The 57,671-nt window shown below is 48.4% G+C and carries 45 protein-coding genes (1 of these 45 running past the window's edge); 24 read left to right on the top strand and 21 right to left on the bottom strand.

The features are described from left to right. Window positions 1-1,270 carry the 5' portion of a WD40 domain-containing protein gene (locus ACR6Z4_RS19170; RefSeq protein ID WP_479718917.1) on the bottom strand. 1,844 nt of this gene lie to the left of the window's left edge, so 1,270 of the gene's 3,114 nt are visible here — the first part of the coding sequence; its start codon is at window positions 1,268-1,270; its stop codon lies off the left edge, out of view. A gap of 614 nt (window positions 1,271-1,884) precedes the next feature. Between ACR6Z4_RS19170 and ACR6Z4_RS19165 the strand changes: the two genes are divergently transcribed. Continuing rightward, the gene (locus ACR6Z4_RS19165; protein ID WP_479718916.1) at window positions 1,885-3,156 is read left to right on the top strand and encodes a hypothetical protein; all 1,272 of its coding nucleotides are present in this window, start codon (window positions 1,885-1,887) and stop codon (window positions 3,154-3,156) included. Window positions 3,157-3,232: 76 nt separating this feature from the next. Here the strand turns inward: ACR6Z4_RS19165 and ACR6Z4_RS19160 are convergent, their stop codons facing one another. Together ACR6Z4_RS19160 and ACR6Z4_RS19155 are read right to left on the bottom strand one after the other, a co-directional pair. Continuing rightward, the gene (locus ACR6Z4_RS19160) at window positions 3,233-4,171 is read right to left on the bottom strand and encodes an ABC transporter ATP-binding protein (protein ID WP_479718915.1); all 939 of its coding nucleotides are present in this window, start codon (window positions 4,169-4,171) and stop codon (window positions 3,233-3,235) included. A gap of 3 nt (window positions 4,172-4,174) precedes the next feature. Continuing rightward, window positions 4,175-4,951, bottom strand: coding sequence for an ABC transporter permease (locus ACR6Z4_RS19155; protein ID WP_479718914.1), 777 nt, complete (start codon window positions 4,949-4,951; stop codon window positions 4,175-4,177). 322 nt (window positions 4,952-5,273) lie between these two features. On the opposite strand from ACR6Z4_RS19155, the gene deoC reads away from it, so the two are divergent. From deoC to ACR6Z4_RS19135, 4 genes are all read left to right on the top strand, one after another. After that, on the top strand, window positions 5,274-5,984 hold the full coding sequence (gene deoC / locus ACR6Z4_RS19150; RefSeq protein WP_479718913.1) for a deoxyribose-phosphate aldolase: 711 nt from the start codon (window positions 5,274-5,276) through the stop codon (window positions 5,982-5,984). Window positions 5,985-6,303: 319 nt separating this feature from the next. Beyond that, entirely contained in the window at window positions 6,304-7,266 is a 963-nt protein-coding gene (recO, locus tag ACR6Z4_RS19145; RefSeq protein ID WP_479718912.1) for a DNA repair protein RecO, read from the top strand. Between the two features lie 81 nt (window positions 7,267-7,347). After that, window positions 7,348-9,159, top strand: a complete 1,812-nt coding sequence (locus ACR6Z4_RS19140) for an MFS transporter (protein ID WP_479718911.1) — start codon at window positions 7,348-7,350, stop codon at window positions 9,157-9,159. A 59-nt stretch (window positions 9,160-9,218) separates the two neighbouring features. Then, entirely contained in the window at window positions 9,219-10,367 is a 1,149-nt protein-coding gene (locus ACR6Z4_RS19135; protein WP_479718910.1) for a glycosyltransferase family 4 protein, read from the top strand. 101 nt (window positions 10,368-10,468) lie between these two features. Here the strand turns inward: ACR6Z4_RS19135 and ACR6Z4_RS19130 are convergent, their stop codons facing one another. After that, window positions 10,469-11,230, bottom strand: coding sequence for a MinD/ParA family ATP-binding protein (locus ACR6Z4_RS19130; RefSeq protein WP_479718909.1), 762 nt, complete (start codon window positions 11,228-11,230; stop codon window positions 10,469-10,471). A 194-nt stretch (window positions 11,231-11,424) separates the two neighbouring features. Beyond that, complete coding sequence (locus ACR6Z4_RS19125) at window positions 11,425-11,574, bottom strand: hypothetical protein (RefSeq protein ID WP_479718908.1); 150 nt, start codon at window positions 11,572-11,574, stop codon at window positions 11,425-11,427. Between ACR6Z4_RS19125 and kamA the strand changes: the two genes are divergently transcribed. The 4 genes from kamA (at window position 11,573) to ftsE (ending at window position 16,853) form a co-directional block, all read left to right on the top strand. Next, window positions 11,573-12,865: a lysine 2,3-aminomutase gene (gene kamA, locus ACR6Z4_RS19120; RefSeq protein WP_479718907.1), complete on the top strand. Its 1,293-nt coding sequence runs from the start codon at window positions 11,573-11,575 to the stop codon at window positions 12,863-12,865. The genes ACR6Z4_RS19125 and kamA overlap by 2 nt on opposite strands. A 12-nt stretch (window positions 12,866-12,877) precedes the next feature. Next, window positions 12,878-14,737, top strand: coding sequence for a tetratricopeptide repeat protein (locus ACR6Z4_RS19115; protein WP_479718906.1), 1,860 nt, complete (start codon window positions 12,878-12,880; stop codon window positions 14,735-14,737). A 177-nt stretch (window positions 14,738-14,914) separates the two neighbouring features. Next, entirely contained in the window at window positions 14,915-15,745 is an 831-nt protein-coding gene (locus tag ACR6Z4_RS19110) for a WecB/TagA/CpsF family glycosyltransferase (RefSeq protein WP_479718905.1), read from the top strand. A gap of 316 nt (window positions 15,746-16,061) precedes the next feature. Beyond that, the gene (gene ftsE, locus ACR6Z4_RS19105; protein WP_479718904.1) at window positions 16,062-16,853 is read left to right on the top strand and encodes a cell division ATP-binding protein FtsE; all 792 of its coding nucleotides are present in this window, start codon (window positions 16,062-16,064) and stop codon (window positions 16,851-16,853) included. 336 nt (window positions 16,854-17,189) lie between these two features. Here the strand turns inward: ftsE and ACR6Z4_RS19100 are convergent, their stop codons facing one another. Then, window positions 17,190-17,516, bottom strand: a complete 327-nt coding sequence (locus tag ACR6Z4_RS19100) for a YbjQ family protein (RefSeq protein ID WP_479718903.1) — start codon at window positions 17,514-17,516, stop codon at window positions 17,190-17,192. Window positions 17,517-17,896: 380 nt separating this feature from the next. On the opposite strand from ACR6Z4_RS19100, the gene ACR6Z4_RS19095 reads away from it, so the two are divergent. After that, entirely contained in the window at window positions 17,897-19,009 is a 1,113-nt protein-coding gene (locus ACR6Z4_RS19095; protein WP_479718902.1) for a tetratricopeptide repeat protein, read from the top strand. A 777-nt stretch (window positions 19,010-19,786) separates the two neighbouring features. Further along, window positions 19,787-20,224 carry a hypothetical protein gene (locus ACR6Z4_RS19090; protein WP_479718901.1) on the top strand — a complete coding sequence of 146 codons (438 nt, stop codon included), beginning with the start codon at window positions 19,787-19,789 and terminating at the stop codon, window positions 20,222-20,224. A gap of 20 nt (window positions 20,225-20,244) precedes the next feature. Here ACR6Z4_RS19090 and ACR6Z4_RS19085 read toward each other — a convergent pair whose 3' ends face one another. The 3 genes from ACR6Z4_RS19085 to ACR6Z4_RS19075 form a co-directional block, all read right to left on the bottom strand. Next, complete coding sequence (locus ACR6Z4_RS19085; protein WP_479718900.1) at window positions 20,245-21,036, bottom strand: WecB/TagA/CpsF family glycosyltransferase; 792 nt, start codon at window positions 21,034-21,036, stop codon at window positions 20,245-20,247. A gap of 1,097 nt (window positions 21,037-22,133) precedes the next feature. Continuing rightward, a complete protein-coding gene (locus ACR6Z4_RS19080) occupies window positions 22,134-24,386 on the bottom strand; it encodes a GumC family protein (protein WP_479718899.1) in 2,253 nt (750 codons plus the stop codon). A gap of 200 nt (window positions 24,387-24,586) precedes the next feature. Then, window positions 24,587-26,077 (bottom strand): SLBB domain-containing protein, encoded by a 1,491-nt coding sequence (locus tag ACR6Z4_RS19075; RefSeq protein WP_479718898.1) that lies wholly within the window; start codon window positions 26,075-26,077, stop codon window positions 24,587-24,589. Between the two features lie 1,006 nt (window positions 26,078-27,083). Between ACR6Z4_RS19075 and ACR6Z4_RS19070 the strand changes: the two genes are divergently transcribed. From ACR6Z4_RS19070 to ACR6Z4_RS19045, 6 genes are all read left to right on the top strand, one after another. Further along, a complete protein-coding gene (locus ACR6Z4_RS19070; protein ID WP_479718897.1) occupies window positions 27,084-28,841 on the top strand; it encodes a protein kinase domain-containing protein in 1,758 nt (585 codons plus the stop codon). 806 nt (window positions 28,842-29,647) lie between these two features. Then, window positions 29,648-30,634, top strand: a complete 987-nt coding sequence (locus tag ACR6Z4_RS19065; protein ID WP_479718896.1) for a 3'(2'),5'-bisphosphate nucleotidase — start codon at window positions 29,648-29,650, stop codon at window positions 30,632-30,634. Window positions 30,635-30,826: 192 nt separating this feature from the next. After that, on the top strand, window positions 30,827-31,165 hold the full coding sequence (locus ACR6Z4_RS19060) for a hypothetical protein (protein WP_479718895.1): 339 nt from the start codon (window positions 30,827-30,829) through the stop codon (window positions 31,163-31,165). Window positions 31,166-31,348: 183 nt separating this feature from the next. After that, window positions 31,349-31,579, top strand: a complete 231-nt coding sequence (locus ACR6Z4_RS19055; RefSeq protein WP_479718894.1) for an acetyltransferase — start codon at window positions 31,349-31,351, stop codon at window positions 31,577-31,579. A 113-nt stretch (window positions 31,580-31,692) separates the two neighbouring features. Next, on the top strand, window positions 31,693-32,028 hold the full coding sequence (locus tag ACR6Z4_RS19050) for a 2Fe-2S iron-sulfur cluster-binding protein (RefSeq protein WP_479718893.1): 336 nt from the start codon (window positions 31,693-31,695) through the stop codon (window positions 32,026-32,028). A 232-nt stretch (window positions 32,029-32,260) separates the two neighbouring features. Next, a complete protein-coding gene (locus ACR6Z4_RS19045; protein WP_479718892.1) occupies window positions 32,261-32,935 on the top strand; it encodes a response regulator transcription factor in 675 nt (224 codons plus the stop codon). 187 nt (window positions 32,936-33,122) lie between these two features. On the opposite strand, the gene ACR6Z4_RS19040 is transcribed toward ACR6Z4_RS19045, so the two are convergent. From ACR6Z4_RS19040 to cbiM, 5 genes are all read right to left on the bottom strand, one after another. Further along, window positions 33,123-33,791 (bottom strand): GIY-YIG nuclease family protein, encoded by a 669-nt coding sequence (locus ACR6Z4_RS19040; RefSeq protein WP_479718891.1) that lies wholly within the window; start codon window positions 33,789-33,791, stop codon window positions 33,123-33,125. A 345-nt stretch (window positions 33,792-34,136) separates the two neighbouring features. After that, window positions 34,137-34,913 carry a cobalt ECF transporter T component CbiQ gene (gene cbiQ, locus ACR6Z4_RS19035; RefSeq protein WP_479718890.1) on the bottom strand — a complete coding sequence of 259 codons (777 nt, stop codon included), beginning with the start codon at window positions 34,911-34,913 and terminating at the stop codon, window positions 34,137-34,139. 2 nt (window positions 34,914-34,915) lie between these two features. Further along, complete coding sequence (locus ACR6Z4_RS19030; protein WP_479718889.1) at window positions 34,916-35,068, bottom strand: hypothetical protein; 153 nt, start codon at window positions 35,066-35,068, stop codon at window positions 34,916-34,918. A 330-nt stretch (window positions 35,069-35,398) separates the two neighbouring features. After that, window positions 35,399-35,749, bottom strand: a complete 351-nt coding sequence (locus ACR6Z4_RS19025) for a PDGLE domain-containing protein (RefSeq protein WP_479718888.1) — start codon at window positions 35,747-35,749, stop codon at window positions 35,399-35,401. 116 nt (window positions 35,750-35,865) lie between these two features. Then, on the bottom strand, window positions 35,866-36,615 hold the full coding sequence (cbiM, locus tag ACR6Z4_RS19020; protein ID WP_479718887.1) for a cobalt transporter CbiM: 750 nt from the start codon (window positions 36,613-36,615) through the stop codon (window positions 35,866-35,868). A 629-nt stretch (window positions 36,616-37,244) separates the two neighbouring features. Here cbiM and nblR point away from each other — a divergent pair. After that, the gene (gene nblR, locus ACR6Z4_RS19015; protein WP_479718886.1) at window positions 37,245-37,940 is read left to right on the top strand and encodes a response regulator transcription factor NblR; all 696 of its coding nucleotides are present in this window, start codon (window positions 37,245-37,247) and stop codon (window positions 37,938-37,940) included. Here nblR and ACR6Z4_RS19010 read toward each other — a convergent pair. Next, complete coding sequence (locus ACR6Z4_RS19010; RefSeq protein WP_479718885.1) at window positions 37,919-38,608, bottom strand: phosphoribosyltransferase; 690 nt, start codon at window positions 38,606-38,608, stop codon at window positions 37,919-37,921. The genes nblR and ACR6Z4_RS19010 overlap by 22 nt on opposite strands. A gap of 585 nt (window positions 38,609-39,193) precedes the next feature. Between ACR6Z4_RS19010 and ACR6Z4_RS19005 the strand changes: the two genes are divergently transcribed. Together ACR6Z4_RS19005 and ACR6Z4_RS19000 are read left to right on the top strand one after the other, a co-directional pair. Continuing rightward, entirely contained in the window at window positions 39,194-39,898 is a 705-nt protein-coding gene (locus tag ACR6Z4_RS19005) for a uracil-DNA glycosylase (RefSeq protein WP_479718884.1), read from the top strand. A gap of 128 nt (window positions 39,899-40,026) precedes the next feature. Further along, window positions 40,027-42,732, top strand: coding sequence for a DEAD/DEAH box helicase (locus ACR6Z4_RS19000; RefSeq protein ID WP_479718883.1), 2,706 nt, complete (start codon window positions 40,027-40,029; stop codon window positions 42,730-42,732). Window positions 42,733-43,372: 640 nt separating this feature from the next. Here the strand turns inward: ACR6Z4_RS19000 and ACR6Z4_RS18995 are convergent. Beyond that, on the bottom strand, window positions 43,373-43,978 hold the full coding sequence (locus ACR6Z4_RS18995) for a DUF8166 family protein (RefSeq protein WP_479718882.1): 606 nt from the start codon (window positions 43,976-43,978) through the stop codon (window positions 43,373-43,375). Window positions 43,979-44,431: 453 nt separating this feature from the next. Between ACR6Z4_RS18995 and ACR6Z4_RS18990 the strand changes: the two genes are divergently transcribed. Continuing rightward, window positions 44,432-45,040, top strand: a complete 609-nt coding sequence (locus ACR6Z4_RS18990; protein ID WP_479718954.1) for a 2OG-Fe(II) oxygenase — start codon at window positions 44,432-44,434, stop codon at window positions 45,038-45,040. Window positions 45,041-45,145: 105 nt separating this feature from the next. Here ACR6Z4_RS18990 and ACR6Z4_RS18985 read toward each other — a convergent pair whose 3' ends face one another. Then, the gene (locus ACR6Z4_RS18985; protein ID WP_479718881.1) at window positions 45,146-45,628 is read right to left on the bottom strand and encodes a hypothetical protein; all 483 of its coding nucleotides are present in this window, start codon (window positions 45,626-45,628) and stop codon (window positions 45,146-45,148) included. A 473-nt stretch (window positions 45,629-46,101) separates the two neighbouring features. Here ACR6Z4_RS18985 and ACR6Z4_RS18980 point away from each other — a divergent pair, with 473 nt between their 5' ends. Both ACR6Z4_RS18980 and ACR6Z4_RS18975 read left to right on the top strand, forming a co-directional pair. Further along, complete coding sequence (locus ACR6Z4_RS18980; RefSeq protein WP_479718880.1) at window positions 46,102-46,482, top strand: hypothetical protein; 381 nt, start codon at window positions 46,102-46,104, stop codon at window positions 46,480-46,482. A 140-nt stretch (window positions 46,483-46,622) separates the two neighbouring features. After that, on the top strand, window positions 46,623-50,837 hold the full coding sequence (locus ACR6Z4_RS18975; protein ID WP_479718879.1) for an EAL domain-containing protein: 4,215 nt from the start codon (window positions 46,623-46,625) through the stop codon (window positions 50,835-50,837). 363 nt (window positions 50,838-51,200) lie between these two features. Here ACR6Z4_RS18975 and cysE read toward each other — a convergent pair whose 3' ends face one another. Next, complete coding sequence (gene cysE / locus ACR6Z4_RS18970; RefSeq protein ID WP_479718878.1) at window positions 51,201-52,004, bottom strand: serine O-acetyltransferase; 804 nt, start codon at window positions 52,002-52,004, stop codon at window positions 51,201-51,203. Between the two features lie 1,320 nt (window positions 52,005-53,324). Next, window positions 53,325-53,918: a VOC family protein gene (locus tag ACR6Z4_RS18965; protein WP_479718877.1), complete on the bottom strand. Its 594-nt coding sequence runs from the start codon at window positions 53,916-53,918 to the stop codon at window positions 53,325-53,327. Between the two features lie 122 nt (window positions 53,919-54,040). Here ACR6Z4_RS18965 and ACR6Z4_RS18960 point away from each other — a divergent pair, with 122 nt between their 5' ends. Beyond that, a complete protein-coding gene (locus tag ACR6Z4_RS18960; protein ID WP_479718876.1) occupies window positions 54,041-54,733 on the top strand; it encodes a response regulator transcription factor in 693 nt (230 codons plus the stop codon). A gap of 76 nt (window positions 54,734-54,809) precedes the next feature. Here the strand turns inward: ACR6Z4_RS18960 and ACR6Z4_RS18955 are convergent, their stop codons facing one another. Then, entirely contained in the window at window positions 54,810-56,192 is a 1,383-nt protein-coding gene (locus tag ACR6Z4_RS18955) for a UDP-glucose dehydrogenase family protein (protein ID WP_479718875.1), read from the bottom strand. 105 nt (window positions 56,193-56,297) lie between these two features. Beyond that, window positions 56,298-57,263 carry a UDP-glucuronic acid decarboxylase family protein gene (locus tag ACR6Z4_RS18950; RefSeq protein ID WP_479718874.1) on the bottom strand — a complete coding sequence of 322 codons (966 nt, stop codon included), beginning with the start codon at window positions 57,261-57,263 and terminating at the stop codon, window positions 56,298-56,300. Between the last annotated feature and the right edge of the window lie 408 nt (window positions 57,264-57,671).

The following is a 57,671-nucleotide window of genomic DNA, read 5'->3' as shown; positions in this document are numbered from 1 at the left end:
ACACTGTCTGTTGCAGAGCGGTCACAATCTGCGCCCGTAGGGATGCATCGGTGTTCAATGCATTGGATTGTTGAAAGGCTCGTCCGGCACGGATGCTTTCGAGCAAGGCATTAAAATATTGATTGGATAGATATAAGCCTTCGGACGAACGGCTGAGGGCAATCAACTGTTGGCGTTCGGCAGTGATCCGCAGATCGTCTGCTATTCGACGGCTCCCTAACGCCTGCCGATAGAGCACAAAAGATGTAATCCCAAAACCAACGGCAATGGTTGAGGCGATCGCCACAATACCCAGCCAGATCCGCTGTTGCCTGAGCGTTTTGCGTTGCTGTTCTAATTCTGCTTCCTGACGGTTAGTCTCTGCTTTGCGAGATGCCCAGATATAGTCTCGCTGGAGTAGCATTGGCTGTGGTTCTTTATCATTGCTCTGGGTCAGCCAATCTTGGGCTGCCTTCAGATCGCTGCCCCGCAGCAAAAAGCTATCGTCTTTTTTCTTGCCACTCCATTCCAGTGCCCGCATCAGCAACCGCGTATGGGCGCGGACATAGTTGAGATCCGTATCCAATGACCGAATCAGGTTCCGTAACCCGGTTTCAAAGTCATCTTGTGGACGTAGAAAAATCCAATTCAGTTTGGCAATTTCTGGATGCACGTCTTTGGGATCTACATCTTGATACAGGATGGGAACGATCCGTTTTTTATGGTGCAGGGCGTGTTCCACTTCCTGACCGCAAACCTGAGATTTGACAGAATCAGGGCTGAGGGTAAAGACAAAGGCATCGGCTACTTCAATGCCGACCTGAATTTCTTTCCACCAATCAGCCGCAGAGGGAATATTGTCCCAGTCGATCCAGACTTCGCGACCCCGTTTTCGCAGCGCTTCATAGAGTTGCTTGGCAAAGCTTTTGTTGCGACGAGAGTAGGAAATAAAAACATTCGCCGCTTCCGTCGGACTATCCAACACCTTCCAAATATCGGTAGGCATTTGGCGGTTGGATTTATGTGCCAACTTGATGCGATAGGTTTCTTGCCCGGTTACGGCAGACACTTTAACGTACCGCAGATCGACCAGTTCTTGGAGCAGCACCCTGGTCTGGGCTGGGTCTGTCTTTAAAAACTCCGATACCTGGGTAATACTAACCTCCTCCTGACGCATCATCCAATTCACCAAATGTTGGAGATGATTGGGTAAGGTCAGGATATCTGCAATTCTTAACCCCGTTGGGCTGGAAGCATCGTCTGAAGTCTGACTCGTTGAACTTTGCGTCATGAGAATTCCTTAGGATAAAGGCTCGGGCAACTATCCTGTAGAGCTGAGACGCCGATAGAACACCCTGATGATGAACGGTCGGTCGCGTAGATGGACGAGATGAGCTAAACCCCCACAGACGTGCGATCGCCTGTTGATGTCGCTAAGGATCGTGGATTTAATAAAACCGAAGATTTATTTTTGTCAGTGCGGCTCCGCCGCGCTGACAAAAATAAACGTCCGGGTTTTAATTAATTTGTGATCCTAATTTGATAGTGATATTCATGTAATGATTTTTTGTGGCGCAGGCGTCGCCCGCGTCACAAAAAATCATTACATTTCCAGGACTACCCTATTTTTATAGCTAAGGTTATGTTCCTGATTCTTAATCCAGGATATCCTTGGTCTAGCGTAAAAAGATAAAGCTTGTATCGTAGCTTGAATCAACGTCATTCGGAAATCTCTGCGCGTGTGTTTCTGGCAGTTCATCCCTTCTGTACTAGAATGGCGTAGCAGTCTAAGTCTCGCTAAAGGTCAAATTCTTACATTTTTTGCAATTTTCCGGCAATTGTAACCTTTAGTCAGAACCCGATAAGGGATAGCTTTTTCATCATCGTTTTTGCTCCCTAGTGATTATGACGAATCCTCAGCCAAATCTACTGGAGCTTGCCAAACAAGGCAACCCAAGGGCGATCGCCGTTTTAATGAACCGTCCTCTGCAACCCCGAGGTATTACTGCTGATGTCACCTCTCAGGGGGGTGATTTGCTGGACGTGACTCTAGAGGCGGAACAGACCCCTAACCAGGAGTCATTGGCGCAGTTTGTCCATAAAGGGCTGTCGAATTTGGGCATTGCTTCCATCAACCGCGTCAGACTGAGCGGAAAACGTCGGGGACAAGCTGCCGCAGATTGGGTTCAAGAGTTTGAGCTACAAGCTCTTCCTGATTTCTTAGAAACGCCGACGGCTGTTCAGACACCGCCCCTGCCAACCCCTCCAGTTCCGGCACCCCCTATCCATCCAGCCCCCGGTGTCAAGCCTTCGCTTCCGGTTAATCCAGCTATCACTCAACTGAATTCATCGACTCAGTTGCAACCGGAATCCGTTGCCGATATTGAGGCAGACATTGACTCGGCTGAGAGTAGTCAGGCAGAGATTAACCATTCAGATGTTAGTCAGCCGGATATCAGGCTACCGGACGTTCATGCCTCAGAACTGAGACAGTCAGATATCGAAGCGGCTGAGCTAGAAGCCGCAGAGTTAGAAACGGGCAGACACCGAGCCACCCAAGCAGAAGCCGCAGAAGAAGCGGAAGCCGATCAATCAGGCTCGCCAAATCTGAGTCAAACTATTTTGGCAGTGGCGATCGCTGTATTGTTGGGTCTGAGTGCGGCGTATATCTATACCAAATTCTTTTCCCAGCCGCAGGTTGCTTCCAATCCAGAAGGCGTTCCGATTCCGTCTGAATCTGGTGCAACGAGTCCAGGTTTGCCGTCGCCAGACGCCAGCCCGAGCGATAGCCCTGCGGTCGCAGAAAGCCCAGGGGAAGCCTCGCCTGCGACACCGGCAACCCCAATTTTGGCGTCTCCGCCAGAGAGTCCTTCGCTTGCCCCGACCGAAGCGGCACCATCGCCACAGACCACCAATCCAGAGCCAACCCCTCCTGGACTGACCGATGATCCGTTCCGCGATGCGGTCAACAAAGCGACAGAAGCCGCGAATCTGGCACAATCGGCAAATACCCCTGAGCAATGGCAAACGATCGCCCAGCTCTGGCAAGAGGCCGCCACACTCATGGCATCGGTGCCACCCCAAAACACCAGCTATCGAATTGCCCAAGACCGGGTGCCGCAGTATTTAAGTAACCGCGACTATGCGGTACAGCGATCGCAAACGGGAGCGTTGTAAGCACATAAATGTTGTAAGCACATAAATAGAGGTGAGCGGCAACGCCGCTCACCCCTATTTATTGAGGGTTAGCGGATTAATCCCAGGGATCTGGTAAGACTTCACGGATAGGGAAGCCAATGCCTTTGCTGGCAGTGACCTCGATATAAATATGTTCTAAGCGCACAGGCTGACGGGAAATCGAATCGATCGCAATGCCATCAAATCGATGGATAATTTCCCTCAGTTCTAGCAACTCCGGAATCCAAAACACCAGGTCAGACCCATAGCGTCTGGGGGTAAAGCCGCACTGTTGCCCACGGGCGATCGCGGCATCTTCATCGGGGGTTTGTACCACGACCACTTCTTCTGCCGGAATCCGCAGCCGCAATTCGGGTAACGTTCCTTGCACCAACAGTTGCCCGCCTTTGAGAATGCCAATGTGCTGACACAGTCGCTCCGCTTCTTCTAACAAGTGAGTGGTAAGCAGGGTGGTAATGCCCTGTTCCTTGAGTTGCCGGATAAATTCCCAAATTTCGTAGCGAGCTTCGATATCAAGTCCCGTAGTGGGTTCATCCAAAATCACCAATTTGGGTTGGTGCACCAGGGCGATCGCAATACTCAACCGCCGCTTCATGCCACCACTCAGCGTTTCGACGGGACTATTGGCGCGATCGAGCAAATTAACCGCTTCCAGACAGGTTTGGATGCGTTGGGTATGGAGCGATCGCGGTACGCCATAGATGCGAGCAAAAAACGCTAGATTTTCCTGACAGGTCAGCGATCGGTATAACAAATTTTCTTGCGGAACCACGCCAATTAAGGCTTTGGTCTGTTGCGACACAGGGCGATCGTTGACCATAACGCTGCCGCTGTCTGCCTTGAGCAAATTGCAAATGATATTAATCGTCGTCGTTTTGCCTGCACCATTGGGACCCAGTAGCCCGTAGACCTCTCCTGCAAGAATCGATAGACTCAAATCTTGCAAAACCTGACGCCCTCCATAGGCTTTGTTGAGCTTCTCGATATGCAGCATGGTTTACAGCCTCCTTTCAACCCAGAGCATTCGTTGATAAGACAGCCACCCACCCCCAACCATCGCTCCTGCAAACAACACTAAGAACCAAAAGTGAGGGGCGATCGCCTGCCAATCATCACTCTTAAGCAACACCCCACTGAGCGCTTCGGTCATGTGATAAATCGGGTTAAATGCTGCTAAATCCAGCAGAATTTGGGGAAACAACGAGGTCGGTAAAAACGCCCCGCCCAAAATCAACAAGGGCACCCCAAACGCTGCCACCAGGGCATTGACATCCTCTGTCCGACGGGCAAACTGGGTGCCCAAAATAAAGCCTACCCCCACATATGCCACAATACTCAGCACAATAATCAAACCAGCTAACCAGAGTGCACCCTCCAGGGGTGCCCCCATCACCGCCGCCAGCAGAAACACCATCAACGTTTGCCCAATCCCAATACAGGCGTGAGCGACAAAAATGCCCAGGAAATAAGACGTGCCACTGAGCGGAGAGATAAACAACCGCTTCAGAGTTTGTTGCTCTCGCTCGGATACAACGGTTGCCACACTGCCCCCCAGGCAGCTAAAAAATAGGGCTGCTCCTACAAGGGTGGGTGGTGCGGCATTTTGAAACGCTTCAGCCGTCGAAATTTGGGCTCGTTCTTGCAGAATACTGCCATTGAGCAACAGCACCAAAACCGGAAAAATCACCCAAAAAATGAGCGATCGCCGTCGCCGTCCCAATTCAATTAAAATTCGTTGCGCTACTGCCAGCGTTTCCCACCAATACTTATCCAACGCTCAACACACTCCAGTTTGCTGACCCAGTGGTAAAGATTAAATCCAATTTTGTTTGAGAGAGCGATGGCAACGCCATCGCTCTCTCAAACAAAATTACGGGTTGACGACTCTGTAATCCTTAGATTAATCCAGTAAGATTACTTACGATTCCTTACACTACACCTTAACATCCGGATTTTAGCCACACATTGTGTCTGCCTGTTTCTTCAGGGACGTTGCCCCAGCGTGATTGAAGCCACGCCAACGGTTGCCCCGAACAGCATCCTGTTTTATCTGCTACAAGTGTAGAGGACTCCGGAGAACCCCTTAGATTGGAATAATGGCAACGATTCATCCCGAAGAAATTGATTTAGCACAATTTATTGACCATGCGCTGCTCAACCCCCTGGCTACCCCAGACAACGTCATCCAGTGGTGCGGTGAAGCCGAACGTTTTGGGTTTGCTACCGTCTGTGTTTACCCGGTTCATGTCCGGCAAGCAGTCGAACTGCTGCACAACAAAGCTCCTAAAGTATGTACGGTGATTGGCTTTCCCTGCGGTGCCACGACATCGTCTGTCAAACTCTACGAAGCCCAGGAAGCGGCTGAAAATGGAGCTACCGAGTTAGATGTGGTGCTCAATCTGGGTTGGCTGCGGGCGGGCAAAGTTGAAGAAGTCCATAAAGAAATCGCGGCAATCTGCGATACCACGGGGCAAACAGTTAAAGCGATTCTGGAAACGAATTTATTGACCGATCGAGAGAAAAAAATAGCCGCTGATATTTGCATTGATGCGGGGGTGACGTTTCTTAAGACCTGCACCGGCTGGAACGGAGGTGCTACCGTTGCCGATGTTCGTTTGCTAAAGGAAATTAGCCGCGATCGCATTGAGATTAAAGCCTCTGGGGGGATTCGCACGGCTGCCCAAGCGATTGACTTAATCCTGGCAGGTGCCAGCCGCCTGGGGACATCTCGGGGTCCCGACCTGATCCGCGATCGCGACACCGCAACCGGGGAAGAAAGGGATAATGGGGAGACGAGTCAGAAATGAAAGGTTCGTTATTCTGATGAAGCCGGGCAGCGTTCGACTGAGCCGATGTCGATATCTTGCCTGCTTGGGTAGGGATACCCACCCTATGGGAGGTTAAATCTATGCTCTTTAAGATCGTAGATTGAATAGAGTTGAAGATTGATATCTATAGCAAGGGTCGGCTTTACAAGTTGTTTTTTCGTGCGTAAAGCGCACGAAAAAACAACCCTCTTAGCGAGTTTTAAAACGTTCCCTAGAGTTCTGGGTAGTCTCCATTGCTGACGGGTACGCGGTAGCCTTCATTTCCCTGACTTCTTGCCCTTGCTCTCCCCTTTTCCCTATGGCAGCTAGTTACACCGCGACGGGTATTAATCTCAAAGCTATACCAATGGGTGAGTCCGATCGCCTGTTGACGGTGCTGACCCAGGAATTTGGTTTAATCCGGGCGATCGCTCCCGGTTCTCGCAAGCATCAGTCGAGCTTACGAGGTCGGAGTGAGTTGTTTGTGGTCAATCGGTTGCTGATCGTCAAAGGGCGCAGCCTGGACAAAATTATTCAGGCAGAGAGTCTAGAATCTTACACAAAATTGAGTCAAGACTTGCGCAAACTGACGGCTAGTCAATACCTGGCAGAGTTAACCTTGTCTCAGGCGCTCACCGATCATCCCCAGGAAGAGTTATTTTGCTTACTGAGAGAACATTTAAGGCGACTGGAAGCATTACCCGCTTCGGTTTCCCTGGCGTGCCTGGTGCATGCCATCTTTCATTTGCTCGTGTTGGCGGGTCTAGCGCCTCGCGTCCATGCTTGCTGCATTACCCAAGACCCGTTAGAACCCAATTTTGTCGATCCGGCGTGGCGAGTCGGGTTTAGTTCGGCAGCAGGAGGAACAGTTGACTTTAGCCAAAGAGATCAGTTCCTTTCAGGCAAATCTGCGCGTTCCCACGTAGGATCAAAGAGAGACAGAACGAATGGGACTTCTTTGCCGATCCGTCAGGGTCGCAGTTCAGAAGGGGCGATCGCCTATGCCACTGACTCCACTCCGCGCCCGGTTGCGGATCAGTTTGTTCAACTCACAGCAACCGAACTGGCTTTGTTACAACAATTGTCAAAGCCTGACCTGATCCAACCCGATGGCACGTTGTTTTATCCGTCAGACATTCCCTTCATGCAAATTCCGCCCGATCAAGCCTGGCTGGGCATTGAGCGGATTTTAAGACGGTATGCCCAATATCATCTGGAATGTCCGATTCGTTCAGCAGCCCTGGTTGAGACCTGTTTTTCATCGTCATCCCCATCTCCTTGAATCATGATGCAACGGTTCGACTCAGACTTGCCCACTTCTTCCCCCAGGCTTCATTCCGTGAGCCAAATGGGGTCAAGCAATGTGACTGTGTTTAAAATGGAAGGCGATCGCCCTCTCAATTCTGATCGACCTGAAGCCCAATCTACGATTCCAGGATATGCATCATCGAGATTGCCTTATGTTGGAACCGAGAACCGCGTCTATTCATCTGAAAAGATAGACGAGTTCATTCCGTCCTCGACTCCGACTGCCAACGGAAATACCCCTTCATCTAGAAACGTCTTGACCCCAAGTAAACAGTTCCCGGTTTCATCCGATCCTGCTGCCAATGCGCCTGCTCAAGTCCAAGATATCCCGACTAGTTCACCGTTATCTCAATCGTCAGAACCATCAGCCCTGGAGGAGCGATCCCTGCAACCGCAGGAGAGAGCAGTGGCGACGAATAAGCCGTGGGTTGAAACTTCGCCAACCGAGGCTCTGACTGTCTCTAGCAATGGCAGTCCCGGTACAGACATCATAGACAATGCCACACCAGAGGCAGAACCCGATACCGAACCAGCCAATGCCGAACTGGGCGATATCCCGGAAGAAGCGGAACATGGCTTTTTACCCGTCTTAAAAAATCGAGATTTTCTAGCACTGTGGGCAGGGCAGGTTTTTTCGCAGTTAGCGGATAAAGTCTACCTGGTGCTGATGATCATGCTGATCGATACCCAATTTCAAGCCGCCGGACAAACGATCAGCGGTTGGGTGTCTTCGATCATGATTGCGTTTACTATCCCAGCCGTTTTGTTTGGCTCAATTGCCGGGGTTTATGTCGATCACTGGCCCAAAAAAGCTGTGCTGGTTGCCACTAACTTATTGCGGGGCGTTTTAGTGCTGGCACTGCCAGCGTTATTGTGGATTTCCAATGGCTGGTCGCCTTTTGGCAGCATTCCGATTGGGTTTGCGATTTTGCTGGGTGTGACCTTTTTGGTTTCGACGCTCACCCAATTTTTTGCCCCCGCCGAGCAAGCCACGATTCCGTTAATTGTCGATCGCCGTCATTTGCTCTCTGCCAATTCGTTATACACAACGACGATGATGGCATCGGTGATCATTGGGTTTGCGGTGGGCGAACCGTTGCTGGCGATCGCCGATCATTTATTTTCGTTGATCAGTCCCAGTAGCCCCGATATTGGTAAAGAACTGTTGGTCGGTATCAGCTATGCGATCGCCGGATTGCTGCTGCTGCTAATGCGCACCCACGAAAAAGCAGACGAAGAAGAGCAGCCCCCTCCGCATGTCTGGGATAACATCCGCGATGGCTTGCGCTATCTGGGGCAACAACCGCAAGTGCGAGCAGCCCTGATCCAACTGGTGATTTTGTTCTCTCTGTTTGCGGCTCTGGCAGTACTGGCAGTGCGTCTGGCAGAAGTGATGCCCGCTTTAAAGTCGTCCCAATTTGGCTTCCTATTGGCAGCGGGTGGGGTTGGCATGGCGATCGGTGCCTTTTTCATCGGTCATGGCGGACAACGGTTTTCCAGGACGCAATTAAGCCTTTACGGCTCGCTCGGCGTAGCAGGCTCGTTAGCTGCCCTCTCCCTATTTACCCATCAACTCTTCCCGTCCCTCGCCATCCTTGTTTGCCTGGGAGCCTTTGCGGCAATGGTGGGCATTCCCATGCAAACGACTATCCAGGAACATACGCCCGTCGAGATGCGGGGTAAAGTATTTGGGTTACAAAACAATGCGATTAATGTTGCCCTGAGTTTGCCGCTGGCATTGGCAGGGTTAGCCGAAACGTATTTGGGGTTAACGGTTGTATTTCTCGGCTTGGGGGCGATCGCGATCGCCGGTACTATTCTGACTCGCTCAATTACTCGGCAGGGATCAAGTCAATCCGTATCTTGAAAGACTACAATTCTTATGATTAAGTTAATTATTTTTTCAATTACTAACGAATTACTTAAATGCATATTGCTTGGCTAGGGAAAAAATCACCATTTTGTGGCAATGTCACCTATGGTCGAGAAGTTACAAATGCGCTGCTAGATCGGGGATATCAAGTCAGCTTCCTGCACTTTGCCCAAGAAGAAGCAGCCATAGTTAGCCCGCATGACGTACAAGAAGTTTCTCTCCCCTTCCTGTTCAAGTCACAGATCTACACGATTCCCTCACTCCGCTCCAGTAAGGTTCTGATCCAGTCTTTGCGGCAGCTTAAGCCCGATCTGGTGCATGCGTCTTTGACCCTATCGCCCCTGGATTTTGTGCTGCCAGAGATTTGTGAAGAGCTGAATATTCCTCTTGTTGCTACGTTCCATCCTCCGTTCGATCGTCGTCGCCGCAACCTGACATCGGGCACCCAGCACCTGATGTATCAGCTTTACGCGCCCTTTCTGGCAAACTATAACCGGGTGATTGTGTTCTCCCAAATTCAGCGCGATCTGCTGGTCAAATTGGGTGTACCCAAAGAGCGAGTTGCCGTCATTCCCAATGGGGTCGATACCGATAAATATTCCCCCGGTCTCTCTCGGCTGAAAACAGAGTTAAATGCCCAGCGTATTTTTGTCTATCAGGGTCGGATTGCCCCTGAAAAAAATGTAGAAGCATTGCTCAAAGCCTGGAAAAACTCGGAAATGGGCAACCATAGCAAGTTGGTCATTGTGGGTAATGGTCCTTTAGTGCCAACGCTCTCGGCTTTTTATGGCGCAGAACACGGCATCATCTGGTTGGGGTTTGTGGCAGATGAGCAACGACGGATTGAAATCTTACGCGGAGCCGATGTATTTGTCTTGCCGTCTCTGGTTGAAGGGCTATCTCTGTCGCTGTTAGAAGCGATGGCGTGCGGCTCAGCCTGCCTTGCCACGGATGCGGGTGCCGATGGTGAAGTTTTAGAAGACGGTGCCGGAATCATTCTCAGCACTAACCGCACCTATACCCAACTGCAAACCTTACTGCCTTTATTCAACGATCATCCCGAATTAACGACTCTGCTGGGCAAAAAAGCCCGACAACGGGCATTAGACCGCTATACCCTAACTCGTAACATTACCCATTTAGAAGAGCTTTATAGCCAGATATTGAGAGAACAACGGGTCTACTCAAGTCGCTCCGTATAAATCCATGAAATCCATTAAACGGGTGAGCCGCGCAACGCGCGGCTCACCCGTTTAATTCATTCCTCATGGGACGAGACTGTGGCACCTTTGCCAAGCTGAGCCTATGCCATGATATGTTTGGCAATGCCTTCAACGATCTTGCTGAGTGGGTGTTCTGGGAATTTCACAGAAAAAATGCCCTTACTGGCAAGCACCATCATTTCGTCCGAATGGGGTAGAACACCGACCACATCTGCGCCGTAAGTTTCTTCTACCTGTGCTTTTAGCTGATTGAAGTCAAACACGGTTGGGGCTTTATTCACAACCATCAACAGCTTAGGAACTTCCAGCTTACGTGCCACATCTACCGTTACCGCCGTTCCTTGATAGTCTTGCTGGTCAGGTCGTAAGATCAATACCAAAATGTCAGAAATAGTAATGGATAATAGTGTTTCTTCATTTAGCCCAGGGTGGGTGTCAATGAATAAATAATCTAGATTCAGGTCTTCGACCAGATCTTGAAAGCCTTCATTGAGTAGCCCGACATCGTAGCCTTCTCGTAAGACTCGTGCGATTTCACCCGCTTTAACGCTAGACGGCACCAGGAAAACTTTACTCCGTTCCATCAGCTTGCCTTCAAGCACTGAGGTAACATCGTACGCCACGTCAGAAATGCGACGACGACCCCAGAGGTAATCGTTCAACGAGCGATCGATACTATCTTCATCAAAACCGAACAAGACATGAATACCCGGCGATTGGATATCAGTATCAACAATACCCACTCGATACCCATATCGAGCAACTGTTGCAGCCAGATTTGCGGTTGAGTTGGATTTTCCAGTTCCACCCCGATAGGAGTGAATGGAAACAATCTTGGGCATGGTGTACCTCTAACGGTGACCGTTACTAAATTACTACGTTAACCAGTCTGAAAGTGTTAAGTCTATAAGTTTTGTGCAGATTTTCGGCTGTCAAGGGAATACTCAAAACGACTTTGCGAATAGAGACGCGATTGGGTAACTAAATCTATAGCTCTACGCATTAGCCATAACACGTTGGAACAAAAGGATGTGAGCTATGCCCCATGTAGAGGTAGACCCATTGCACCCCGTCTTAAAATAGTGGGCGATCGCCATATCTCTTGATTTTGCGCATATAGATTTTGCTCATATAGAATGCTCAAGTTACCAAAATCGCCACTTTCATCTTGAAGTACTTCTACCATGCCTCTTTCCCAACGCTCCTGTCATCCTGACCGTCCGGCAATTTGGACGGATGTGCCCATTCACCAGTGGAATGATTGGCAATGGCAACTCAGCAATCGTTTGAACGCGGTTGAGGAGTTAGCAGAAATTATTAATTTAACAGATGAAGAGGTACAGGGTTTAGAGGCAACGGATAAATTCCGGGTTGATATTACCCCTTACTTTGCCAGTTTAATCAACCCGACGGATCCCCAGTGTCCAATTCGCAGGCAAATCATTCCATTAGGGCGCGAGTTAGATGCATTTGAGGGGATGCAAGCCGATAGTTTGGCAGAAGATTTGCACAGCCCCGTGCCGGGGTTGATCCATCGCTATCCCGATCGCGTGTTGATGTTAGTCACCACCCACTGCGCCAGTTATTGCCGCTATTGCACCCGCAGTCGCATTGTGGGTGATTTAGACATGACGTTTAAGAAAGCTGACTTAGAACGTCAATTAGACTACATCCGGCGATCGCCCCAGGTGCGAGATGTGTTGTTGAGTGGGGGGGATCCGCTGACCTTGTCGCCCATTTTACTGGACTATATTTTGTCGAGTTTAAGGGCGATCGCCCATGTTGAAATCATTCGCATTGGCACGAGAGTGCCGGTGTTTCTGCCACAACGAATTACCGACGAACTGTGTGAGATGTTGCGGGGCTATCATCCGCTGTGGATGAACTTGCACATCAACCATCCCGACGAAATCACCCCCGAATTGAGTCAGGCATTAGCCAAATTGGCGGATGCAGGCATTCCGTTAGGCAATCAGAGTGTGTTGTTAGCGGGGATCAATGACAGCTTAGAGATTCAGCGTGAATTGGTGCATAAACTGGTGCGCAATCGGGTGCGTCCGTATTACCTTTATCAATGTGATTTGGTCAAAGGAGCCGGACATTTTCGTACCACCGTTGCCAGAGGCATCGAGATTATGGAAGGACTGCGGGGGCATACCAGTGGGTATGCCATTCCTACCTACGTAATTGATATGCCCGGTGGGGGTGGCAAAGTGCCTGTTTCACCCCAGTATTTAATTAGCCAGGGTGCCAATAAGGTCGTGTTGCGCAACTATGAGGGCTATGTCGCGGTTTATCATGAGCCTGAAACCTACGATCCTCACGCGATCGCCCGCCAGGAGCATCGACCCAAACCAGAGCCAGTGAGTCCGTCTGTTGGGGTATCCGGGTTGCTGCAAGGACAGGTAGCCCAAATTAAGCCTGAAGGCTTTGACCAGAGCCACCAACGATTGCCCAACGATGATATTGAGGCGTAATAGACTGGGACAATGGATGGCATAGCAGATTGGCAACAACACGCAGAGGATGCGCTGATACAGGGGCGGTTGCCAGAGGCAGCGACCTATTATCAACACTGCATTGAGTTACAGCCAGAAACCGTTTCATACTATTGGCGGTTAGGGTTAGCGCTGTTTTTGCAAGGAGAAGAGTTGGAGGCTGAAGCCGTTTGGCTGACGGTGCTGGCTTCTGATGCCGCAGATGGGGCTGACATGGTAAACCACTGGACGGCTGAGTTAATTGATGTGCTGGCTCAGGCTGCCCGGATGCAAACGTCGCTCTCTCAACAAGAACGGCTCTACCGGCAAATTGTGCAACTCGACCCCAATTACGATGCGGGTTGGCACCATTTAGCGCAAGTGCTATTTCAGCAAGGACGATTGGAAGATGCGATCGCCTGTTTTCAGGAGATTTTAGAACGTCATCCCGATGACCCTGCGCTTTACAACAATTTGGGGGTGGTGTTGGAGTATCAGGGCAATATAGAAGCCGCGATCGCCTGTTACCAAAAAGTAGTTGCGATTGATCCAGGTAATTTTCAGGCTTGCTTTAACCTGGGTCATGCCTTTGAACAGCATAACCAGATAGAATCGGCGATCGCCTGCTATCAGCAAGTGATTCATCTCAATCCCAGCCATCTTCCAGCCCGCTATAACCTGGGGCTGTTGCTCGACCGTCAGGGACAATTAGAGGCAGCGATCGCCTGTTATCGGCAGTTACTTGCGCTCGACCCCAACAATAGCCGTGCCCATAATTATTTAGGGTTTGTGTTGCATCAGCAGGGTGCTTTATCCGAGGCGATCGCCTGTTATCAAGCTGCTCTGGCGCTGAATCCAGATGATGCCGAAGCCCATTGGAACTATTCTCTACTGCTGCTCCAGCAAGGTGATTTGGCACAGGGGTTTGCCGAATTTGAATGGCGGTGGCACTTACCTGACCTTGCTCCCAGTCCTTTTGCGCAACCTCTGTGGGATGGTTCCGACCTGACCGGCAAAACTATTCTGTTGTATAGCGAATATGGATTTGGCGATACTATCCAATTTGTTCGTTACGCACCCCTGGTGAAAGCCCAGGGGGGACGGGTGATTTTGCAGTGTCAACCGTCGTTGCTGCGCTTGCTCAAAACCGTTGCAGGTATCGATCAACTGATTTCGTCCGAGGCAGATTTACCTCCCTTCGATGTCCAGGCACCGTTGATGAGCCTGCCTGCAATTTTAGGTACAACCTTAGCTACCGTTCCTGACCAGATCCCCTATTTGAAAGCCACGGATACGTTTCAGCTTGACCTGCCAACCGCACTTGTGGAATCGGCAGCGTTTAACCACCAGTCCCTGGCTGATGGCTTCTCCGAACCCCCTTCATCGCCACGCTTGAATATTGGCATCGTCTGGGCAGGCAATCCCCAATACAAACGCGATCGCAGTCGCTCCTCTGCCCTCTCGTTTTTTCTGCCGCTGTTTCAGGTGCCTGGGCTGGCATTTTATAGCTTACAAAAGGGCGATCGCGAGCGAGATCTAGCCGAACTAAGTCCGATTGCCTCGGAATCTCAATGGCAACGCATTGCACCGATTTATAATCTGGCTCCGCATCTTACTGATTTTGCCGACACTGCCGCCGCGATCGCCCAACTCGATCTGGTGATTACCACGGATACGGCTGTGGCTCACCTGGCAGGTGCCTTGGGTCGTCCTGTGTGGTTGCTGTTATCTTGCCTGCCCGATTGGCGGTGGCTGTTAGATCGAGACGATAGTCCCTGGTATCCCACCATGCGCCTTTTTCGTCAGCGATCGCATGGAGATTGGATCGGGGTCTTGGCTGATGTAAAGCAAGCGTTGCAAGCATTCCAGTGACCGGCTTCGGCATCGAATGAAGATTCTGTGTTCACATTGGGTTTAAGCGGCATAATGCTTAGTGAGTATTGCTTGGTATCGGGATGAAGTTGAACGTGAAACCCAAGGTTTCACGTTCAACTTCATCCCAAACTCAGCAACGCTTGTTTAGTGTGATGTGATGTGTTTGCAGCGGCTATGTCGGACCTAGAACCCGTGCTATTTCAAGAATTCCCCAACCCGAATGAAGGGCAAGTCGGTTTGCGATCGCCTGATCAATTAACGGTTTTGGGATCGCCGGTGCATTTGCTGAATAACTATGAAGATTGGCTGATCGCTCAGTTGCAGCATCGACAGGGTGTTCATGTGGTGACGCTGAATGCAGAGATGTCGATGCAAGCGGAACAAAACCCACAACTGGCAACCATTATTCGCCAGGCTGAATTGGTCATTCCCGATGGCGCAGGCATTGTTCTCTATCTCCGGTTTCGTGGCAAGCGGGTCAATCGCTGTCCGGGGATTGAGTTAGCAGAAGCGTTACTGGCTCGCTCTGTGTCCCTTGCCTCAGCAGATGCCACCCCTAACTCTGTGTTTTTCTATGGCGGCGCACCCGGCACCAGTCAAGCCGCTGCTACCGCCTGGCAACAACGGGCACCCGGAATTGCGATCGCAGGCGCGCAGCACGGTTACCTGAGCGAAACCGAGCAAAACGCTTTACAACAAACCCTAAAAGATTTGCAACCCAGCATTATTCTGGTAGGGTTGGGTGTACCCAGACAAGAATTTTGGATTGCAGACAATCGCCACCTCTGCCCCAAGTCGATTTGGATTGGCGTGGGCGGTAGTTTTGATATTTGGTCTGGGCAAAAGGTACGTGCGCCGGAATGGTTGCGCAATAACCATCTGGAATGGGTGTATCGGCTGTATCAAGAACCTTGGCGTTGGCGCAGAATGTTGGCGTTGCCCAAATTTGCTATACGGGCATTACTCTATTCGCCCCGTTCAGACCAAAACCGATCCAAAAAATGATGCGAAGCATAGACTTCATCAAATCTAGATCGGCTCTTTTATAGAATGACGCGCTAGTGCTTTGCCAGCGTTAACGTTGAGGATTGTCGATCTCTAATTGTGCTGCCTAAGACCTCGGAGGTTTCTTAAACCTCCGAGGTCTAAAATCTCCCCATCACCCCACATCTGAGCGTTGATAACGCACTAGTTTGCAATTCTCTTAACATAAGGTGACTTAAGAACCGACAACCACTACAATTAGCGGTCGTATCAGGCGTTGTTCCATAGTTTAAACTTGCCATCCTGAAATTCTTGCTCTAACCCACTTGCAAACTTTATGGCACAAAGCATCAGCGAAAGACCTCCCCTCACGTCTCCCGTTTATCAAGGCGTTTTTCAACGACCCCCACAGGCTGAAGAAGCTATCTTTGGTAATACTCCTCAAGTTCGTGCCAATGCGAACGTTATCATCAGGTTGCAGCAAGTTTCCAAACTCTATGCCAATGGCAGCAAGGCATTAGCCGACGTTAATCTCCAGATTCGCAAAGGAGATTTTTTGTTTGTTACTGGTCCCTCGGGGTCGGGTAAATCGACGTTATTAAAACTTCTCTACGGTGCCGAACGTCCCACACAAGGGGAAGTCATTGTGGATACCCATGAACTTTCTAAGTTGCGGGGGAATAAGTTATCGATGTTGCGTCGTCGGATCGGGGTGGTGTTTCAGGATTACAAACTGATTCCACGTCGAACGGTGTCTGAGAATGTGGCGTTTGTGCTGTGGGCACAGGGCTTTACGCGCAAGGAAATCCACCGGCGATTGGTACCTACGTTAAAAATGGTGGGTTTGCAGGATAAGACCAACTGTTTTCCGGATGAGCTATCGGGCGGCGAGCAGCAACGAGTCAGTATTGCCCGAGCCATTGTTAGTACCCCGCCGATTTTGCTGGCAGATGAGCCGACCGGAAATCTGGATGCAGACAACTCCTGGCAGGTGATTAAGATTCTCAAAAAACTCAACTCCATCGGCATCACGGTCATTGTCACGACTCATGATGAACATCTGGTGCGGTTATCGAATCATCCGGTCGTGCAGCTTCGCAATGGACGACTGTATCATTCAAAATATTAGGATGACAAATTAAACAAAATTTGGCAGATGTAGTGTTGGCAGCGCGGCAAACGATTTAATAGTCGATCTGATACCGATTTAAACAGACTCCATGGCACATCGATCTAGTGTAAGGGCGCATCGCGATGCGCCCCTACGGTATCTGATGCGATCGCTAATTAAATTGGTATGATTTAATCCACGATCCCAAGCTCTTACAGGATGAGATGACTGCGGCACAAAATCTATCAGAATTATTGGTGTGGGTGCCGCGCTTCGCGCGGCACCCACACCAATTTCGTGGCTGGATCAAGTAATGTCGAATTCTTTTCTAAACTATGCCGAGGGATCTGTTTCTTATTGCAAACGGATTGCGGTTCCCGTCGCTGTAATAAGTAGGAGAACACCTGTTTCGTCGATGTTGATTGTCCCTGTATCTAACTCAATCCCTACGACGGCATTCGCACCCAAGAGTTCGGCTCGTTTTTCTAATTCTGCGATCGCCTCTCGTTGACCTTTTTCGAACACTCGCTCATAGCTGGCGGTGCGTCCACCAATAACATCTCGGATGCCAGCGAAGAAATCTCGTAACACGTTGCTGCCATACACCACTTCTGCGGTGACAATGCCAAGGTAAGCTTCGACAACTCCACCTTGAATGACATCTGTTGTTGATAAAATCATGCTTTGCCCTTAATATCAGCACCTATGCATTCTGGATCACTATAGCTCCAAATTTCATGGTTGTAGCGTTCAGGTTTACATTCCAACTCATACCAGGATTCAGCAATGCCAGAAATGTGGGCATGATGGAATAGGCTTATAGCAATTTTCGATAGCTTAAGCTACGGGGTTTTTTGTTGTGTGCTGCGCTCTGCGCGGCATACAACAAAACAATAAACCTATCCAGGCGCGAAGCGCTATACCCGTGATTTGAAGTTGATCGCATCCTCACCAGTCCACTCAATTAAACGGCTTGGAGGGGGTTCACCCCATCTCCCCGGTTGTACACGTTAGTGTTTGCACCACTAGATTTATTTAAGGAGTAATCCGGAAGGTTGACCGTGAATAGACACATCTTACTGACTGCCAGCACATTCCTGTTCTTTGGCGCGATCGCCATCCCTCCAGTCGCTTTGGCACAAACAGCGACAAGCCCAGCACCAACGTCACCCATATTGCTGGCTCAAAATGCGAATCAGCAAGTCAATGACTTAATTCGTCGAGGGCGGGAACAGGTCGATGCGGGTAGTTATGCCGACGCGATCGCCACTTACCAAGAGGCAGCACGACTCCAACCTGATAACGCCCGAATTTTTTCTGGCATCGGCTTTTTGCAAGCCCGTCAGGGCAACTTTCAAGCTGCCGTCGATGCCTATCAACAGGCGATCGCGCTCGATTCTAGCAATGCTAGTTTTTTCTATGCCCTGGGCTTTAGCAAAGCCAATTTAGGCGATTATTCGGGAGCCACCCAAGCGTATGAACAGGCGACCCAGCTGGATCCAAACAATGTGGATGCCTTTTTAGGCTTGGGCGTTGTCCGTACCCGCCAGCACGATTATGACGGTGCGCTTGCGGCTTATCAACGAGTCGTCACCCTCCGTCCCAATAACCCCCAAGTGTATGAATTTATGGGGGCAGTTTATATCCAAGAACAACGCTTTCAGGAAGCGGTCGGGGTGCTGCGGCAAGCCGCCAATCTGTCTCCCCGAACAGGTAGCATCCAGTTGAACCTGGGGATTGCCTTGATGAGTTTGGGCAATATCAACGAAGGGCTGAGTGCGTTAGAACAAGCTGCGGCTCTAGAACCTCGCAATGCCCAGATTCACATGCAGGTCGGTAATATTCTCAAAGCCGCAGGCAACGACGATCAGGCGCTAGCCTATTATCAACGGGCTGCTGCCGCTGCACCGACGGCACCGGAGCCTCATATGCTTCGAGGCGAAATCTTCTTGGCACGGCAAGACTTTTTACGGGCGATCGTCGAATATCGTGAAGCAGTTGTGTTAGCACCGCAAAACCCTGATCTTCACTACCAATTGGGAGTTGCCTTGCAAGGACGGGACCGAACCCAAGAGGCGATCGCCGCATTGCAACAAGCCAGAATGTTATATCAACAGCAAGGCAATACCGAAGGTGTGACCAAGGTAGAGCAAACCTTGGATGACATTCAGTAAGGTCTTCCAGTAAGGTCTTCCGGAATATCAGGTTGTTGTGATTGAAGGGCAGGAAAACCGGAAGGAATAGCCATGGCATGGTTTTTGGGGCGCAGGCAAAGCCTGCGCCCCAAAACATTAGAAACCCGCACAGTGCTATAGGAACGGGTGAGAGGGGCTATGTCACGCCCAGAGAACCATCTCCTGTATTTTCATCATTCGTTGGTTCAAATTTATTTAGCTCATTCAATCAAACGGGAAGTAACGGATCGTACTATTTATCCTTAAATAAAAAATATAATCAATCCTCTTTCTTTCGTGTGGCTTTTATGAAGGAACGATCAAATATCTACTTTTAGGTAGATATTAAACGATGTATTTCTCTGTACAGTGCTGAATAGCGTTATTAAAAAGTCAAAGATTTTTAGGGATATCGAGCTGTAAAGGGTTTTTACGGTGTCTCTCAGTTGACTAAAAGCTTGCCTCGCGAGGTTCAGCGTTTTGAGTTGATGACTGCAATGAAGCCCCCTTAGAGACGCAAAAGAGACGCAAAACGGGTGCAGCTCGTCAAAAAATTACAGGGTGATGAATGTACAGGGTGATGAATGTCAGCAAACCGCGATGGATTGAATTTGAGTCAGGAACTTTGATGCCGTTCTTATATTCAGTCCTTCCAGTGCACATGCGCTAATCACGTACCGCTTTTGAGAAATTTCGATTCTCATAAGTAACCCCTATGGTTTTTGAGCGGAGCATCTACCTTGCTACGATTCTGTCTCTATTTAAGGAAAAATTCTTGTGCTGAACCCAAAGGATTCTAAGCCGCTGCTACGCAATTGCTTCAGTAATAGTGAGAGTTATGCCGCTCGCCATCAAACGAAATCTTCGCAAGCGGATATACTACCTCAACTAGTCATGCGACAAGTCGGACTACTGCAAGGCAACGAAGGTCTTATGGCGATAACACCCATTCCTAAACTTGCTGAAACCATGAACGTCAAAATACATGACCTTACACGATTGGAAGAAGGTTTTGACTACGTCTTAGAACCTTCTTCTGATGTGAAAGAGCATGGCAAGTTTTATTTGACGGGGCAAGGTATTAATATTAAGAAAAATGAATATATTGCCTTGCGATCGCAGGCAAAGACCAAGCATTATCAAGTTGCTCAAGTTGAATACTATTCAGAGCCATCAGATATGTGTATGGTTTGTCTGGTAGAACTCAACGACTAAATTATTCCATTGCCCTTACATCAAGAAACACATTTTTTCTGAGGATGTAAGGTATTAGAAAAAAACTTTTTCTTAACCAATTGCTTAAAGGCTAACCAAAGAAAGGGAGGGATTGTGGAACTATAACGCTTCCACAGACGGCTTGGTTCCTGGATCAGACGATAGAGCCATTCCAATCCTGATTCTCTCGCCCATTGCGGCGCACGGCTTTGGATACCCGCATATACCGGGAAAGCACCCCCTAAACCGACCATCACCGCGTTGATCTTACCCCGGTGCTGAGCCATCCACTTTTCTTGCTTCGGGCATCCGAGCGAGACAAAAACGATGCCTGCGCCACTATCATTAATCTGTTGAATTAACTCTTCATCTTCCGCTGCTGTCAAAGGACGAAATGGCAACGGTTGCATACAGGCAATCTTAAGCTTAGGAAAGTCTTCCATCAGCTTGTCTTTCATTCGATCGAGAATGCTGGACTGAGACCCTACAAAGTAGACGCTGACATCTTGATGTTGAGCACGCTCACACACGGCTTGCAGAATATCTACACCTGCAACTCGGTCTTGGTTGTGAGCACCACTCAATCGCATCATCCATACTAACGGCATACCGTCTGGAGTAATCATATCTGCCTCTTTGAGCACAGAGCCAAAGTCAGATTGCCAATAGGCTTCCATGAGCATGTGGACATTAGCCACGCATACTACCCGAGTGACACGTCGCTTTGCCCATTGCAACATGGTTTCTATTTGCTCATCAAATGGTAGAGCGGTCACAGGAGAGCCAATCAGATTGAGGTTAGGTAGGCACATGTCTAGCGTTACTCCTCGTTAAGGCATTAACTCGTTTACTTCGTCTGAATACATACGATTCATAGAAAAGCCAAGAACAAAGTCTTAATGTCTTATCAAAAGCCACCTAAGCGTTAACGGCTTAATCTTAAAAAGAGTGGCAGTGGTCAATGACAGTTAAATCCTTAGCTAAAAACTGTTTCAATCAATATCAGCGTTATTTCGGACTCTAGAAAAAATATCTATATGGCTTGAAGACCCAATATTCAAATTACACAGTTAGAGACTTAGGGAATAGCTGATGCTTATTCCAGGAGTATAGTCTCATCTGCCACTGGGCTTAAGTGTTTCTACCCAAAGTTTACGGAAACTATAATCTGCTTGGGTTACTGGATATATGCTCAAACCCATAATGAATATGGAACTAGAGCGATGTAATTTTCGTAACGAGTTTAAAGTTCATGTAAACTTGGCGGCGAAATCCGTAATTGGGCTGGTACTTTTGCAGAGCTAAGTCACCTCAAATGCAGCTTTAGAAAATCTTAAGGCTGCTGAATCGATTGAATTTAGGAGCTTAGCAACTGTTAATAAAATAAGTTGCAACCCAATCGGAATCGATTTGATGGTCTGTGAAGTTACTCAGGAACAGGTTCATCAAAGCTTGAAAAAACACTCTTTTTGTAAGCAGAGTATAAATTTTTTAGGGTCAATATTGCGATCGCTCAGAAGAGTTGTTGGCAAACTTTAGCCCCTATTCTCAATTAAATCAAATAATCTTCGCTGAAAAATATTCAGAGCAATAGTATCGTTTGATACCTCTAATGAGAGTGATGTACTCAGTCCGCCGTGATTGAACTCTGATCACAGGCAATTCACAGGCAGTCTAATTCGGTATCGGTTCAAGTTTGTCGCTATGTCTTTGTGTATTTACGTGAGGACGTTGGGGTGTGAAGCCGTGCCCCACACAGGGGTTTTATCCCTGCGCCCCGTCTTCACCTGATGGCATAGTGCTACATTTTTGGGAACGCTTGCTCAGTGCTAAAATCCCATCTGCGTGAGAGAGCGGCGGCAGAGCCGCCGCTCTCTCACAGAATTACAGGTGAAGTAACGGGCAATCCTTAGCGCAGTTTGATTTTCTTTAACAGGGTTGGGACGATAGCTTTAATCCCAGATGGGGGTGTCAGCAGTTCATCAGGGATAATCTCATCGTCGTCGTCGTCAAGCGGGATCTGGTAGTGGTGATAGCTGTCGATGTAGGGCTTTTCGGTGGTGCCATTTGCCACAGCTCCTAAGATGGGGGTGCCTGCCACCCTTAAATCATCCATGGCTTGCTCTAAAAAGGATTGCTTAACTTTACCGATGCCCACCACGAGCATGAGCCCGTTGACGGCGGCGGCAACAATATAGGCATCGGCAAAGCCTAAGAGGGGGGGCGTATCGAAGATGATAAAGTCAAACTCTTTCAAACTGGTTGAAATAATATCTGCCATTTTTTGAGATGACAGCAATTTCGTCGGGTCTGGTGGAATAGGACCGGCAGTTAGAATGTACAGGTTTTCCTCAAATCGCGATCGCTGAATGGCATCTCGCAAATCTAAATCAGTTGCAATTACATGGGTTAAGCCTTTTTCGTTGCTCAGACTCAGCCGGTGGTGCAGCCGTGGACGTCGCAAATCTGCATCGACTAAAAGAACCCGTTTGCCCATTGCTGCTGCTGCCTGAGCCAAATGAACCGAAACGGTAGATTTTCCTTCGGCAGGGGTGGCTGAACTGATGGCGATCGCTCGAACCGGATGATCGGCATTGAGTAAGCGAATATTGGTAAACAGAGAGCGGAAAGATTCTAGAAACGGGATGACTTCATAGGTTGTGGCTCTACCGTTGCTAACAGTTGCCAGGGTCTGAGATGTTTGCAACCAGGTTTCAACCGCCACCCTATCGTGATTATCTTCGCTGTCCAACACCTTATTAAAAGGAATATCTCCTAACATCGGCACTGTGACAATGCGTTTGATTTCACGCGTGGTATGTAACACATTGCTCATCCGATCTAAAACTAAGGCACTGCCAACGCCTAACAGAAGTCCTAAAACTGCCCCTAAGATGAGATTGGTAACCACACTAGATGTCGAGGGCAATGGTTGCCCCGGTGGTGTCAGCAGTTCCCATGGAATTTCCCGTTGAGCCGCGTCGATCCGAAGGGCGGCTCGCTTGGATAAAAACTGACTCAAGTTTTCCGTCGCAATATCGAGTTCACGCTGAATATCGGTATATTGCCGAGAAATACCCGATAATTCTTTGACCCGTGCATTTAACTCGTTGATGGTTTGAGTAATGGCGCGATCGTGTTCTGCCAACTCACGAATCTGACCTGCCAAGTCATTTTTGACCCGTTCCCCCTCTTGTAGCAACAACGGTACCAGATTTTGGCGCTGAGATCGGAGCAGTTGAATGTTAGGGCTACCGTCAAGGAATAACGTTGAATCTTTAGCAATCTGGCTATCGATTTCGAGGAGCTGCTCTAATAAACTTTGATAACGGACGTCATTGGTTAGCACTGACGAAGCAACTGCTTCACTTGGCAATCGATCCAGTTGATTTTGTAAATCTGAATAAATAGATTGCGTCTGAGCCAGCTGAATGCGAACGTCTGATTGCTGTTGAGAAAACGTACTCAGCTGTTCAGAGAGCTGTTCACCCAGCGTATCTGGATCAATTAAGTCATACTTTAATCGCAGTTGTTGAAGTTGCTCTTGCAAGTCGTTGACCAGTTCTCGCTGTTCTGGCAATTGCGCCTCAACAAACTCAATCCCCTGGCGAACGTTAATTTGCCTGGACTCAAGACTGTATTTTAAATAGGCTTCAGCGATTAACTGAATAACCCGCTTAACGAGCTCCGGATCTTCATCTGTGTAGGAAACATCGACAATACTAAAGTCCTTACTCGTGCTTGTTACAGACAATTTTTTATAGAGTTGAACATAGGTAATGGTCGGATATTGGGTTTTCAACTCTTCGACAACAGGATCTAAAACTTTAGGACTGACTAATACTTTCAGCGTGGTGTCATCAACCACAATCGTCGAGACAGAATCCTGGCTACTCAATGTATCGGGGATCGTTGAAGTCACCTCTGTTTCTACCGTCACAGAGTGAGTCAGGAGCTGAAATTTGCCCGAATATGTAGGGGTATCGGTTAATGCTTTAATTACAGCTGCCGAAGCAACCACGGTGGTGATGCCGATAATTAAAAATAGTTTGCGCCGGAGTGCCGAGACAAGTTGACCCAGGTTCAAGCCACCCTCATCACCGTCATCGGGTTGGAGCATTCTAGACGCAAGCGATAGTTGAGAAGATTGTCCAGTCTCCATTCCTTTCCATTCCCTACATAATGTGCCTGTAACCCATCAGCTCCTGAGATAGTTTAAGTTGTAACCCATTCTGCCCAAAAACATATCAGAAGGCTGAGACTGAATTTTAAATGCCGATACGCGAGTGAGTTGCTTCATTTTTGCCAATGCTGACAGGCTGAATACGGCGATATCTGAACGCATAAGCATAAAGGTGTCAATCACCGTCCACCCCCCCCTTGTGAGAAACTGTCCACCGTTCTAATAAATTGAAGGGGATAGTTAAAGAAGGTAAAGAGTGGAGACAAAATTGTGCCGATCGTATCTGTGACTCCGGTGATAGCAGATCGACCGACGATAATGACATCATTATTGCGTAGCATCGGATTTGAGGCTTCATCAATGCCTCCAGCAAAGTCAATGGGCACTCTTCGCTCGGACACCGTGCCATCGGGGTTTAGCCGTACCAATCGCACGGAACCCCGGCGTGCCCGTGTTGTAAAGCCACCTGCGGCTAATACCGCCTGATTAAGGGGGGTATTGGGAGGTAGGGAAACTGCACCCGATCGAGTTACCTCACCGACCACATTGACTTGGATAGTATCAGGAGAAAAGCTAGCAGATGCCAGCGTGGCAGCTTCGGCTGGGTTTATCTCAGGAACGCTAGGAACATAAATGGTATCTCCTTCTTGCAAAATCACGTCTTGTTGAAGATTTCCTGCCTGAAGCAGATCCCATAAATCGACTGGGATAACTTGTTCACTGCCTTCCCGAGTCGGACGCCGAACCTCGATATGGCGAATATCTGCCAGCGGTTGAATGCCACCGGCTACTTGCAGGGCACGGGTAACGGTGGGTAATAACTCTGCACTGGTGCCCGTGGTGCCACCAGGGGCACCAGCTTCTTCACTGGTTCTGGTACTGCCGGTGACGGTATAGGGACCCGGTCGATAGACTTCGCCCACGATCGCCACGTTAATAGATAAGCCTTCGTCAGAGGCAAAACTAGCCTCGGCAAGTTGCGAAACTTCTGCGACGTTGACATCGGTTGATGTGGGGATAAAGACCGTGTCGCCATCTCGCAAGGTAATGTCGTGCTGGATGTTGCCGGTTCGCAACAGTTCCCACAGATCGACCTGCATAGTCTGGGTTCTACCGTTTCGTTGGCGGCGTTGAATCTGAACCTGTCGCAGATCCGCCGAGAGAGTAATGCCTCCGGCTGTTTCTATCAGATTGGTCAATGTCGGAAATTGAGACCCTTCTATGGTCAGAGTGTAGGAGCCGGGATGGTTCACTTCTCCGGCAATGCCAATTTGCAAAGGACGGCTTTCTAGCAGAGTAACGGTAATGACGGGGTTTCTCAGGATGTTGCTATAGGCGATCGCGATCGCATTGGCAGCTTCTTCGAGCGTCATGCCGTCAACCGAAATCGAGCCAACCCCAGCCAGATTGATTGACCCATCTATTAATACATCGCTATCGCCGCTGTACTGGGTCACTTGCAAAATATCAATATGAATGCGATCGCCAGCTCCTAATGTATAAGCCACTTCAGCACCAGGCGGATAGGCTCGTGTGGTGCGTTGTAGGGGATTGGGTTGAGGGATTTCAGTTGCCTCAGCAGACAGGCAGGTTGTACCTACTAACGCTGATATCGAAAGCCCAGTCGTCAGTAGTGGAAGGAGCCACCCAGAACAATTAGGAAACGTCATGGAAAATCTCTACAGTTCTCTTTATGGTGTCTGTCTTAATCTTCACGGATGGGAGTAGTCAATCCGCTCAGCAATCACTTACAGGTGACAGATCGGCTGACAAACAGTATGGTTCATCAATCGGGGTGTTCATCAACCAGAGGGTTAAGGATGCAGATCCTTTAGCTTAATATTGTGCTGGTTTTGGTAAAAAGCTCTAGAAAAATTCTGTTACTTGCAAGAGCTTTACATAATTTTTTTGAAAAGCCTCTGTTTATAAAATATTTGTTAAGAAAATGGAGTCCAGGCATCTGTTCCATCGTAATTACACTTATAAATTTTTTGTTCACCTTTTTAATCCTCTTTATATTTTCAGTAGTTTTTACACTGTTCATCAATCCTTATTTGCGCGGTATTGCTAAACCCCGGTATGTAGTGGAATGACAAACCTTTGGTTTACGGTTCCAATGCGTGCCCAAAACCAGCAACACCCTCTGTTATCTTCTGCGTTTAAACTAACCCTGCTTATTGTTGCAAGGCTTGCTCAGTGTATTGAGCTCGAGATTCTAAACGTGTGTTAGAGATTCCCCGTAGATTCACTGTTGTCCGGGAGTCTTCCGGACATTTCCCGTTAAAACCGATCTAGAGGGGTGGTCAAGAGGCAACACACGCTTATTAGACTCTCCTCTAAAAACTTTAAATTTTTGAATGATACCGTCTCTAATAACAGTGCGACGAATTGAAAGAGGGGATGAAGGGGGCAACGCTCCCTTCGTGGAGGTACCCCCCCTACCCTCTCTGAAAAAGTTGCCGCTTTATATTCAATCGGTATAAGCATCAGATGAGTGGAATTGTACTTAGGATCGTGGATTTAATAAAACCCACTTCTTTTTGAGAGAGCGGCGGCGAAGCCGCCGCTCTCTCAAAAAGAATGACAGGTTAATTAATCCGTCATTCTTACCTAATTGCAAGCCCAAAAGCCAGTGCTGCGGATATTCACCATAGAGAGCCGTCTTATCCAGGAACTATGAATCATCTGCCAGATTTTTCTCCCTACGGTTATCAGGTTGAGCGAGAGCTAGGTGCAAATCGTGCAGGGGGTCGAGTCACGTATTTAGCGACCGTCTTGGACACCCACAGTCCTGTAGTCATTAAGCAATTTCAATTTGCCAAGACTCATTCAACCTGGTCAGAGTATGATGCTTATCGGCGTGAAATCGAGGTGATGCAAGGTCTAGAGCATCCGGGCATCCCCCGTTATCTAGACTCCTTTCAAACGGAAGATGGCTTTTGCATGGTGCAAGACTATAAAAAAGCCCAGTCGCTAAGAACGGCTCGAAGCTTCAATCAGTCTGAAATTCGTCAAATTGCGACGGCGTTGCTAGAGATTTTGGTCTACCTGCAACATCGGATGCCCCCCATCATTCACCGAGATATTAAGCCCGACAATATTTTGGTAAATGAGCACATTGAGGTCTATTTGGTTGACTTTGGCTTTGCCCGCATTGGCGATGGCGAAGTCGGCGTTAGCAGTGTGGTTAAAGGCACGTTAGGGTTTATGCCGCCCGAACAACTCTTTAATCGGCAGTTGACCGAAGCCTCCGATTTGTATGGCTTGGGGATGACGCTGATTTGTTTGCTGACCGGCACTCGCAGTGATGACATTGGGAATCTGGTCGATATCAGTTATCGGGTGAATTTTAAGCAGTTGTTGCCGAAACTGAATGTTCATTGGGCGAACTGGCTAGAGAAAATGGTGGAACCCCGATTAAAAGATCGATTTCCCAATGCGGCAGCGGCGTTGTCCGCTATGCCAACGGCGGCAATCCAACTGCCGGAGGTGCGTCTGAGTCAATCGGCGATCGAGCTAAGAGCGGTGCGATCGGGCGATCGCCTGGTTCACAACGTCCTGATCAGTAATGCTGCTGCTGAAACCGAGATTGAAGGCTCGTGGGAAGTGGCACCCCACACCAGCGATCCGCCGCATACGCCCGATTTCCATCCCTGGATTACTGTTCACCCTGCCCAGTTTTCTGGCAACTCGGTTGAGTGTGAAATTGCGATTAATACTCAACCCTTGATGACGGGCAAAACTTACCATCGCAAACTGTTGCTGCACACCAATGCCACGGCTAAAACCTATACCGTCGATTTACATATCCAAACGGCACCCGTCCCGACCCGCAGCCGTACCTTGCCCTACGGATTGCTAACGTTAATTGCCGCATTCTCAGCCGTTTTATCGTGGATTTTGGCGTGGGTTTCGCTGGTGGTCGGTACAATTACAGGGTCTCCAGCCACGGCGGGGTTTGGTTTGGCATTTGGGATGGCTGTTGGGTTTGAACTGGCAGCCTGGATGCTGATGATTGCCCGCCTGCAAATTGGCACCAATATTGTGATTAAAATTGGCTTCATTATTGGCTTAGGAACTTTGTTGGGAGCCTGGAGCGGAACTGTAATTAATGTGGGTAGCTTGATTTTAGGTGCCTTAATCGCGGGACTGGTAGGCGGCACGATTCTCGGCATTACGATTGGGATGGTGGTTGAAAACTTGATATCTCGGAGTTTGCCACGTCCGTTAGCTATCTTATCAGCGCTACTTACGCAAGCCTGGGGCATCAGTTTGGGGGCAGGCTTGGCGATTGGTTTCTTACATCCTTTAATATCTGCGATCGCCATTTTCACAAGCTTTGCCTTAGCGGTTCTGGTTGTTTATGCGCCAATGCAGAAACTCCGGTTGACCTCAACCCAGCATCGGGCAGAGCGCCATTTGATCAAGCCATGATGCATACCTGTCCTGGAGTGTAGGAAGGCAAAGCACATCTATTCAGCACTCTGGATGATGAAAATTAAATAAAGTTGTTTGGTAAAACTACCGATTCTGAAATGCTAATACTACCCTTGGGAATGAAAGCAACGGGATGCTCATGCCTTAGATCCATAGCAATGTTCAATCACCTGAAGTCCACAATGTTGTGATATGGTTCTACGCAATCTAGTTAGGACATTGGGGGGGTGGGGGCGGTGCCCCCACGCAGGGGTTCCACCCCTGCACCCCGTCCTAACCCTAATGCGTACCTCTTTTATGAAGTTGCGCCAAACCAGAACCCCCTGTAGTCCCCTTAGCAAGGGGGACGGCGACAGCCGGGGGTTAAATAAGACGCAGCTTCACATTAAATCGGTATGAGAGAGCCGCGCTCCGCGCGGCTCTCTCACGATCACCTCTTTTCAAATATCCTTTTATAGTCAGACAACTCAGAGATAGCGGAGAGTGATGAAAAATACGGGAACAGATATAGGAGTATGGGATGAAGGAGGATTGGATGAGAAACATGCGAGAGGATTGGATGGTCAAATGCTTACAACCTGGTGCTACTGATTTGAGGGTGCATTTACGAGGGAAACCGCAGGGGTCTCCTGCAAATGTACCCCTGGAGTTCAGCAATACTGACAAAACAGTACAACCCAGAGAACGTAGCTAGATTGGCTTGCTTTGCTCTCCAGGTAAAGCGTCAGGGCTGCACGCTGACATCCTCTCTACCAACTCCCATACCCCTTTGACGATTTCAATTACACCTAAGGCTTCTTATCATGTCCTATCTGCAAGAAAAACAAGTCGCAATTGCAGCTGTGATTGCTGCATCAAAATTCTGTGAACAGATTCGTCAAGAAATTGTACCAACGGCAATTGAAAAACAAGATAAAAGTCCCGTAACGATCGCTGATTTTGGTTCGCAAGCGTTGATCTGTCGGGCGATCGCAGATACGTTTCCAGATGATCCGATTGTGGGCGAAGAAGACGCTGCCGTTTTACGGCAAGCAGACATGACTGAACGTCTGGCACAGGTGACTCAGTTTGTTCAAGGGTACGCCGCTGATGCGACTCCTGAATTGGTCACACAGTGGATCGATCGGGGTAATGGCAACGTTAGCGATCGCTACTGGACACTCGATCCGATTGACGGTACTAAAGGATTTTTGCGACAAGATCAATACGCTGTTGCCCTCGCTTTAGTCGAACACGGCGAGATCAAAGTTGGCGTCTTGGGTTGCCCTGCCCTCCCGGTTGACCCCTCTGATCCAAATAGCGCCATTGGTGTATTATTTGTGGCTGTTCGGGGGGAAGGAGCGATCGCCATGCCACTGGCTGGAGGCGAGCCACAGTCGATTCGGGTCATGGGTTCCAGTGATACTAGCAATCTCCGGTTTGTCGAAAGTGTGGAATCTGGACATGGCGATCATTCTCGTCAAGAGGCCGTTGCCCAGGCAGTCGGCATCACTGCGGCTTCGGTGCGGATGGATAGTCAGGCTAAATATGGAGCGGTCGCACGCGGACAAGCCGCACTTTACCTGCGTTTGCCATCCCCTAAAACCCCCGACTACCGCGAAAAAATTTGGGATCATGCGGCTGGGGTCATCGTAGTCGAAGAAGCCGGGGGTAAGGTAACTGATATCAATGGCAAGTCTTTGAACTTTGCTCAGGGTGCGAAATTGGCGGATACTCAAGGCGTAATTGTCAGCAATGGTGCCATTCACGCAACTGTGCTCGAAGCCCTTAAAGAAACAGTTAAGAGCTAACGTTATCTGAGCCATCCAATCCTGTAAGGGCTTAGTATTTGGGCAAGGATTTTTGAGGTCAATCAAGGATTTTTTACCCAATGCTAAGTCCCTACCAGGGCAACACAAATTGGGTTAGAACGTTGATTATGTAAGCCCGAAGGGCTTACATAATCAACGTTTTCTATAACTTAGGATCGTGGATTAAATCAGATGATTTTGACGGGTTGGATCGTGGAGTACCATGCTCAAGGAATGGAGTATGAAACCTGGCTGATCTTTCAAGATCGTACCTATGCCGAAAGTCGCGATCGCGGTTGGCGATTAGAGGGCATGCATCGTCTGGGTCTGGGGCAAGCGTTAACGATCCTGGATGCCAATGGCGAGATTCTATGGTCAGGCACCCTTCAGCCTAAACGAATTGGGTTCTTGAAGCTGTGGCACATTACGCCCGATCATCCCCAGTGGGCACCCGATGGCGTGGAGCTAGACCAGTGGCTGTCCTGGTTCCAGCATCAGCCCCCGCTGGAGGCAATTTTGAAAACGTCTTAAATTCTGTTTGAGAGAGCGACGGCTCCGCCGTCGCTCTCTCAAACAGAGTTGGGTTTGATGCAATCGCCCAACCATTAGCGTTGCCAACGTCTCAGACTGTTGCGTAAATGTTGCGTAAATCCATCACTCAGTAGTGTTAACGCTAGGATGGAAGTAGCTAGAGTTAATAGCGGAGGTTCAGCCATGTTTTTACTGAACAAGACCTCTCAAACGCTGGTAGAAGTTCTATCGATTCCAGATCTATTTGATCCATTTATGTCTAGTGTTATGGCACGATGCCATGCCGGGGAAGAACTGCAAGATCCAGAACCGTATGTGAAAGCTGATTTACAGTTTCCATCGGGTGAACCGTTGCCTCGCTGCTGGATCGATCCAGACTATCGGAGGATGCCCAGTCCTGCGATCGCTGCATAATTATCTGGCGTATCATCATCTGGCATTGGTCTGACTCAATTTTGTTAAAGCCTAACCCTAATTTGTTGTGTGGTAAACTTTGCACCACACAACTTTTTTATTGTATTTTTCAATTGTCTAGAGTTTATCAAGTTCGCTTAATCAATCCAGCGATCGGGCTAGATCAAACGATCGCTGTTCCCGACGATCAATACATTTTAGATATGGCAGAAGAAGCGGGTCTGCGCTTACCTGCCGGATGCCGTCAGGGTGAATGTTCTGCCTGCATCGCCAAGTTAGAACATGGCACTATTGACCAGCACGAACAAAAATTTCTGCGTCCGTCTGAGTTGCAAGCCGGATATACGGTCACCTGCGTTGCCTATCCCCGTTCCGATTGCACCTTGCTGACCCATCAAGAATCTGTTTTATTTAACGCCTCGTTGTATAGCGATCGCAATGAAACGTAGCGGTTCTTATCGCGATCGCCAGCAAACCGTATCGCTTAGAACAGTTTCGCAGTACAACTCAGGGGAATCTAGTTGCTAGTGATGACCACTAAGGATGGTGGATTAAATCAGATCGACTATTGAATCGTTTGTAGGGGCGAACGACTGTTCGCTCGTAGAACCAATCATCGACATTATTAATTCCCATTCCTGAGTCAGTACAGAGCGATCGCTTTATCTCCTGGACGAATGTATGAGAATTCTGCTGGTTGAAGACGATATCCAACTTGGGGAGGCGTTATCGGAAGCGCTCAGCGATCAACACTATATCGTCGATATTGCCCGCGACGGTGAGTCAGGTTGGGAGCAAGCCATGTTGCTGCCCTACGACTTGTTGTTACTGGATGTCACCCTCCCCAAGCTCGATGGCTATAGTTTGTGCCAGCGCTTACGCACCAAAGGCTGCTATTTGCCCTTAATGATGCTGACGGCTCGTGACACCAGTGCAGACAAAATCACAGGCTTAGATGCCGGAGCCGATGATTACGTCGTCAAACCATTTGATTTACCCGAACTTCTCGCCAGAATCCGTGCCCTGCTAAGGCGCGGCAGCTTTGCCACATCCCCTCTACTGCAATGGGGCAACCTCAACCTCAACCCCAGCACCTATGAAGTCACCTATCAAGACACCCTGCTGCGCCTCACCCCCAAAGAATTTTCGATCTTAGAATTATTGCTGCGCAACGGTCGGCGTGTCCTCAGTCGAGCAGCCATGATCGAGCATGTCTGGTCACTCACCGATCCACCCGAAGAAGATACCGTCAAAGCCCATATCAAAGGCTTACGCCACAAACTCAAATCGGTCGGTGCCCCCGATGATTTGATCGAAACCGTTCATGGCTTAGGCTATCGCCTCAAACAGCTTTAGCCAACCGCGATTTTATAAAATTTTAGAGGATGAATGCAGGACTTGATTCCTTGGGCGGTTAGGTCAGCATGACGAAATCTAATAAACCCTACATAGTTTGGGTTTCACTTTACTCAAAGCAATCGCTAGCAATAAAGTTTGCTGGTCAATTAACTAGCCTGTTTGCTAGGAAACTAACACTGTAGGTTTATTCATTAATAGAAAATTTTTGCTTTTGCTTAAGTTTATCTCCTACTTCCCAATCATAGGCAATTCTTTTGCATGCATCTTCAGTAAAAAGTGGAGTTATCATTATCAAGTCGTACTCATCCAGTTCTTCAAGAAAACGCTTAACATTCATATCAATAGGATCTGTAGGGGCAAAATGATCGCCCATAACTGCAAGATCTACACGTTCAATAATTTCATCACGCAGATATTCATTGCTCTGACGAACAATTTCTAGGAAACAAACATCAGGTAATTGAACAATTTCTACTATCTCAATATCTGGCTTTAAATACTCATTATATTTTTGTTTAAGGCTTGGCAAAATATCAACACGGTTAAAAAGCTTTGTCTCTTGAACATGATAAGTGAGAGCTTCTTCTTGTAGTGCCCGAATAGCTTCACGAACTGGAATCCGAAAGAATTCTCTGTTTGAGCTAACGCGATAACTGGCAAAGCGCTTATGCAACCGACTCTCAAGCAGTTCACAATCAGAAACCAACTCATCATAGACCACAATAAAAGGGGTTGGGATTCCTGTACTCCATAACTGTTTTGCTCTATGTTCAGGAGTCTGTGTAGTTAATCCAATTTTGATCTGGTCAGGGAAAGACGGATTGAGCAAAATATAAACAAAACCTTGAGCCATATATGCTGTGTGCAGTACAAGCTAAATTAGCTTCCATTAAACTTAATAAAGATGTCGCTTAATACATTTTTAAGTAGTCTAAATATTTATTGGTTACCTAAAAATAAACTCTACAGATAATTGTAGTTTGATTCAACATGAACGTGAACTGAAAACTATCGCTTACCTCTCCAATCAATCACATAAATAGCTTGACTACTTATCCAAGTGCTTAAAGGAATTTAAAGTGATGGCGATCGCATTTGTTGCATAGGGTTTTTCCTCTTCCCTCTTTACCCTTCATTTTTCACTCTTAGGAAGGGCGATCGCCCTCTATCGCATTTAAGTTTTAAATCAAGACGAGGTTTAGTAAATATAAATAGCCTGTCCAGCGATGAGTAGTGCGACTGTCAGACTCAGTGCCCAAATATCGAGAGTGCTGCCTTTGGGCATCTCTGCAACGGGTGGCAAGCCACTATAGCCCCTCGATAGCATTGCCTGATGAATGCGATCGCCACGTTCGTAGGTGCGAATAAATAACGAACCAATCATATTTCCTACAACCATGCGTTGCCAGTGACCACTTGCGGTTAAGTTGCGGGCAGCAGATGCCCGACGCATGGCACTAAACTCATCGATTAAAACACTGAGATAGCGATACATGGAAGCAAAAATGGCGATGAGTAAGGGTGGCACTTTGAGGATCTCTAACGCTCGCAATAAAGCCGGGATGGGGGTCGTCAAGATCAAGACATTGAGTAGGGTCAGCGAAAGCATGGTTTTTAGTGTCACGCTTGCCAATGTGGTCAGCCCGACGGATGTAATTTGAATGATGCCCCAGCTCCACAAGACAGTGCCCCCCTGGTGAAACAGGGTGCCCAAGAGGATCACCGCGACAAATGCAAATTCAACCGCAATCCGGCGGAGTAGTGCGGGCAATGTTACCTGGCTGATCAAAATTACGGTGATTAGCCCTGCTGCGTAAGTTGCCCATGTCCACCAGTGTCCATTCGTCGTTAAGGCGATCGCAAAAACAGACAAAACCGTACACAGAACACGGGTCTGAGGAGCTAACTTATGCCACAGGGAAGAACGCTGGCTGTCTAGATCGAGATGAAACGCTCCAATATGGAGTAGTAGCATGGCTAGTAAATTCGAGGGTAGAGATAACGGGCAATCGGGCAGATCCACAGCTGCTTGGAACCAGAGGGGCGATGGGTTGCAGTTCTGCACTTCGTATAGCGGTTCTGCGATCGCGTTGAGATAGGCGATCGCATCGGGCTATAAAACGCGTTCATTTTGAGCAAGCAATGGCTTTGCCATTGCTTGCTCAAAACGTTAAGGATTGCGGATGAGTGAACCTGTAGGTTTCCTGAGAGCGACGGCGGAGCCGTCGCTCTCAGGAAACATGTGACAACGTTAATAGCCCCCTAAATCCCCCAATTCTGGGGGACTTTGAGCAATCTGGCTCCCCCCGAATTGGGGGTTGGGGGGCAAATTCGTACGTCTATTCAGCGAAGCCTAAAGATGTGATTAATCGCGTCTTCACCAGAAGTCACCCCAACATGGATGAGAAGCAGGAGGTGATACAATCCACAATCCTCAGGAATGGGGCAAATCCACAATCCTCAGGAATGGGGCAGTGATTCCGATGGAGGTGTCTTTTTCACCAAAAGTTTGCCGCATCCCCAGGCAACCCCGAAGGTGACTAAGGTGCCCAATAAGCCAGCCATGGATGTTGCCACACTATCGGGCGCTCCTTTGAGTTCGTAGCCATCAAATACTTTGGCAAATGGCAATTGACGGGCGGGAGCGTCAGCTAGTTCTTTATCTGTAAACTCTAAATCTTCTGCAACTCGGTTCAAGCCATCGGGGTGGGGGCTAGCAAAGGGAGAAAGAAAAACAGCAATCAAAACGGCACTGCCTAGCCCAACCAGTACAAAAGCCAGGTTGGTTAGAGTCGATGAACGATGATGCATGGTGAAATCCTCTGCGTAAAGGGGGCTATGGTGAAATGTTTCAATAGAGGAACCTTCTGCCCATGAATCCTGAGATTGGATAGGCAAAAGCAGGTCTCAAAAATTAGCCCTGTCATCTATCGAGTGATCAGGGGTTGGGTAGACCTGACAGAACGACGCGGCGGATCAAACAGCAAATCAGGGCGAGTTCGCCAAACATAGCTGGTTGCCATGAGTGTAATGATGGCTTCACCGACGCCAATCAGGATATGCCATAGCAACATTGCTGATAGCCCAATAGTTAAGGGAACGGTGCCCGATAGTGCTAGCTGTAGCGCACAGAGTATGGCAGCAATGACCACACTAGACCAGGAGGCGATCGCCACACCGAATGCCATCCCTCGCCAAGTATTAAATCCAGTCACCGAGCGGATTGCTTTGTAAAGGTAGTACCCTCCAAAGGTGCCTATCAGACCCATATTGACGACGTTAGCGCCCAAGACCGTTAAGCCCCCATCTTGAAACAAGGCTCCCTGGACGATGAATACCACCGTCATCACTAATGTTCCTGCCCAGGGCCCCAGCAACACGCCTGCTAATGTACCGCCCATCAAATGCCCAGAGGTGCCCCCCGGTACAGGAAAATTAATCATCTGTGCAGCAAAAATAAAAGCAGCACAGACACCCATCAGCGGCACGATGCGGTCTTGATATTCCACTTTGACCCGATTTAATGACAACGCAATAAGGGCGATCGCGATTAGCCACGTGACCAGACTCACTGGCAAACTTAAGAAACCATCCGGGATATGCATTGCCAAATGGGGTTGCCCGGCAGGCACGCTAAACACGACAGGCAGAAAACCCGGAACAAATCTTTCAACCATAATGCACAATACTTCGTCAGCAAAATTTATGGACAATCGCCGCAATGGGGACAAAAATGGGGACAAAAATTTAGAAGTTTGTTTTTGCAAGCACGGCGTTGCAACACTTACAAAAATGAATCTTCCGGTTTATCAAATCCACGATCCTAATCAGCTTTAATCAATAACAGGGAGTGAGAACCTATCCGGAACGTTGATTTTTCGTACCGTTCGGGCGCGCAAAATTAACTCCTCTAACCACTTTTCAGATAGGTTCCTAGTATGTATCTGCTTTAGTAAACTAAGTTGAATCCAAAAATTCAATCCTCTAAGGGGGGATAAACACCTAAACTTAACCGAGAATTAAGGTTTCCTAGGATAGATGTTGGTTTAGAGGCATCAACTAACTAACCCGTAATTCTCTTGAAACGAATTGGGACATGGCGTAATCCAGCGATGAAAGTTGGGGTAATCCCGGAAATGTACTGATTTTTTGTGTCGCGGGCGTCGCCCGCGACACAAAAAATCAGTACATGAATATCACTACCCACCTTGGTATTGTGTCTTTGTTAATGTGTCTGAATTGTGTCTGAACTACCCTATAACCGATAGGACGTGCTACAAGGGATATTGACCGCTCAGCACTACCTATGAACACCGCTACTCCTGACGCCATTCCTCGTGTTCTGATTGTTGAAGCTGATGAATCGTTGGCACAGCAAATTAGCCTGGATCTCAAAGAATCTGGGTATGACATTGCGATCGCCGATGACTTTATCAATGCATTGAAACTATCAGCCGACTTCAAACCTTCTCTGATCGTGGTCGATCGGATGCTTTCTGGCGAATCGGGGTTGCAACTCTGCACCAATCTGCGAGGAAAAGGTATTCGCACCCCTGTTTTATTGCTGATGGCACGAGATTCAGTAGACGATCGCATCGCCTGTCTGGAAGCCGGAGCCGATGACTATTTCCTCAAACCTTACCGGACGGAAGATTTTCTCAAGCTGGTGCAACTCTATCTTCAGCCCGACACCCACAGCACCGAACAACTCCGCTTTGCAGACCTGGTGCTTGATCTGGCAACCCGTCGGGCGATTCGGCAAGATCGGGGCATTGATCTAACGATGAAAGAGTTTGAGTTACTCAAATATTTAATGGAGCATCCCCGCGAAGTTTTGACCCGCGAACAAATCTTAGAAAATGTTTGGGGCTACGACTTTATGGGCGAGTCCAATGTGATTGAGGTTTATATCCGGTATTTGCGGCTCAAAATTGAAGATGAAGGTGAGAAACGCCTGATCCAAACAGTCCGGGGCGTTGGCTATGTGCTACGAGAATCGTAATGTAAGTTTTGTCGTTGTAAACACGCGATCGCCTCTGCCATTTCTACCTGATGAAATTCGCCATAAAAGCGGCTGACACTGAGAAACGATTCGGGTGTGGCGAGACAAATGACGCGATCGCCCCAATATTGCATCAGTTTGATCATGTATCTGGGAGCAACCGGGGCACAGATGAAAATTAAGGCTGGCTGCTGGGCACGCAGGGCACGCGCCGCAACTGCCATCGTCATGCCCGTTGCAATGCCATCATCCACTAAAATCGCAATTTTTCCGGTGGCGCTAACCGTAGGGCAATAGGGTGCAAATGCCTGTCGCAATGCGTTTGCTTTATCATGAGCTTCTTTTAACGCCGTTCGCCAGCAACCGATATTCCGCAAGGTAAAGTACGCATACCGCGACCGAATCGCATGACCATCGGCTGTAACCGCCCCAATGGCTAATTCTGGGTTATCCGGTCGTGTAACTTTTTTAGCGACGATCAGATCTAACGGACAGCCCAATTGCTGAGCCAGGGGTTCTGCAACGGGGATGCCGCCGCGTGGCAAAGCATAGACGACAGGCTGATGGTGACGATCGTTGGGCGCTAACCGCGCTATTTCTGCCAAGACAGCCTGAGCCAATTGATGACCAGCGTCATCGCGATCGCGAAACAAGGGTAGATAAGACATCACTCCCTCCAGCAATGTGCGGTGGGATCACCCAATCATCATGACAGGGATTTAGGGGAACCTCCGACAGGCAGTCGCACAGACGTTTTACCGTAGCCTGCTTTCTATCGGGTATGCCACACCCCCACGGGGGGAATTACAGCTTAGGATCGTGGATTAATAAAACCGAAGATTTATTTTTGGAAGCGCGGCGGAGCCGCGCTTCCAAAAATAAACTTCCGGATTTTAATTAATTTGTAATCCTTAATAGATCTGCGTTCCTTAGGATTTAGGCTGATTTCTCATTGGTATAAGATTAGCAATATCCATCTGGCGACGCTGAAAGATACAAATTAGCCCTGATGTTTCGTCCTAAAATCTAAGAGTTCCACTCCGTCTAACGGGATGCTCTATGAAAACTCAAACCAATCATGTTTATTTGGGGGATCAAGAGCCTCTACTTTCATTTTAAAGCTGTTAAATCCAGATGTTGCTGACGTTCACGTAAGTTCAGAAGCCTGGATTCTGCCCGATTTAAAGCATCTGATTTAAAGTCAATTTGCGATCGCCTTCTTATCAACTTAGTGGTTTCCTTGCAACGTATTCATGTCTAGCGACGAACAATTTAGTTTATTTAATTTGGCAGACACTTCTGTTTCAGCCCCCCCGGCAGATTTTGATGCCAATCTGATCCCGACGAGTGCGAAAGTTCCAGTTCCCCCCGGAACGTATACCGACATGGAAACGATGGGCGACCATTGTAATCGTTGTCAACGTTGCGATTTAGGGGCAGGGCGCACCCATGCCGTGATTGGGCGCGGTAGCCTGGATGCACCAATTATGATCGTCGGCGAAGGTCCGGGGCAAAATGAAGACGAGACTGGACTGCCGTTTGTGGGCAAAGCTGGACAACTATTAGACAAAATTTTGGCATCGGTGAATATTACCGAAGCCGATGTCTTCATTTGCAATATCGTCAAATGCCGTCCTCCCGGCAACCGTGCCCCGACGACCGACGAAATGGATGCCTGCCGTCCATACCTGATGGAACAAATTCGCATGGTCGATCCTCAGATCATTCTCTTAACGGGGGCATCGTCTGTGCGCGGTATTACCGGAGACAAACGCGGCATTACCAAAATTCGGGGGCAATGGATTGAATGGGAAGGGCGGATGTGTATGCCGATCTTCCATCCGGCGTATTTACTGCGCAACCAATCCCGTGAAAAAGGCAGTCCCAAATGGCATATGTGGCAAGACATCCAGGTTGTCCGCCAAAAGCTCGATGAAATTCGGGGTCAGACGGCTTAACGTGTCGTCCGAATCTGGCACGGCGTCATCCCCACCCATAACCCTTAATCGCTAATCCCTAACCTCTAACCCCTGATGAATAGTACAATTGCGATCGCGCCCCCATCCTTTTCGCCAAATCTGAATTAGTGGATAATTCCTCTGACTTGACAGGTCTTGATCTCAAACAGTTGTTCCCTTTTGACCTGGATGACTTCCAGAAAAGGGCGATCGCTGCTCTCAATATTGATGCATCGGTAGTCGTTTGTGCTCCCACGGGTTCTGGCAAAACGCTGATTGGGGAATATGCCATCCATCGTGCATTGGCACAGAAAAAGCGTGTGTTTTACACTACGCCGCTGAAAGCATTGTCTAATCAAAAACTCAGAGATTTTCGCGATCGCTTTGGTGTCGAACAAGTTGGCTTGCTCACCGGAGACACATCGGTTAACCGAGATGCTCCCATTTTGGTGATGACCACAGAAATTTTCCGTAACATGCTGTACGGCACTCGTATTGGCGAAGTGGGCACGTCCCTGCAAGACTTGCAAACCGTTGTTTTAGATGAATGTCATTACATGAATGACATCCAGCGGGGCACTGTCTGGGAAGAATCCATTATCTACTGCCCCCGTGAAGTGCAATTAGTGGCACTCTCGGCAACGATCGCCAATAGTGACCAGCTGACGGATTGGATCAGCCATGTGCATGGGTCTACCGAGCTAATCTATTCCGACTTTCGCCCGGTACCCTTAGAATTTTCGTTTTGCACGAACAAAGGGTTGTTTCCTTTACTCAGTCCCAACGGCAAAAGCATTAATCCGCGCCTCAAGCCCAAAGGTAATCCACGCGGACGGCAAGACATTCCCTCGATGATCTATGTCATCGCCCAACTGCAAAAACGGGATATGCTGCCCGCCATCTACTTCATTTTTAGCCGCAAGGGGTGTGAAAAAGCGCTAGAAGAATTGCACCAGGCGTTGCAAGAGGCGGGCGATTATCGGTTGGTCAATGCTGCCGAAACGCAACTGCTGCGCCAGAAAGTTGATGCCTTTTTGCAATCCAATCCCGAAGCCGCTCGCAGTGGTCATGTCGAACCGTTGTATGACGGCATTGCTGCCCACCATGCCGGAATTTTGCCCGCCTGGAAAAGCCTGATCGAAGAACTATTTCAGCAAGGGCTGATCAAGGTGGTGTTTGCGACCGAAACCCTGGCAGCCGGAATTAATATGCCTGCTCGAACAACGGTGATTTCGAGTCTGTCTAAACGGACTGATCGGGGGCACCGTTTACTGAATGCGTCCGAATTTCTGCAAATGTCTGGACGGGCAGGACGTCGGGGCATGGATCAACAGGGCTATGTCGTCACCATTCAAACCCGATTTGAGGGGGCAAGAGAAGCGTCCTATCTGGCAATCTCTGGGGCAGACCCGCTGATTAGCCAGTTTACCCCCAGCTATGGCATGGTGCTAAATTTGCTGGAAAATCATACTCTGGAAGAAGCCAGAGAGTTGATTGAGCGTAGCTTTGGGCAATATCTTTCGACCCTCTACCTCAAACCCCAGCAAGGCGAAATCGATCGTCTGGAAGCCGAATACGAGCATCAACAGGCACAACTTGCCCATGTAGAGCCGGGGGTTTTGGCAGGCTATGAAAAATTGCATGAGCGTCTTAAGGAAGAAAGACGGCTGCTAAAAATCTTGCAGCAACAGTCGCATGATGGACGTACACACGATATGACACGGGCGATCGCCTTTGCCGTAGCGGGAACCATTTTGACGCTCAAAGGCAAGCATGTGCCTGTGGCAACTCCGTTACCAGCGGTGCTGGTGACCAAGATGCAGGGTGCCGGACAAGCTCCCTATCTGCTGTGTTTGGGGCAAGACAACCGCTGGTATATTGTGGCAGTGGCAGATGTGGTGGGGTTATATGGCGAATTCCCCCGCATCGCAGCGGTCGATCACCTGGTGCCACCGCTGGATATGGCGTTAAAACTGGGGTCTTCTCGAAAAGGCAACGAAGATACGCTGGCGATCGCCCAGCGCATTCCCCAGATTTCCCCGGTTGCAGACCTGCCTCCCGAAGTCCAAACCCAACAAGAGCAGGTCGAGCTGATCGAACGGCAGATTCAGTCTCATCCAGCGCATCAACTGGGCAATCCTGCCAATCTCCTCAAGCGGCAACAACGCCTGGTCAAAATCGCTGAAGAAATTCGCGATCGCAAAGGCAAACTTGATAAACAAGCCGAACGCTATTGGAACGAATTTCTCAGCCTGATGGAAATCTTGCAACAGTTCGATTGTTTAGAACAAGTGTCGTCTTCCGCCGGATCGGCACAGGATGAGTGGAAACCGACTGCTATGGGTCAAGTGGCGGCGGCTATCCGGGGAGATAACGAACTCTGGCTGGGGCTGGCGCTGGCGTCAGGTGAACTAGACCACCTGGACCCGCATCATCTTGCAGCCGCCTGCTCGTCGTTGGTCACTGAAGTGTCTCGTCCAGATAACTGGGCACATTACACTGCATCCCCTGAGGTCGATGAAGCCTTACGCGGCTTACGGGGGGTACGTCGCCAACTGATCCAAACTCAATATCGTCGCCAGGTTGCCCTACCTGTGTGGATGGAGATGGACTGGAGTGGATTGGTCGAACAGTGGGCATTGGGAAGCGAGTGGGCTGATTTGTGCACCAACACCAGCCTGGACGAAGGCGATGTGGTTCGCATTTTGCGCCGGACGCTAGATTTTCTCTCGCAAATTCCTCATGTGCCCCATTTACATGACGACCTGAGGCGCAACGCCCATCGAGCCATCCAATTAATCGATCGCTTTCCCGTTAACGAAGCCATTAACTAGGGCGTGTGTTAAAACTCGCTAAGAGAGTTGTTTTTTCGTACGCGAAGCGCACGAAAAAACAACTTTTAAAACAGCCCCTAACCTGAGTTCGTTAAATACAAAAACGGCATCGTGGGGCGCGGAGCGCCCCACGATGCCGTACAAAATCAACCCGCACCGCGCTATAGAAAGGTCATGATCACTTTGATTGCTCCGTGCGAGGCTCAAACCCCTGATGGTAGTTGGCATATACCTCTTTGGCAGGAAGATTTAGGGACTGATCTAACCGTTGCGAATTCTGTATATAAATTACATAAAAACTCTGAATTGCACAAAGAATATAATGTTAACTAATGCTTTTCTAAAAAAAATAACCTACTTTTGTGCAGAAAGAGGAGGGTTTGCGAGAGAAGAAGCTTGATCCAGGGTTTCAGCAAGTGACAAGGGTCACAACAGGGCTTGAGAACAATCACAAATCTGCATGATTCGGATCGCTTCCTATAACTCCGGACTTAGACATACTAAAGGAGACTCAACTCTAGCCGAGTCATCAACAGGGAACACACGACTTGCCGACAGATTCCACAGCGGAGACTGTCGGTTTTTTATGGAAATTAAGATGTGTAGTAACTTTTGATACTTAAACATACGGAATCCGTAGTTATCGCATGGCTCCCATCGTGTTTTTCCAAGACAACTCTTTGCACAAGATTTCTAGCGCTCGTTGTTCTGCTCCGGAAAAAAGACCGCTTTCGGCTAGTTCTTTTAAGACTTGCTGTGTCAGTTGGGCAGCAAAGCTACCCCCAAATCGGAGCAGGTGACTGTAATAGCAAAACTGAGGACGCTGGTCTTGATTGAGGTGAAATTGATAGATTTCGTCGGGAAGCATGGTGAATACCGACGTATTAACGGGCACGACAACACGGGGGATGCCATGTACACCATAGGTCAGTTCTTGAGTCTGCTCCAACGCTCCAATCAAAACGATGCCCAGCAACGTCCGGGTTTCATTGATTAAGTCGGGCGTAAACAAGGGGTCGGGTTCACTGGTCAAACGGGGACCGCTATTGGCAAACATCGGATTGTCGAGCACAGAGTTGTAGATAATGCCGACTGCCCAATGGCGCTTGCCCGGTTCTTCGAGCTTGACGAAACTGCCAAAGCCATAGTCTCCAGCCTGGGGTGGACGGTCTACATCGCGATCGCCATCTAGTTGCACAATGTAGTCGCAATGAGAGTTGGACTTAACGACTTTGCCGAGTCTCATAGGAAATATTCCTGATCAAGCGAAAGGATGCGTCCGTACAATGGTAAATCTTTTTTCTCAAATCGGGCATGGCTTCATTTTTCAGGCGCACCCTTGAGGCGCGGAACTGAAACAAACCCCAATCATAAATTTCTATGGTCTCACCCAGTTGCTGTTGACCTAGCGTAGGGGCATAGCATTTGGTAAAAAATCCTTGATTGACCTCGAAAATCCCCATCCAAATGCTATGCCCTTACAGGATTGGATAGCACCGACAGAAAATCCGTCAGAATTAGGATCGCAAATTCATTAAAACTTGGACGTTTCTGTGTGGAAGCGCGGCGTCGCCGCGCTTCCACACAGAAATCTTTGGTTTTGCTAAATCCACTCATCATTCTGAAGGCTGCCGGTTCAGCGACTGAGCTTGATATTATTTGGTTACAAATCTCTAAACCTGTCTCAGCCTTACATCCCTTGAGCTATTACCGCCGACAACCCAACGCCTTCCCGATCGCTTACCTCAACGACTTACGCGGCGAGATTTTGGCGTGCCCGTACTTCACCGTGAATAATCTAAATCGAGATTTTATTGGCACTAAAGGCTTCTCCATCGTCTTTCGGCGTTCTGGACTGGTAGCCGTGGAGCGCCAATTTCCTTTCTTTAAGCCCTATCTTGACCTGGCACTAGATGCTGGTTGTAATGCCTTTTATCTCAACCCCTTACTGCTACAAAAAGATTCGCGGGTTGATCCGCATATCGATCGCTCATTACGGTCTTATTGCAAAACCGTTGACCCACCGGCAATGGTCAGCGTTCTCTATATTCAAGTGCCTGATCCGCTTCAAGGGGGTGAGTTGGTCTTACGCAACCACAAAAAGCAAGTTGGACAGGTTAAGCCGACCGTAAATACATTGCTTTGCTTTCAGGGTGATTTAAGTCATGCGGTAACGGCAGTGCAAACGCCGGGTGTGCGGCTGAGTTTGGTTTGCGAACAATACAACCTGGATGACGACGAGCTACAAGAGATTCCAGAATTTACGGTTGAATCTAGAGCCGCAAAGCAGGTTTATGGGCGAGCTTAGCCCCGTCAAATTTTCGGTATTGCTTAATCGCGGGATGAATTTGACCGTGAAACCGAAGGTTTCACGGTCAAATTCATCCCGCGATTAAGCAACGCCAAATTTTCTCTATTTTCTGGGTTTTTTCTGATCTTTAGAAGCCTGGTTGAGACGCCTCATATCACCCATAAAACCCCGTTGGTTTTGTAACTTCAACCCATGAATCCGTTTTTGCTGATATGCCTTGACTGCTTCGGCTAAGGGATGGGATGGATCAATTTTTAGATGGGTCAGTGACGTTACCAGCACTTTCCCTCCCGTTTGCTTGGTGTTGACAGCACACATGATGCCACCCATGTCGCCTGAATATTTGACCAGCGTAACGTCTAGTTCATCATCGGGGGCAACCCGTTCTCCTTGCTGATGCAAGACTTTCAAGAATTCCTTTCCCGGACGCACTGTAAAGGGCAGGCTTGCTTCTAACTGATCGGTTAGGGCGATCGCCTCGCTGTAGTTATCAATTTGCATCAGTTCTACCTGCTTTGAGATCAGGGGCAACCCAAAATCAGAATACCTCAAACGTCTGACTTCAGCTGTGCGGTATCTGGGCATACATTGATAGATAACCCTTTGATTTCACGGCAAATTCACGTCCTAGATCTGCAATGCCTTGTATAGCGGCGCATTAGGGCCAGGACGGTGTGCAGGGAATGAAACCCCTGCATGGGGTCATCTCCCTTACCTCCCTAATGTCCTAACTGGATTGCGTAGAACCATAACTGGCTTGTGATAAGAATCTTTATATTGTTGGTACACTATTTGATACATCTTGGTCGTGATTTCGGCAAACGAACTTCGGGAAGGTAGCCCCTGCACAGATCCTGATCCTGGTACGTCTGGTGTCAGTCCCTAACTTGTCGATATGTCTTTCAGCTCACTAACCTGAATTTTTTCATATAGCACTATACATATTAGGCAAGTTAGGTAAGGGCAAGGGGTCTGCCCTTGCTCCAGTGTTGCTTTTCTAGATATGGGGGTAATAGTCGAGTAAGGCTTACGCAGTGAGCTTTTCTCAACTATGGTCTATGCCTCTGACACTCAACGGGTTAGACCGACTGCTTGAATCTGTGATCCTTAGTGAAATCTTTACGGCTACAAAAAATTTCGGGTTTCACCCGATAAAACTTGAGTCGCTCTCTCTGAAATCGGGTAACAATTTAGAGCAAGAATTTTTTAGAGGCAATCTTGCGATTTTTATCAATTTTCAGGTGATACCCATGAGCCATCAGTCCATAGCGTTGTGCAGGTTGATTCAGCACGCTGTTGTGGGGCGCTCCGCGCCCCACAACAGCGTTTCTGTACTTAACGAACTTGCACACCGCTATAAGGAGCGTGAATTTAGTAAAACCTTTGGATTTTATTACATCCACGATCCTAACGAAATGTTCTCGATCCGTAGTTCATGAGTTGGATAAGCGTGCGGAGCGCGCTTGTCCAACTCATGAACTACAGAGTTGAAACACTATCGATGGCTGAATTTGGGTTGGTGTATCTCGATAGTTGAACTTTTGACCTGATCAACTCTCACTACATGGATCTGCTACCGATGTCCGATAGCTCTAGGGGTAAAGCGTTTCGCACTACATCCGATCAATTCAGTGATGAACATCTTCACCAACGCATGGAGGAGTTCAAACAAACTCAGGCGGCTTTAGCGGAGAGCCAACGGCGGTTGACCAGTTTGATCGATGCCTTACCGGGCATTGTTTTTTCTTGCTCAAACGACCCAGATTGGTCGATGACGTATCTCAGCGAAGGCTGCTTTACGCTGACAGGCTATCGCAGTGAAGAATTGACCGGGCAACACCGATGCATCACCTACAACGCCATTACCCATCCGGAAGATTTACCTAACGTTCTTCAGACCATTGACATGGCGATCGCCACTCGCAAACCGTATGTTGTCGAGTACCGAATTCGGACTAAAACGGGTGAAGAAAAATGGTTATGGGAAAAAGGCAATGCCGTGTTTCAAGCCGATCAGGTACTGGGTCTAGAGGGTTTCATTACCGATATTACCGAGCGCAAACAGGCTGAAAACGCTTTACAAGAGAGTGAGGCAAAAAACCGCGAGAATGAAAGCTTTTTACGGCTAATTCTCAATAACATTCCCCAGCATATTTTTTGGAAAGACCGCAACTCCGTATACTGCGGAGTCAACCAGGTCTTTGCACAGGCCGCCGGATTTGACCATTCCCAAGACCTGATCGGCAAGACGGATTATGACTTGTGGTCGCCAGATCTGGCAGAGCGATATATTGCCAGAGATCAACGCATCATCGCAACCGATACAGCCGAATTACATATCATTGCCTATAAAACCCTCGCAGACGGTCAGAAAGTATGGCAGGACGTCAACAAAATTCCGATTCATGATGCTGCGGGCAACGTCATTGGGATCTTAGGCACCTCTGAGGATATCACCGAACGAAAAGTAGCCGAATTGCTGTTGGCGCACCAAAAACGAGTGCTGGAGATGATTGCCACGCATCATCCCCTCTCAGATATTTTAGAAGCGCTGGTTGAAATTGCTGAGGCACACTCGCAAGCAACAATCGGGTCGATTTTGCTGTTAGACGCCGATGAAATGTGTCTTCGCCATATTGCGGCACCCCGGTTACCAGGGGGTTATATCCAGGCAATCGATGGCAGCCCTATTGGCGCAAGGGCAGGCTCTTGTGGAACGGCTGTTTATCGGCAAGAAACCGTCATTGTCCACGATATTGCGACTGACCCGCTTTGGGAAGATTATAGAGACGTTGCCCTCCAGCATGGGTTGCAGGCCTGCTGGTCGATGCCAATTTTTTCTTCGCAAAAGAAAGTGCTGGGCACCTTTGCTACGTACTATCGCGAACCTCGCATTCCCAATGATCAAGAGTTGCAATTGCTGAAAACGGTGACGCAACTTGCCGGGATTGCGATTGAACGGAAACAAGCCGAAGCCATCCTGGCAAAGCGGGAGAAATATTTAGTGGCATTAGTGGAAGTTCAGCAATTATTGATTGCTTCAGAAAATATTGATGAACTCTACAGCAACATTTTAGAACCGCTAGGGCGTGCCTCTGGAGCCAGCCGCATCTCCATTTATGAAAACCATCAGACCGAGTCTGGACAATTGATGATGGTGCATCGCTCAGAATGGTGTGCTGTGGGTATCGACTCAGCTCCTAACAATTCGCCGTTTAACCCTCTTGCCTATGCAACCTTTGCACCCCAATGGTTAGCGGAGATGCAGCAGGGCAATATTCACAGTAGCCTGGTGAGTGATTTACCCAGGTGCGATCGCCACTTTTTTGAGCAACAGGGTGTCTTGTCCATTTTGGAAGTGCCTTTAATCGTTAATGGCGAGTTTTTTGGATTTATTGGCTTCGACAACTGTGTTGAGGCGCGTCTCTGGGAACCCCTGGAAACAGAATTATTACAAGCCGCTGCCGTTTCGATCGCCCTGATGCAAGAACGCTGTCAAGCCAGAGAAGCGATCCAACAAGCCGAGGCAAAGTACCGCAGTATTTTTGAAAATGCGGTAGAAGGCATCTTTCGCACCACCCTGGATGGTCAGTATCAGATTGTTAACCCGATGCTGGCAAAGATTTATGGCTATGACTCGCCTGACGATTTGATGACATCGCTCACCAATATTCAGCAGCAACTGTATGTACTCCCTCATCGGCGGCTGGAGTTTGTCCATCACATCCAGGCAGAAAAAGCCGTGTGGGGATTTGAATCTCAGGTCTATCGCAAAGATGGCAGTACGATTTGGATTTCTGAATCGGCACGGGCGATTTATAATGCTGCCGGTCAACTGATTGGCTATGAAGGTACGGTCGAAGACATCACGTTACGCAAACAGTCTGAAGCCGAACTTCATAAACGCGATGATCTATTACAAGGTGTAGCCGAAGCCAGCAATTGCTTACTGCTCAACACAGATCTGGCGATCGCCATTCCTGACGCACTGGCAATTTTAGGAAAAGCGGCAAAAGCCGATCGGGCGTACATCTATAAAAATTATCCCCACCCCAATACAACGCAAGTCTGCGTTAGTCTGCGGTTTGAATGGACGAATGAAAACGTTAGATCGGGACTGGATCAGCCCCATTGCCAGCATCTCACCTACGGCGAAATGGGGACAGACCGATGGTACGAAGCGTTTCAGGCGGGGCGATCGATCGCAGGCATTACGCGCAATTTTTCTGAAGCCGAACAAGACTTACTCAGCCGTGATGACATCCTATCCATTTTGATGGTGCCCATTTTTATCGACGAACAACTTTGGGGATACATCGGCTTTGACGATTGCCATCACGAACGTGAATGGACTGCCAGTGAGGAATCGATCCTTGTAGCGATCGCGGCTAGCATTGGCGGAGCCATCAAACGCCAGCACACCGAAGAACAGATGCGCTACCAGGCATTTCACGATGCGTTGACGGGGTTACCCAATCGGGTTTTGTTTGACCAGCGGCTTAGTCTTCATCTTGCCCATGCGCGTCGTACAGAGGAATTGCTGGCGGTTTTGTTTCTGGATCTCGATCGGTTTAAAACGATTAATGACACCCTCGGCCATGCCATTGGCGATCAACTCTTGCAGCAGGCAACGCAACGTCTCAACACCTGCCTGAGAGAAGAAGATACCATTGCCCGTTGGGGTGGCGATGAATTTACCCTAATTTTGCCTAATATCAAAAGCCCTGAAGATGCTGCTAAAATTGCCCAACGCATTTCTAGAGCCTTCAAACCTGCATTTTACTTAGACCAGCACGAACTCTACATTACCAGTAGCATTGGCATTTCCCTCTATCCGTACAATGGCACGGATGCCGAAACCTTAGTCAAAAATGCCGATGCTGCCCTCTATCGAGTAAAGGAACAAGGTCGCAATAACTATCAGTTTTATAGCATTTCTATCAATCCCAAAGCCTCTGAATTATTGACGTTAGAAAATAGCCTCCATCATGCATTAGAGCAAAATGAATTTGTGATTTACTATCAACCCCAAGTCAATGTGACGACGGGAAAAATTACGCAGATGGAAGCGCTACTCAGATGGCAACACCCTCAATTAGGATTGATATCCCCATCTACATTTATTGGTTTAGCCGAAGAAAATGGATTAATCATCCCCATTGGCGAATGGGTGCTACGGGCGGCATGTGCGCAAAATAAGGCATGGCAGGCGATGGGTCTGGCTCCTATGCGGATTGCCGTTAACCTCTCTGCGCGCCAATTTCAACAACCCAAATTGCTCGAACAAATTCAAGGCATTCTATCAGAAACCCAACTTAACCCAGTAGAGCTAGAACTAGAAATTACAGAAACGGCAGCAATGCAAGATATCGAATTTACAACCACTGTGCTTCAATCATTGCGGCAGATGGGAGTGCGAATTTCGATGGATGATTTTGGCGCAGGGTATTCTTCTCTGGGCTATCTCAAAAAATTCCCCCTACATACCTTAAAAATCGATCGCTCCTTTGTTCAAGATCTGGCAGAGAATGCAGATGATTCAGCCATCATCAGCGCCATCATTACCCTGGGCAAAGGGCTGAATCTCAATGTTGTGGCAGAAGGCGTAGAAACTCAGGCACAGTTGGCAATATTGCGATCGCTCAACTGCTTTGAAATGCAAGGCTACTGGTTTAGCCCACCGATGGATCTGCCAACGGCAACTCAATTTTTAAAGCAGCATCCTTACCAGACCGTAGATACTGCATTGCTAAACCACTACCCAACCCCAGACTTTTCTTCCTTGCAACATTAAATGGGATTCAGGATCACCATTGAACCAATATAGCGCTGTGCAGGTTGATTCAGTACGGTGTTGTGGGGCGCGGAGCGCCCCACAACACCGTTTCTGTACTTAACGAACTTGCATACTGCTATAGCGATCCTATTGGATGCGTGACAATGATCAGGTGTGAAAGCACCTGATTTCGGCGCAATTTTCAAGTGCGCGACGTCTAGGTTGTTGAGCGAGAGCCGCGCGGAGCGCGGCTCTCGCTCAACAACCACAATCCATCTAGGCACGAAGCGCCATTAGTCTATCAGTAGAGGGGTGTGGAGGCTACGCCTCCACACCCCTCTATTTCGTTTAACTTTGAAGAGTATTGGGTTTATCTGTGGCTTAGATTCCAGAGCCATTGAGAAATTCTTCAATCGCTTTATCTTGTAAGCGGCAACTGACCCGAGCCACGCTATCGACTGAGTCAGCACCCCAGCTCAAAGAATCGTCTTTGTGGATCGCCAAAGATGCATAGACATACGCAGGTGCAGGTGCAGGTGCAGGTCTAAGCGCAATATCTTTCAACGATTGTAGTTCTTGTTCTAACAGCTCAATCCGATCCACAAGGGCTCGGATCACCTGTGCTTCAGAATCTGGCAACTTACCATGTTCCAGTGGATCGACCCGCTCTCCAGATCGATAGACGATGCGTCCGGGCACACCGACGACTGTGCAATCTGCCGGAACATCTCGAAGGACGACGGAACCTGCTCCAATCCGGGCATTATTGCCAATCTGGATGTTGCCCAGCACTTTCGCGCCAGCCCCAACTACCACATTTTCTCCCAGTGTTGGGTGGCGTTTACCGCTTTCTTTGCCTGTGCCGCCCAGGGTCACACCCTGATAAATCAGGCTGTAATCGCCAACGATCGCCGTTTCACCGATAACCACGCCCATGCCGTGATCGATAAACACACCCCGCCCAATTACAGCACCGGGGTGAATCTCAATGCCGGTTAAAAACCGGGCGATGTGAGAAATCAAACGCGGAATGAACGGGATGCCTAAAAGCTGTAGACCATGGGCAAACCGATGAAACAATAAAGATTGCAGACCAGGATAACAGAACAACACCTCTAGCCAGTTGCGTGCGGCAGGGTCTCGTTCGAAAATAATGCGAAAGTCAGCAGCAAGAGCACTAAACACAGGCTGTCACCCTATTCTTCTGGTAAAACGAACCAATCATTATCTTAACGTTCGTCGAGACATAAATTCTGAGAGTGAGATTAAGGATGGGTTGAAACTCCCTTAGGGGATGTGATAAAACCCGGTGCTTTTGGAACGAGCGACGGCTCTGCCGTCGCTCGTTCCAAAAGCTAACGATCGCTCGGATAGGGGGCGCACTCTGAAAATTTTAGGGAACCTCTGGAGGTTTGCGATCGCCATTATGCATCTAGGGCGATCGCATAGGATAGGGTACACCATTTAGTTTTGCGATCGCTCCAACTTTTGATACAAAAATTTCCAGATACTTCCCTTCAGACCTGGGAGATTAAAGAGTGGATCTGGGCATTCTTAAAATTGAAGACATTAAACCCTGCTCCTCACACTTGAGTGGGTTTAGAAACCAATTTCCACTTACTTTCATCCTATTTTCAGCCACCATGAATTCTAAAAGTAGAAAAATACTTTCCCCTATGTGGCAATATCTTAATCAGCCACTTTTCAATGCCCAATCTCCTGCAATCTTAAATCCTCGTCGATTCTGGTATTCCTATCAAATTCAACACCTTGAGCGCTGTTGGTTTAGAATGTATCGACCGGAAGAACACTATCGCAGTTAGTGGATCAGGGAGATGGACTGGCTGTTCATTTCCTATTTCAGATAAATGGTATGAATCATATTTCGCAGTTGAAAGGGTTAGTGGTTGCCGTTTAAAAGTTATGAAACCCTAACTCTTTCAAACCTGTTTAAAGAAACAAAAAACTTTTCTTTAAAGTTTCTTATTTTAAGAACTTTTCTAGAACTCTTACTTCTATTGTCGTGTATTCTAGCCAATTTAAAATTTAGATAAAGATCGGATGTAAAACCCGAGTTTTTACATCTGCATATAGTGAGACGCAGCTTCACATAAATCGGTATATGGCAATCCTATTTGATTTGTGAAAATGATTAGTTGTGAAAGCGCCCGCCCGAAGGGCGGGCGCTTTCACAACTGACTCAGGATCGCTACAACTAACCCATAAGAGACGCTTACCTGAGCAGCTATACAACAGGGTACAGGGTAAGAACCCCTGTACCCTGTTGCGATAGGTTTAAAGGGAATTGACTATGTTGCAAACACCAAATTTTGCAACATGGGGGGTTGGGGGCTTCGCTCCCAAGAGGGGTTCCACCCCTTCACCCCTTACAAAACTTTCGTTTTGCTGTACCAGTGGTCTGTCTATTAAAAATTGACAGTTAAAACGGGTGATGTGCCGCGCTTCGCGCGGCACATCACCCGTCAGAAAATATTTGACAAAGCACTAGTTAGACACTTCGGCAATTTCGATCACACGACCATGCATGTCTTTTGCTAGAAAATTTAGCGGTTTTTCGCGCCTGATTTTATGCTTGACGCCGTGCGTTTGGATTCGCATCAAAATTAGCTCCAGGCAATCATGGTCAAAGCACACATGGCGTTGGCGATCTTTGGGTCCTAAGCTGGCACCTGAAATGACGTGCAATTGAGTATTTTTCTTCAGCTGATACCACAACCCGTCGGGGGTATCTTTATAGCCTTGACCCGCAGAGCTGCCAAAACTTCCTGCCGACATATAAAGAGGGTCTATACTGGCTGCACCTAACGTTTGCTCGTAATTGTAGTAGTAGTGCAGCGGCACATCTGCCGCAGGCAAATCTAACATGCCCTCGTAAAATTGTCTGGCTAGTTCTAGATCAGACACCATGACGGTGTGAACTTTTGGGGCACTGGTTAGAAACATCCACATTGCCCCTGCATAAGCAATGAGCAAGAGCACCATGATCCCCTGGGTCGATAGAAGACTATCTAACGGAAGATTCCAGAATGCGCCCAGAAGATGAACTGAAGGTAATCCAATAAGATCCGATAAAATCATGAACCGACGCAATCAAAATACAAGCGGTTTAACATATATAGACAGGTGCCAGTTGCTACTAGTTTAGCAGCGTTATTCCTGTTCCAGCTAAATAGAGTGATGTAAGCGAGGCTTAGTAAAGAATGACAGGACAGTTATTGCTGGTCGATGATGAACCCGGTTTGCGACAAGCCGTGCAAGCTTATTTAGAAGACAGTGGTTTTACCGTTCATGTTGCCGGTAATGCCCGCGATGGTTGGGAATTATTACAGCAAACTGCTCCAGATCTAGTCATTTCAGATGTCATGATGCCCCAGGTTGACGGCTATCAATTTCTTAAACAGATGCGAGAAGACCCTCGTTATCAGGCGTTACCTGTGGTGTTTCTAACGGCTCGTGGCATGACTACCGATCGCATTCAGGGCTATCAAGCGGGTTGTGATGCTTATCTTTCCAAGCCGTTTGACCCCGATGAATTGGTTGCGATCGTATCTAATTTGCTGAAACGCCGAATTGCAGCTACGGCAAGTGCAACGGATGGCGAAACCCCAGATATCGCCGATATGGCTCGTCAAATTGCTGAAATCAAAGCCATGCTGACTCAACGGGGCAGCATTGCCCAGACAGCAGCTCCAATTAAGTTAGATCTGACGCCTCGTGAGAAAAGTGTGTTGGAGTTGGTGGCAGAAGGGTTGATGAACAAAGAAATTGCTCGTCGGCTAGACACCAGCGTTCGCAATGTTGAAAAGTATGTAAGTCGTTTGTTTAGTAAAACAGGCACTAATAGCCGCACTGAATTGGTGCGCTATGCACTGGAACATGGGTTAACCAAATAAGAAAAACGGAGCACTGACCGTGCTCCGTCTTGACTTAGGGAGGAGGAGTTAACCCCGAACGTACTCAATTTTTCTGTTAGCGACCAATGCCTACATACCGGAAGCCAGCGCTTTCGAGGGCTTCTCGGTCAAGGAAATTACGACCGTCAATGATGACAGGGTTGTTCATCAGTTTTGACATTTTAGCGTAGTCGAGATTGCGGAATTGTGACCAATCCGTCACTAAAACCAGAGCATCACAGCCATCTGCCAGACGTTCTGGGTCGGTTTCGACAATGACGTTAGATAGCCCGTGGCGCATTCCGGTTTGAGACACCAGCGGATCATAGGCTTTGACCTTGGTGCCCAAGCGATTGAGTTGCTCGATCATATCCAGAGCCGGGGCATCCCGCAGGTCATCGGTGTCAGGCTTAAAGGTCAACCCCATGAGACCGACAGTTTTGCCTTTCAAAATTTTGAGCACTTGCTGAAGTTTTTCGATGACAATCAAGCGTTGGCGTTGGTTGACACTGACTGCCGATTTCAAAAGTTGGGCTTCATAGCCGTAGTCGTCAGCAGTGTGGATCAAGGCTGAAACATCTTTGGGGAAGCAAGACCCACCCCAGCCAATGCCTGCTTGCAAGAATTTGCTGCCAATACGAGAGTCCAAGCCAATGCCTTTGGCAACTTGGGTGACATCCGCCCCGACGCGATCGCAAATGTTGGCGACTTCGTTGACAAAGCTAATTTTGGTTGCCAGGAACGCGTTGGAGGCATATTTCACCATTTCAGCCGAGCTGAGATCGGTGGTAACGACGGGTACGGTGGGAGCGGTCTTATCTTCCGCAAACTGACGAGACACGATGGGCGCATACAGTTCCTTCATCATGGCGATCGCCTTTTGGCTGGTGCTACCCAAAACAATCCGGTCGGGATTAAAGGTATCGTAGACAGCCGAGCCTTCCCGCAAGAACTCTGGATTGCTAACCACATCAAAGGCAGCCTTGACTTCACCGCCCTCAACTTCTGCACCGGCGGGAACCAGAGACTTTTGCCGTTCAGCCACACCATCTAATACAATCATCCGCACCCAGTCACCAGAGCCGATGGGCACTGTGGACTTGTTGACAATGACTTTATAGTCGCCATTGAGATGATTGCCAATGCCACGGGCAACTGCTTCTACATAGCGAGTGTCACTTTCACCCGTTGGCATAGCAGGGGTGCCCACTGCAATAAACAAAATTTCGCCGTGGTTGACACCGGCATTCAGGTCTGTTGTGAAATGAATACGTCCTGCGTCAATGGACGCTTTCATCAATTCTGACAATCCCGGTTCAAAAATCGGAGATTGCCCAGATTGCATAATCTTGACCTTCTCTTCGTTATTGTCTACGCAGATCACATCATGACCAATGTGAGCCAAGCAAACACCCGTAACTAGACCAACATATCCGGTACCAATGACACAAACACGCATAGAATAATCTCCTCGCAGAAAAGCAGGTGACGTAAACAGTAAAGCTCTATGGAATCGCTAAAACAAGAGCGGTTAAAGGCTTTGAGGTGCAATGCAAAGACAAGCTCAAAGGACAGATGCAGGCTTTACTAAATTGTCAGAATCGCTTTGGATTCGGCTTCTAAAATCTTCGACCGTCATTTTCAATCCTTCTTGCAGAGGAATCGTAGGCTGCCAGTTGAGCCAGGTTCTTGCTCTGGTGATATCTGGCTTACGACGACGGGGGTCATCTTGGGGCAGGGGTTCAAACTTCACTTCTACATCGGGATTCACCATGTTCTGGACGGCTTGAGCCAGTTCTAGGATAGTGTATTCGTCGGGATTCCCTAGATTCACAGGACCCGTGTATTCGCCATTCATCAGCCGCATCAGACCTTCAACCAAATCTGACACAAAGCAAAAACTGCGGGTTTGAGAACCGTCACCATAGACCGTCAAGGGTCTATTTCGGAGTGCCTGAACGACTAAATTGCTTACGACGCGACCGTCATTTTCCAACATCCTGGGTCCGTAAGTATTGAAAATCCGAGCAACGCGGATCTCAACATCGTTTTGACGATGGTAGTCAAACGCCAGCGTTTCGGCAACCCGCTTACCCTCGTCATAGCAACTCCGAATGCCGATGGTGTTGACGTTACCCCGATAATCTTCCGTTTGAGGATGGACTTCGGGATCACCGTAGACTTCAGAGGTGGAGGCGAGCAAAAATCTTGCTTTGACTCGCTTTGCCAAACCCAGCATGTTGAGCGTCCCCATCACATTGGTTTTGATGGTTTTGACGGGATTGTATTGGTAATGAACTGGTGATGCAGGGCAGGCAAGATGGTAAATCTGATCAACTTCTAGGCGAATCGGTTCGGTAATATCGTGCCGGATTAACTCGAAATAGGGATGACCAAACCATTTAAGAATATTGCGCTTATGACCCGTGTAGAAGTTATCTAGACAGACAATCTCATGACCTTGCTCCATGAGTCGGTCGATGAGATGAGAACCAATAAAGCCTGCGCCGCCCGTGACTAGAATTCGCATAGTTTGTGTTTTTAGTGTTATAAAACGGCAAAACTCAACCCGTAAAAGCTCTTCAGCAACCCTACCTCTCTACAACTAGCTCTTTTTAGTTGACTAGCTAAACCATAGTCAGCCACCATCCAGATCCGCCGTATTTCCACTGAAGTTGTATAGCAACTTAACAAAGGTTTTAGCTCTGATAAAACTCTAAGCGGTCGGGTTCATTAAATCTTCAAGCCTCTATTAATGCTGTTTGAAGACGATTGGCAAATTCATTTCATGAAGATTACGTAAAGAGTACCCATAAGAGCGGGTGAGAATAACACTAAACTCCTAATTCTACTGACAGACTTTATCTAACGTTTGGGTAGAGAGGCTACTCCCGTCTCTATTGCTAAGACCTGAGAATCAATTGGTTAAATCCGTTTG

Source organism: Calyptranema fuscum S582, assembly GCF_055793305.1.
Note: the sequence above shows the minus strand (reverse complement) of the source record. Positions and strands in the feature narration are given on the sequence as shown.

Excerpts from the sequence above, each read along its gene's own strand:
- ACR6Z4_RS19165 (WP_479718916.1), top strand. The coding sequence starts at position 1,885 with ATGACGAATCCTCAGCCAAATCTACTGGAGCTTGCCAAACAAGGCAAC.
- ACR6Z4_RS19160 (WP_479718915.1), bottom strand. The coding sequence starts at position 4,171 with ATGCTGCATATCGAGAAGCTCAACAAAGCCTATGGAGGGCGTCAGGTT.
- deoC (WP_479718913.1), top strand. The coding sequence starts at position 5,274 with ATGGCAACGATTCATCCCGAAGAAATTGATTTAGCACAATTTATTGAC.
- recO (WP_479718912.1), top strand. The coding sequence starts at position 6,304 with ATGGCAGCTAGTTACACCGCGACGGGTATTAATCTCAAAGCTATACCA.
- ACR6Z4_RS19135 (WP_479718910.1), top strand. The coding sequence starts at position 9,219 with ATGCATATTGCTTGGCTAGGGAAAAAATCACCATTTTGTGGCAATGTC.
- ACR6Z4_RS19130 (WP_479718909.1), bottom strand. The coding sequence starts at position 11,230 with ATGCCCAAGATTGTTTCCATTCACTCCTATCGGGGTGGAACTGGAAAA.
- kamA (WP_479718907.1), top strand. The coding sequence starts at position 11,573 with ATGCCTCTTTCCCAACGCTCCTGTCATCCTGACCGTCCGGCAATTTGG.
- ACR6Z4_RS19125 (WP_479718908.1), bottom strand. The coding sequence starts at position 11,574 with ATGGTAGAAGTACTTCAAGATGAAAGTGGCGATTTTGGTAACTTGAGC.
- ACR6Z4_RS19115 (WP_479718906.1), top strand. The coding sequence starts at position 12,878 with ATGGATGGCATAGCAGATTGGCAACAACACGCAGAGGATGCGCTGATA.
- ACR6Z4_RS19110 (WP_479718905.1), top strand. The coding sequence starts at position 14,915 with ATGTCGGACCTAGAACCCGTGCTATTTCAAGAATTCCCCAACCCGAAT.
- ftsE (WP_479718904.1), top strand. The coding sequence starts at position 16,062 with ATGGCACAAAGCATCAGCGAAAGACCTCCCCTCACGTCTCCCGTTTAT.
- ACR6Z4_RS19100 (WP_479718903.1), bottom strand. The coding sequence starts at position 17,516 with ATGATTTTATCAACAACAGATGTCATTCAAGGTGGAGTTGTCGAAGCT.
- ACR6Z4_RS19085 (WP_479718900.1), bottom strand. The coding sequence starts at position 21,036 with ATGTGCCTACCTAACCTCAATCTGATTGGCTCTCCTGTGACCGCTCTA.
- ACR6Z4_RS19080 (WP_479718899.1), bottom strand. The coding sequence starts at position 24,386 with ATGGAGACTGGACAATCTTCTCAACTATCGCTTGCGTCTAGAATGCTC.
- ACR6Z4_RS19075 (WP_479718898.1), bottom strand. The coding sequence starts at position 26,077 with ATGACGTTTCCTAATTGTTCTGGGTGGCTCCTTCCACTACTGACGACT.
- ACR6Z4_RS19070 (WP_479718897.1), top strand. The coding sequence starts at position 27,084 with ATGAATCATCTGCCAGATTTTTCTCCCTACGGTTATCAGGTTGAGCGA.
- ACR6Z4_RS19065 (WP_479718896.1), top strand. The coding sequence starts at position 29,648 with ATGTCCTATCTGCAAGAAAAACAAGTCGCAATTGCAGCTGTGATTGCT.
- ACR6Z4_RS19060 (WP_479718895.1), top strand. The coding sequence starts at position 30,827 with ATGATTTTGACGGGTTGGATCGTGGAGTACCATGCTCAAGGAATGGAG.
- ACR6Z4_RS19055 (WP_479718894.1), top strand. The coding sequence starts at position 31,349 with ATGTTTTTACTGAACAAGACCTCTCAAACGCTGGTAGAAGTTCTATCG.
- ACR6Z4_RS19045 (WP_479718892.1), top strand. The coding sequence starts at position 32,261 with ATGAGAATTCTGCTGGTTGAAGACGATATCCAACTTGGGGAGGCGTTA.
- ACR6Z4_RS19040 (WP_479718891.1), bottom strand. The coding sequence starts at position 33,791 with ATGGCTCAAGGTTTTGTTTATATTTTGCTCAATCCGTCTTTCCCTGAC.
- cbiQ (WP_479718890.1), bottom strand. The coding sequence starts at position 34,913 with ATGCTACTACTCCATATTGGAGCGTTTCATCTCGATCTAGACAGCCAG.
- ACR6Z4_RS19030 (WP_479718889.1), bottom strand. The coding sequence starts at position 35,068 with ATGAACGCGTTTTATAGCCCGATGCGATCGCCTATCTCAACGCGATCG.
- ACR6Z4_RS19025 (WP_479718888.1), bottom strand. The coding sequence starts at position 35,749 with ATGCATCATCGTTCATCGACTCTAACCAACCTGGCTTTTGTACTGGTT.
- cbiM (WP_479718887.1), bottom strand. The coding sequence starts at position 36,615 with ATGGTTGAAAGATTTGTTCCGGGTTTTCTGCCTGTCGTGTTTAGCGTG.
- nblR (WP_479718886.1), top strand. The coding sequence starts at position 37,245 with ATGAACACCGCTACTCCTGACGCCATTCCTCGTGTTCTGATTGTTGAA.
- ACR6Z4_RS19010 (WP_479718885.1), bottom strand. The coding sequence starts at position 38,608 with ATGTCTTATCTACCCTTGTTTCGCGATCGCGATGACGCTGGTCATCAA.
- ACR6Z4_RS19005 (WP_479718884.1), top strand. The coding sequence starts at position 39,194 with ATGTCTAGCGACGAACAATTTAGTTTATTTAATTTGGCAGACACTTCT.
- ACR6Z4_RS18995 (WP_479718882.1), bottom strand. The coding sequence starts at position 43,978 with ATGAGACTCGGCAAAGTCGTTAAGTCCAACTCTCATTGCGACTACATT.
- ACR6Z4_RS18985 (WP_479718881.1), bottom strand. The coding sequence starts at position 45,628 with ATGCCCAGATACCGCACAGCTGAAGTCAGACGTTTGAGGTATTCTGAT.
- ACR6Z4_RS18980 (WP_479718880.1), top strand. The coding sequence starts at position 46,102 with ATGCCTCTGACACTCAACGGGTTAGACCGACTGCTTGAATCTGTGATC.
- ACR6Z4_RS18975 (WP_479718879.1), top strand. The coding sequence starts at position 46,623 with ATGTCCGATAGCTCTAGGGGTAAAGCGTTTCGCACTACATCCGATCAA.
- ACR6Z4_RS18965 (WP_479718877.1), bottom strand. The coding sequence starts at position 53,918 with ATGATTTTATCGGATCTTATTGGATTACCTTCAGTTCATCTTCTGGGC.
- ACR6Z4_RS18960 (WP_479718876.1), top strand. The coding sequence starts at position 54,041 with ATGACAGGACAGTTATTGCTGGTCGATGATGAACCCGGTTTGCGACAA.
- ACR6Z4_RS18955 (WP_479718875.1), bottom strand. The coding sequence starts at position 56,192 with ATGCGTGTTTGTGTCATTGGTACCGGATATGTTGGTCTAGTTACGGGT.
- ACR6Z4_RS18950 (WP_479718874.1), bottom strand. The coding sequence starts at position 57,263 with ATGCGAATTCTAGTCACGGGCGGCGCAGGCTTTATTGGTTCTCATCTC.